This window comes from Hydrogenophaga sp. (assembly GCF_018780075.1).
GTDB lineage: Bacteria > Pseudomonadota > Gammaproteobacteria > Burkholderiales > Burkholderiaceae_C > Hydrogenophaga.
Genome location: NZ_JADMKB010000011.1, coordinates 56,362 through 111,306, shown reverse-complemented (window position 1 = coordinate 111,306; position 54,945 = coordinate 56,362). Strand labels below are relative to the sequence as shown.

At 66.5% G+C, this 54,945-nt stretch carries 54 protein-coding genes, 1 pseudogene and 1 riboswitch (2 of these 56 cut by a window edge); of the genes and pseudogenes, 21 read left to right on the top strand and 34 right to left on the bottom strand.

Annotation, left to right across the window (positions count from 1 at the left end; all coding sequences use genetic code 11):
* Positions 1-119, top strand: the final stretch of a protein-coding gene (locus tag IV088_RS04285) for a DUF599 domain-containing protein (RefSeq protein ID WP_291098162.1). Its footprint begins 577 nt before the window's first position; the window shows 119 of its 696 coding nt (coding positions 578-696); its start codon lies off the left edge, out of view; it ends in the stop codon at positions 117-119.
* An 8-nt stretch (positions 120-127) separates the two neighbouring features.
* Here the strand turns inward: IV088_RS04285 and IV088_RS04280 are convergent, their stop codons facing one another.
* The gene (locus tag IV088_RS04280; RefSeq protein WP_291098160.1) at positions 128-859 is read right to left on the bottom strand and encodes a phosphatase PAP2 family protein; all 732 of its coding nucleotides are present in this window, start codon (positions 857-859) and stop codon (positions 128-130) included.
* 179 nt (positions 860-1,038) lie between these two features.
* On the opposite strand from IV088_RS04280, the gene IV088_RS04275 reads away from it, so the two are divergent.
* From IV088_RS04275 to IV088_RS04205, 16 genes are all read left to right on the top strand, one after another.
* Positions 1,039-1,284, top strand: coding sequence for an acyl carrier protein (locus tag IV088_RS04275; RefSeq protein WP_291098157.1), 246 nt, complete (start codon positions 1,039-1,041; stop codon positions 1,282-1,284).
* Positions 1,281-2,540: a beta-ketoacyl synthase gene (locus IV088_RS04270; RefSeq protein WP_291098155.1), complete on the top strand. Its 1,260-nt coding sequence runs from the start codon at positions 1,281-1,283 to the stop codon at positions 2,538-2,540. The genes IV088_RS04275 and IV088_RS04270 overlap by 4 nt, the downstream gene beginning before the upstream one ends.
* A 16-nt stretch (positions 2,541-2,556) precedes the next feature.
* A complete protein-coding gene (locus IV088_RS04265; RefSeq protein ID WP_291098152.1) occupies positions 2,557-2,838 on the top strand; it encodes a phosphopantetheine-binding protein in 282 nt (93 codons plus the stop codon).
* 142 nt (positions 2,839-2,980) lie between these two features.
* Complete coding sequence (locus tag IV088_RS04260) at positions 2,981-4,330, top strand: AMP-binding protein (protein WP_367171565.1); 1,350 nt, start codon at positions 2,981-2,983, stop codon at positions 4,328-4,330.
* Entirely contained in the window at positions 4,317-4,622 is a 306-nt protein-coding gene (locus IV088_RS26320) for a 3-hydroxyacyl-ACP dehydratase FabZ family protein (RefSeq protein ID WP_367171564.1), read from the top strand. Before IV088_RS04260 ends, IV088_RS26320 begins: the two co-directional genes overlap by 14 nt.
* The gene (locus IV088_RS04255; protein WP_291098149.1) at positions 4,619-5,536 is read left to right on the top strand and encodes an acyl-CoA synthetase; all 918 of its coding nucleotides are present in this window, start codon (positions 4,619-4,621) and stop codon (positions 5,534-5,536) included. The genes IV088_RS26320 and IV088_RS04255 overlap by 4 nt, the downstream gene beginning before the upstream one ends.
* The gene (locus IV088_RS04250) at positions 5,536-6,102 is read left to right on the top strand and encodes a LolA-related protein (protein WP_291098146.1); all 567 of its coding nucleotides are present in this window, start codon (positions 5,536-5,538) and stop codon (positions 6,100-6,102) included. Before IV088_RS04255 ends, IV088_RS04250 begins: the two co-directional genes overlap by 1 nt.
* Before the next feature lie 58 nt (positions 6,103-6,160).
* Positions 6,161-8,503, top strand: coding sequence for an MMPL family transporter (locus IV088_RS04245; RefSeq protein WP_291098144.1), 2,343 nt, complete (start codon positions 6,161-6,163; stop codon positions 8,501-8,503).
* A complete protein-coding gene (locus IV088_RS04240; RefSeq protein WP_291098141.1) occupies positions 8,500-9,141 on the top strand; it encodes a hypothetical protein in 642 nt (213 codons plus the stop codon). The genes IV088_RS04245 and IV088_RS04240 overlap by 4 nt, the downstream gene beginning before the upstream one ends.
* Positions 9,138-9,938, top strand: coding sequence for a polysaccharide deacetylase family protein (locus IV088_RS04235; protein WP_291098139.1), 801 nt, complete (start codon positions 9,138-9,140; stop codon positions 9,936-9,938). The genes IV088_RS04240 and IV088_RS04235 overlap by 4 nt, the downstream gene beginning before the upstream one ends.
* A gap of 37 nt (positions 9,939-9,975) precedes the next feature.
* Entirely contained in the window at positions 9,976-10,764 is a 789-nt protein-coding gene (locus IV088_RS04230; RefSeq protein WP_291098136.1) for a class I SAM-dependent methyltransferase, read from the top strand.
* Positions 10,765-10,821: 57 nt separating this feature from the next.
* Positions 10,822-12,012, top strand: coding sequence for a beta-ketoacyl-[acyl-carrier-protein] synthase family protein (locus IV088_RS04225; RefSeq protein WP_291098133.1), 1,191 nt, complete (start codon positions 10,822-10,824; stop codon positions 12,010-12,012).
* Positions 12,009-12,812 carry a beta-ketoacyl synthase chain length factor gene (locus tag IV088_RS04220; RefSeq protein WP_291098130.1) on the top strand — a complete coding sequence of 268 codons (804 nt, stop codon included), beginning with the start codon at positions 12,009-12,011 and terminating at the stop codon, positions 12,810-12,812. Before IV088_RS04225 ends, IV088_RS04220 begins: the two co-directional genes overlap by 4 nt.
* Entirely contained in the window at positions 12,806-13,240 is a 435-nt protein-coding gene (locus IV088_RS04215) for a 3-hydroxylacyl-ACP dehydratase (protein WP_367171563.1), read from the top strand. Before IV088_RS04220 ends, IV088_RS04215 begins: the two co-directional genes overlap by 7 nt.
* Positions 13,237-13,974, top strand: coding sequence for a 3-oxoacyl-ACP reductase FabG (fabG, locus tag IV088_RS04210; RefSeq protein ID WP_291098128.1), 738 nt, complete (start codon positions 13,237-13,239; stop codon positions 13,972-13,974). The genes IV088_RS04215 and fabG overlap by 4 nt, the downstream gene beginning before the upstream one ends.
* A gap of 38 nt (positions 13,975-14,012) precedes the next feature.
* Positions 14,013-14,492 carry a hypothetical protein gene (locus IV088_RS04205; RefSeq protein WP_291098125.1) on the top strand — a complete coding sequence of 160 codons (480 nt, stop codon included), beginning with the start codon at positions 14,013-14,015 and terminating at the stop codon, positions 14,490-14,492.
* Between the two features lie 444 nt (positions 14,493-14,936).
* Here IV088_RS04205 and IV088_RS04200 read toward each other — a convergent pair whose 3' ends face one another.
* The 9 genes from IV088_RS04200 to IV088_RS04160 all read right to left on the bottom strand — a co-directional run bounded on the left by IV088_RS04200 (position 14,937) and on the right by IV088_RS04160 (position 23,088).
* Positions 14,937-16,130, bottom strand: coding sequence for a cation:proton antiporter (locus IV088_RS04200; RefSeq protein ID WP_291098123.1), 1,194 nt, complete (start codon positions 16,128-16,130; stop codon positions 14,937-14,939).
* Positions 16,127-16,888, bottom strand: coding sequence for a class I SAM-dependent methyltransferase (locus tag IV088_RS04195; RefSeq protein WP_291098121.1), 762 nt, complete (start codon positions 16,886-16,888; stop codon positions 16,127-16,129). Before IV088_RS04195 ends, IV088_RS04200 begins: the two co-directional genes overlap by 4 nt.
* Positions 16,889-16,890: 2 nt before the next feature.
* Positions 16,891-17,673 (bottom strand): glycosyltransferase family 2 protein, encoded by a 783-nt coding sequence (locus tag IV088_RS04190; protein ID WP_291098118.1) that lies wholly within the window; start codon positions 17,671-17,673, stop codon positions 16,891-16,893.
* The gene (locus IV088_RS04185) at positions 17,666-18,445 is read right to left on the bottom strand and encodes a 1-acyl-sn-glycerol-3-phosphate acyltransferase (protein ID WP_291098115.1); all 780 of its coding nucleotides are present in this window, start codon (positions 18,443-18,445) and stop codon (positions 17,666-17,668) included. Before IV088_RS04185 ends, IV088_RS04190 begins: the two co-directional genes overlap by 8 nt.
* Entirely contained in the window at positions 18,438-19,304 is an 867-nt protein-coding gene (locus IV088_RS04180; protein ID WP_291098112.1) for a MipA/OmpV family protein, read from the bottom strand. The genes IV088_RS04185 and IV088_RS04180 overlap by 8 nt, the downstream gene beginning before the upstream one ends.
* Positions 19,301-20,635 carry an NAD(P)/FAD-dependent oxidoreductase gene (locus IV088_RS04175; protein WP_291098109.1) on the bottom strand — a complete coding sequence of 445 codons (1,335 nt, stop codon included), beginning with the start codon at positions 20,633-20,635 and terminating at the stop codon, positions 19,301-19,303. Before IV088_RS04175 ends, IV088_RS04180 begins: the two co-directional genes overlap by 4 nt.
* 139 nt (positions 20,636-20,774) lie before the next feature.
* Positions 20,775-22,412 (bottom strand): NAD(P)/FAD-dependent oxidoreductase, encoded by a 1,638-nt coding sequence (locus IV088_RS04170; RefSeq protein WP_291098107.1) that lies wholly within the window; start codon positions 22,410-22,412, stop codon positions 20,775-20,777.
* Positions 22,413-22,451: 39 nt separating this feature from the next.
* On the bottom strand, positions 22,452-22,613 hold the full coding sequence (locus IV088_RS04165; protein ID WP_291098103.1) for a hypothetical protein: 162 nt from the start codon (positions 22,611-22,613) through the stop codon (positions 22,452-22,454).
* Between the two features lie 100 nt (positions 22,614-22,713).
* Positions 22,714-23,088, bottom strand: coding sequence for a hypothetical protein (locus IV088_RS04160; RefSeq protein ID WP_291098100.1), 375 nt, complete (start codon positions 23,086-23,088; stop codon positions 22,714-22,716).
* A 205-nt stretch (positions 23,089-23,293) separates the two neighbouring features.
* Here IV088_RS04160 and IV088_RS04155 point away from each other — a divergent pair, with 205 nt between their 5' ends.
* The 3 genes from IV088_RS04155 to IV088_RS04145 all read left to right on the top strand — a co-directional run bounded on the left by IV088_RS04155 (position 23,294) and on the right by IV088_RS04145 (position 29,992).
* Positions 23,294-24,034 carry a hypothetical protein gene (locus tag IV088_RS04155; protein WP_291098097.1) on the top strand — a complete coding sequence of 247 codons (741 nt, stop codon included), beginning with the start codon at positions 23,294-23,296 and terminating at the stop codon, positions 24,032-24,034.
* A gap of 52 nt (positions 24,035-24,086) precedes the next feature.
* Complete coding sequence (gene dnaE / locus IV088_RS04150; RefSeq protein ID WP_291098094.1) at positions 24,087-27,653, top strand: DNA polymerase III subunit alpha; 3,567 nt, start codon at positions 24,087-24,089, stop codon at positions 27,651-27,653.
* A gap of 113 nt (positions 27,654-27,766) precedes the next feature.
* Entirely contained in the window at positions 27,767-29,992 is a 2,226-nt protein-coding gene (locus IV088_RS04145; protein WP_291098091.1) for an ATP-binding protein, read from the top strand.
* Between the two features lie 9 nt (positions 29,993-30,001).
* Here the strand turns inward: IV088_RS04145 and tolA are convergent, their stop codons facing one another.
* From tolA to IV088_RS04050, 19 genes and pseudogenes are all read right to left on the bottom strand, one after another.
* On the bottom strand, positions 30,002-30,922 hold the full coding sequence (tolA, locus tag IV088_RS04140; protein ID WP_291098087.1) for a cell envelope integrity protein TolA: 921 nt from the start codon (positions 30,920-30,922) through the stop codon (positions 30,002-30,004).
* Positions 30,923-30,925: 3 nt separating this feature from the next.
* The gene (locus IV088_RS04135) at positions 30,926-31,369 is read right to left on the bottom strand and encodes a biopolymer transporter ExbD (RefSeq protein WP_291098084.1); all 444 of its coding nucleotides are present in this window, start codon (positions 31,367-31,369) and stop codon (positions 30,926-30,928) included.
* A 4-nt stretch (positions 31,370-31,373) separates the two neighbouring features.
* The gene (tolQ, locus tag IV088_RS04130) at positions 31,374-32,078 is read right to left on the bottom strand and encodes a protein TolQ (RefSeq protein ID WP_236964927.1); all 705 of its coding nucleotides are present in this window, start codon (positions 32,076-32,078) and stop codon (positions 31,374-31,376) included.
* 31 nt (positions 32,079-32,109) lie between these two features.
* Positions 32,110-32,526 (bottom strand): tol-pal system-associated acyl-CoA thioesterase, encoded by a 417-nt coding sequence (gene ybgC / locus IV088_RS04125; RefSeq protein ID WP_291098216.1) that lies wholly within the window; start codon positions 32,524-32,526, stop codon positions 32,110-32,112.
* 101 nt (positions 32,527-32,627) lie between these two features.
* Positions 32,628-33,848 (bottom strand): pyridoxal phosphate-dependent aminotransferase, encoded by a 1,221-nt coding sequence (locus IV088_RS04120; protein WP_291098080.1) that lies wholly within the window; start codon positions 33,846-33,848, stop codon positions 32,628-32,630.
* Between the two features lie 15 nt (positions 33,849-33,863).
* Positions 33,864-34,337, bottom strand: a pseudogene (nusB, locus tag IV088_RS04115) (transcription antitermination factor NusB); the annotation flags it as partial.
* Positions 34,338-34,372: 35 nt separating this feature from the next.
* Positions 34,373-34,837: a 6,7-dimethyl-8-ribityllumazine synthase gene (gene ribH / locus IV088_RS04110; protein ID WP_236964930.1), complete on the bottom strand. Its 465-nt coding sequence runs from the start codon at positions 34,835-34,837 to the stop codon at positions 34,373-34,375.
* Between the two features lie 65 nt (positions 34,838-34,902).
* A complete protein-coding gene (locus IV088_RS04105) occupies positions 34,903-35,544 on the bottom strand; it encodes a riboflavin synthase (protein WP_291098072.1) in 642 nt (213 codons plus the stop codon).
* Between the two features lie 99 nt (positions 35,545-35,643).
* The gene (ribD, locus tag IV088_RS04100; protein ID WP_291098070.1) at positions 35,644-36,789 is read right to left on the bottom strand and encodes a bifunctional diaminohydroxyphosphoribosylaminopyrimidine deaminase/5-amino-6-(5-phosphoribosylamino)uracil reductase RibD; all 1,146 of its coding nucleotides are present in this window, start codon (positions 36,787-36,789) and stop codon (positions 35,644-35,646) included.
* Between the two features lie 4 nt (positions 36,790-36,793).
* On the bottom strand, positions 36,794-37,285 hold the full coding sequence (locus tag IV088_RS04095; RefSeq protein ID WP_291098067.1) for a type IV pilin protein: 492 nt from the start codon (positions 37,283-37,285) through the stop codon (positions 36,794-36,796).
* A gap of 10 nt (positions 37,286-37,295) precedes the next feature.
* Complete coding sequence (locus IV088_RS04090; RefSeq protein ID WP_291098064.1) at positions 37,296-41,516, bottom strand: PilC/PilY family type IV pilus protein; 4,221 nt, start codon at positions 41,514-41,516, stop codon at positions 37,296-37,298.
* A 48-nt stretch (positions 41,517-41,564) separates the two neighbouring features.
* On the bottom strand, positions 41,565-42,107 hold the full coding sequence (locus IV088_RS04085) for a hypothetical protein (protein WP_291098060.1): 543 nt from the start codon (positions 42,105-42,107) through the stop codon (positions 41,565-41,567).
* A gap of 89 nt (positions 42,108-42,196) precedes the next feature.
* Positions 42,197-43,189 (bottom strand): PilW family protein, encoded by a 993-nt coding sequence (locus IV088_RS04080; protein ID WP_291098057.1) that lies wholly within the window; start codon positions 43,187-43,189, stop codon positions 42,197-42,199.
* A gap of 2 nt (positions 43,190-43,191) precedes the next feature.
* Entirely contained in the window at positions 43,192-43,830 is a 639-nt protein-coding gene (pilV, locus tag IV088_RS04075; RefSeq protein ID WP_291098054.1) for a type IV pilus modification protein PilV, read from the bottom strand.
* Positions 43,831-43,843: 13 nt separating this feature from the next.
* Positions 43,844-44,401, bottom strand: a complete 558-nt coding sequence (locus tag IV088_RS04070) for a GspH/FimT family pseudopilin (RefSeq protein ID WP_291098051.1) — start codon at positions 44,399-44,401, stop codon at positions 43,844-43,846.
* A gap of 201 nt (positions 44,402-44,602) precedes the next feature.
* Positions 44,603-45,139, bottom strand: a complete 537-nt coding sequence (locus tag IV088_RS04065; protein ID WP_291098048.1) for a GspH/FimT family pseudopilin — start codon at positions 45,137-45,139, stop codon at positions 44,603-44,605.
* A 148-nt stretch (positions 45,140-45,287) separates the two neighbouring features.
* A complete protein-coding gene (nrdR, locus tag IV088_RS04060; RefSeq protein WP_077335205.1) occupies positions 45,288-45,737 on the bottom strand; it encodes a transcriptional regulator NrdR in 450 nt (149 codons plus the stop codon).
* A 22-nt stretch (positions 45,738-45,759) separates the two neighbouring features.
* A complete protein-coding gene (glyA, locus tag IV088_RS04055) occupies positions 45,760-47,004 on the bottom strand; it encodes a serine hydroxymethyltransferase (protein WP_291098043.1) in 1,245 nt (414 codons plus the stop codon).
* Positions 47,005-47,056: 52 nt separating this feature from the next.
* Positions 47,057-47,211: riboswitch (ZMP/ZTP riboswitch) on the bottom strand.
* A 64-nt stretch (positions 47,212-47,275) separates the two neighbouring features.
* Positions 47,276-48,187: a transglycosylase SLT domain-containing protein gene (locus tag IV088_RS04050; protein ID WP_291098040.1), complete on the bottom strand. Its 912-nt coding sequence runs from the start codon at positions 48,185-48,187 to the stop codon at positions 47,276-47,278.
* A gap of 722 nt (positions 48,188-48,909) precedes the next feature.
* Between IV088_RS04050 and IV088_RS04045 the strand changes: the two genes are divergently transcribed.
* A complete protein-coding gene (locus tag IV088_RS04045) occupies positions 48,910-51,684 on the top strand; it encodes a DUF349 domain-containing protein (protein WP_291098037.1) in 2,775 nt (924 codons plus the stop codon).
* 32 nt (positions 51,685-51,716) lie between these two features.
* Here the strand turns inward: IV088_RS04045 and IV088_RS04040 are convergent, their stop codons facing one another.
* The 5 genes in view from IV088_RS04040 to IV088_RS04020 are tightly spaced (at most 29 nt apart) and all read right to left on the bottom strand, a layout consistent with a single transcriptional unit that may run on beyond the window.
* Positions 51,717-52,619 carry a zinc-dependent peptidase gene (locus IV088_RS04040; RefSeq protein ID WP_291098034.1) on the bottom strand — a complete coding sequence of 301 codons (903 nt, stop codon included), beginning with the start codon at positions 52,617-52,619 and terminating at the stop codon, positions 51,717-51,719.
* 19 nt (positions 52,620-52,638) lie between these two features.
* Positions 52,639-53,457: a UDP-2,3-diacylglucosamine diphosphatase gene (locus IV088_RS04035; RefSeq protein WP_291098032.1), complete on the bottom strand. Its 819-nt coding sequence runs from the start codon at positions 53,455-53,457 to the stop codon at positions 52,639-52,641.
* Positions 53,458-53,486: 29 nt separating this feature from the next.
* A complete protein-coding gene (locus IV088_RS04030; RefSeq protein WP_291098029.1) occupies positions 53,487-53,993 on the bottom strand; it encodes a peptidylprolyl isomerase in 507 nt (168 codons plus the stop codon).
* Between the two features lie 2 nt (positions 53,994-53,995).
* On the bottom strand, positions 53,996-54,721 hold the full coding sequence (locus tag IV088_RS04025) for a peptidylprolyl isomerase (protein WP_291098026.1): 726 nt from the start codon (positions 54,719-54,721) through the stop codon (positions 53,996-53,998).
* Positions 54,721-54,945, bottom strand: the 3' portion of a protein-coding gene (locus IV088_RS04020) for a murein L,D-transpeptidase family protein (RefSeq protein WP_291098023.1). The gene runs 1,188 nt beyond the window's last position; the window shows 225 of its 1,413 coding nt (coding positions 1,189-1,413); its start codon lies off the right edge, out of view; its stop codon occupies positions 54,721-54,723. The genes IV088_RS04025 and IV088_RS04020 overlap by 1 nt, the downstream gene beginning before the upstream one ends.

Below are 54,945 nucleotides of genomic sequence, written 5' to 3'. Positions count from 1 at the left end.
TTGCCGCGCTGGCCTGGTTTGTGTCGCCACTGATCATGGTGATCGGCACGCTCACGGTGGTGGCCATTCTGTACAGCCGCGAGTTCCACTCCGACGTGTTGCGGGTGCTGCGAGACTGAGTGCTGGCTCAGGCCGTGTTTTTCACGTGGGCCAGCGATGCCGCCGCGAAGGCCAGGCCCACCGCGATGCCCGCGAACACGTCCAGCGCGACGTGCTGCAAGGTCGCCATCGTGGACCAGATGATCGCGACGCATTGCACGGCAGAGATCCATTGCAGCACCACCGGGGTTCGCAACTGCCGGAGGATGCGTTGCAGCCAGCAGAAACTGAACACCGCCGAACCCACATGCAGCGACGGGCATGCGTTGCCCGGCGCGTCCATGTCTTTGACAAAGGACACGCCTGGATACCGGCTCCAGTCCATGTCGAACACCGGTGTCTGGGTCGGAAACCACCAGAACAGGGCCAGGCAGAAGACGCACATGGCACCGACCCACACGCCGAACCACACCAGGGCGCGCAAATTGCCCATCACCGCTGGCGGAAGAAAGACGTAGAGCCAGAGCGTCAGGTACACCGGGAACGCGGCTGGCGTGAAATCGATCCAGCGGTCGAGCCAGATTTCGGGCATGACCACGGCATCGCTGCGCGGGTTTTTCAGGATCCAGAAGTAGCTCCAGAAAAACAGAAACATGAAGGTGGTGGTGCCCACGCCCTTGAGCGGCCAATAGAGGCCAAACCGGCGGCCCAGCCGGCCTGGCCATCCCGACGTGTCGGAGACGCCCTTCGCCGTGTCGCTGGGCAGTGCTTCAAAAGGGGCGGGGTGGACGCGCGCGGGGGCGCGCTGTGGGTGGGTCATGGTGGCGATGGGGGAACAGCTTCGCGCATTGTGCCGGCTGTACAATCAAAAGCTGAGAATTCTGTGCTGATCGGCGGTGTGCGCCGGGCTTCTGGCGCTGTGCTGGCCCCCGCACCCGCACAGCCTGTGTGACCGGGAGGCGGGGTCGAAGCAAGACAGCCAATCATGAAATGTATGCCATGCAATCGACCGAACTGATTCGCCAATTTCTCCATGAGCGCGTGGGAACCCAGCCCGACCAGGTGGTCGATGCGGCGCTGCTCGCCGATCTGGGCGTGGACTCGCTGATGCTGGCCGAGCTGATGTTCGAGGCCGAAGATCGCCTGGGCATTTCCATCGACTCCAACGTGACCGTTCCGAAAACCGTCGGCGACATGGTCCGGTTGATCGACAACCTGCGCGCAGCCAAAGCCGCGCAATCATGAGTTGCCGCCGTGTGGCCATCACGGGACTGGGATTGGTCAGCCCGTACGGAGGCGGCGTGGACGCCTTCTTCGAACACCTGCTCGCCGGTCGTTCGGCGGTGCGCTACCTGCTGACCGACGACAAGCCTCGGCCCTTGTCCATGCCGTTCGTGAGTTGCCATCAGTTCGACCCTGTTGTCGCGTTGGGCAAACCGCTGGCGGCGATGATGGAGCGCTTTGCCCACCTCGGCGTGTCGGCTGCTTTTGACGCCTGGCAAGACGCCGGGCTGGAGCGGCAGCCCGCGAACCTCGATGATCGCAACGACTGGGCCTGCATCTGGGGCACGGCCTTGGGCGGCATCCTGGCTTTTGAAAAAGGCTACCGCGAGATGTGGCAGAACGGGCGCGAACGCGTCTCGCCGCTGTCGGTGGTCATGGGCATGAACAACGCGGTCAATGCCCACCTGTCCATCCAGCTCGGCCTGGGCGGGATCAGCATGAGCCACACGGTGGCCTGTGCCTCGTCCACGGTGGCGATCGGTGAGGCCTTTCGCCGCGTGCGCTCGGGCGAGGCCACGGTGGCCATCACGGGTGGATCCGATGCCACCCAGGCTTACGCCGTGGGCAAGGCCTGGGAGGCCATGCGGCTCGTGGCGCCAGGCAATGCCGACACGGCCCCGGTGGCCTGCCGGCCTTTTGCCGCCGATCGGGCTGGCCTGGTGCTGGGCGAGGGCGGGGCTGCCATGGTGCTCGAAGACTGGGACCACGCGGTGGCCCGGGGCGCCCGCATTCATGCTGAAATCGTGGGTTACGGCACGAGTTGTGACCGCAGCCACCTGGTTCGCCCAGAGGCCGAGGGGCAGGCCCGCGCGCTGCGGGCGGCGCTGGCAGACGGTGGGCTGGCGCCCGGCGAGGTCGGTTACGTCAATGCCCACGGCACCGCCACCGTGGAGGGAGACCCTATCGAGGTCAGTGCGCTCAGGGCGGTGTTTGGCGACCATGCGCCCTCGCTGGCGGTGAGCGCCACCAAGTCCATGCACGGTCACCTGATGGGCGCGGCGGGTGCCATCGAGGCGCTGGCCACGGTGCTGGCACTGCGAGAGCAGGCCATTCCCCCGACGGCCCACCTTCAGGGCCGGCTCGATCCCGCCTGTGAAGGGGTCGATCACGTCCTGGAAGGACGCCAAGGCGTTCCGCTGGGCGTCGCCTTGTCCAACTCTTTTGCCTTTGGGGGCAGCAACGCCGTGCTGGCGTTCCGCGCTGCGCCCTCATCCTGATACCGAGAACCACGACATGTCCCAAGTACCCGAGATTCCTTTCGATGACCTCATGGCCGAGGTGGCTGCGCTGATCGTGGAAGCCCTCAATCTGGAGGTGCAGCCCCAGGATGTGAAGCCCGACGATGCGCTCTACGGCGAAGGCCTGGGGCTGGATTCCATCGACATGCTGGAGATTTCATTGGTGATCTCCAAACACTATGGTTTCCAGTTGCGCTCGGACAACGAGAACAACGACAAGATCTACGCGTCGTTGCGCGCGCTCTCGACCCACGTCGCCAGCCAACGCACCAAATGACGCTGGGTGTTGGGCGCATGAGCGCAGCGCCGGGCCGCTCCCAAGCCAGCTCGCACCGCAGCTTGCAGAGCGAAGGTTGTCCAATGGCCGCAGCGCCGGGCCGCTCCCAAGCCAGCTCGCACCACGGGGCGGAGGGGCTCACATGAGCCGCTTGCCGCTGATCAGCGGCCGCGGGCTGGACGACGTGCTGGCCTGGCGCCCCGCCGGCCCGGTGACGGTGCGCGAGTTCCTTGCCGACGCCCAGGCGGTCGCGGCGTTGCTGCCTGCTGGCGAGGGCGTGATCAATCTGTGCGAGGACCGTTACCACTTCGCGGTGCTGTTTGCCGCCTGCTTGCTGTCCGGCAAGACCAGTCTGCAGCCGGCCTCCCACTCGGCCGAGACCTTGCAACGGCTCGCGCTCGACCGACCTGGCGCTTTCGGTGTTGTGGACGGTGCCTTTGAATCGGCTGGACTGACGTGCATCGATTTCCCGGACCTGGCCACGTTGCCCCGCCCGCAGGTGCTCGACATGCCCACCGTGGACGCCGATCGCGTGGTCGCGATCCTGTTCACCTCGGGTTCCACGGGCTTGCCGCAGCCGCACGCCAAAACCTGGGGCCGGCTGGTGCAAAACGGCCGGGCCGAGGCCGTGGGCCTGGGTTTGCTGGATCGGCCACCCGTGCTCGTGGGCACGGTGCCCGCGCAACACAGCTACGGGTTTGAGTCCACCTTCCTGATGGCGTTGCACGGCGGCTGCAGCTTCTGGAGCGGCAAGCCGTTTTATCCGCAGGACGTGGTGGACGCGCTGAACGCCGTGCCGCGCCCCCGCATGCTGGTGACCACGCCCTACCACCTCTCGGCCCTGCTGGCGTCCGATCTGGCGTGGCCGGCCCTGGACACCTGCCTGTCGGCCACGGCGCCGCTGGGCGCCGAGCTGGCCGCGCGTGCCGAAGCCCGGGGCGGGGCGCCGGTGCATGAAATCTACGGGTCCACCGAGTCGGGTCAGCTCGCGTGCCGTCGCACCACCGATGGCCCTTTGTGGCAGCTGCTGCCCGGTGTGGTGCTGGAGCAGGAGAACGACACCACCTATGCCCGCGAGGGCCATGTGGAAGGCCGGGTGCCGCTGTCGGACATCATCGAGCTGAAAGACGCGGGGCGCTTCCTGTTGCACGGCCGGCATGCCGACCTGGTCAACATCGCCGGCAAACGCAGTTCGCTGGCTTACCTGAACCATCAGCTGTGCGCCATCGAGGGAGTGGAAGACGGTGCGTTTTTCCTGCCCGATGACACTGCGGAAGACACAGGTGGCATCACCCGCCTGACCGCGTTCGTGGTCGCACCCGGCCTGTCGGTGGATGTGCTGCAACGCGCACTGCGCCAACGCATCGACCGCGTGTTCCAGCCGCGTCCCCTGGTGCTGGTCGATGCGCTGCCGCGCAACAGCACGGGCAAGCTGCTGCGCACCACACTGCAGGCGCTGTACCAGGAGCGGGTGGCGCATGGCCGTGTTTGAGCGGGCCTGGCGGGTGCCGCCCGACCATCCGGCCTTTGCCGGCCATTTCCCGGGGCACCCGATCGTGCCCGGCGTGGTTTTGCTCGACCACGCCGTCGTGCTGGCCGGCCAGCACCTGGGGCTCCAGGGCGGCGCCTGGCAGGTGACCCAGGCCAAGTTCCTCAGCCCCTGCGGGCCTGGCGACGAGCTGGTGTTCGCGCTGCAGGACGGTGCGCGCGGTGGTGTGTCGTTTGTGGTGCGTTGTGGCGATCGCGATGTCGCGTCGGGCAGCCTGCAGCCCTCGACGCCATGACGGACACCACCAGCCAGACCGGTGCGCAACCTGAGTGGATGCGGCGCCAGGAGCGCAGCAACCTCGCGATCCTGCGCCTGATGGTCTGGATCTCGCTGTCGTTCGGCCGCCGTGCGGGGCGGATTGTGTTGCATGGCATCGCCACCTATTTCGTGCTGTTTGCCCCGGCCGCGCGCCGCGCGAGCCGTGCCTACCTGCACAGGGTGCTGGGGCGCTGGGCGGGGTGGCGCGACGGCTACCGCCACGTGTTCAGTTTTGCCAGCACCATCCACGACCGCATTTACCTGCTCAATGACCGCTTCGACGTGTTTGACATCGAGGTGATGGGCGACAAGGCCCTGCTGGAGCAGCTTCAGAAGCAGCCAGGCGCGTTGCTCATGGGCGCCCACCTCGGCAGCTTCGAGGTGCTGCGCGCCATGGGGCGCGGCAAGAAGGGCCTGCGTGTGGCCATGCTGATGTACGAGCAGAACGCGCGCAAGCTCAATGCCACACTCGCCGCCATCAATCCCAAGGCGATGCAAGATATCATCGCCCTCGGCCACCTGGAGTCGATGCTGGAGGTCCGCGACAAGCTCGATGAAGGGTTTCTGGTGGGCATGCTGGCCGACCGCTCGCTGGGCGATGACGCCACGGTCAAGGTCGAATTTCTGGGTGAACAGGCTGCCTTCCCGCTCGGTCCCTGGCGCATGGCGGCGATGCTCAAGCGCCCGGTGTTCCTGATGGCGGGTCTGTACCTGGGGGGCAACCGATACCAGCTGCATTTCGAGCCGCTGGCCGATTTTTCCCAGATCGAGCGCGGCGGGCGCGACGCGGCGATCAAGGGCGCTGTGCAGGCCTATGCCGACAGCCTGGCCCGCCTGTGCAGGCTGGCGCCTTACAACTGGTTCAACTTCTTCGACTTCTGGAAAAAATGATGCGACGCTTTGGTATGGCCCTGCTGTGGCTGGGACTGGCAACCGCCGCTCATGCGGCGTACGACATCGATCAGCTGATGACCGATCTGGCGGGGCAAAAGGGCGGGCGCGCCCGCTTTGTCGAAAAACGCCATGTGGCCCTGCTCGACAAGCCGGTGCAGGCCAGCGGCGAGATGGTGTACAGCCCGCCTGACAGGCTGGAAAAACGCACCCTGCTGCCCAAGGCGGAAACCATGGTGCTGGACAAGGACACGCTCAGCATGGAGCGCGGTCAGCGCAAGCTCACCATCAACCTGCAGAGCCGCCCGGAGGCGCTGGCCTTCGTCGACAGCATCCGCAGCACGCTCGCTGGCAACCGCAAGTCGCTGGAGCAGAACTACGCGCTCAGGCTGCAGGGCGAGAGCGCCCAGTGGGTGCTGACCCTGGTGCCGAGTGAGCCCGCCATCGCGGCGCTGCTCCAGCGCATCACCGTGACCGGCAGCAAGAGCCAGGTGCGCCACATCGAGTATCTGCAGGTGGACGGCGACCGTTCGGAGATCAGCATCGAACCGATTGAAGCTCAATGAGCCCCGCACGGCCGCCCGAAGGGGCTCGCACCGCAGTCCGTTGGACGGAGTTTTTCCAATGAGGTCGCGCGCGGTCAAGGTGTTTCTGGTCTGGCTGGCGCTGATGCTGGCCGGCGTGGCCGTGGTGTGGAACAGCCGCTTTTCTGCGGACATGTCGTTTTTTCTGCCGTCCAAGCCCACGGTGGAGCAACAGGCGCTGGTGGGCCAACTGAAGGACGGCACGGTCTCGCGCCTGCTGATGCTGTCGATCGACGGCGGCGATGCGGCCCAGCGCGCGGCGGTTTCGCGGGAATTGCGCAAGCGCCTGGCCAGCGACCCGGCCTTTGTGTCGGTGCAGAACGGCGAGGCGGGCGGGCTGGAGAGCGAGCGCGATGTGTTGCTGCGCCACCGCTACCAGCTCAGCCCGGTGGTCTCGCCCGAGCGCTTCACCGAAGAAGGCCTGAGGTCGGCGGTGACCGACACGATCGACCTGCTGTCATCGCCGGCCGGCGTGTTGCTCAAGCCGTTTCTGGCCAACGACCCCACGGGCGAGGTGCTGGCCGTGCTGGGGCAGCTGAACCCGGCGACACAGCCGCAGACCCGCGCGGGCGTGTGGGCCTCCCGCAATGGCGATCGCGCCATGCTGCTGCTGCAGACGCGTGCGCTCGGCTCCGACACGGACGGGCAGGCTGCCGCGATCAACATCGTGCGCCAGACCTTCGCCCAGTCGCTGCAGACCACCGGCCATTCGGCGCTGACGCTCAACCTGTCCGGACCCGGTCAGTTCGCGGTGCAGTCCCGCGAAACCATCAAGGAAGAGGTGGCCCGGCTGTCGCTCATCAGCTCGGTGGCCATCTGGCTCGTGCTGTTCTGGGTCTACCGGTCGTTTCGCCTGCTCGCCCTGGGCCTGATCCCGGTGCTCAGTGGCACGCTCGCCGGCATCGTGATGGTCAGCCTGGTGCACGGCACGGTGTTCGGCATCACGGTCGGCTTCGGGTCGGCCCTGATCGGCGAGGCGGTGGACTACGCCATCTATTACTTCGTGCAGGCCGGTCATCAGGGCATCGACCAATGGCGTCGGGTGTTCTGGCCGACCATCCGGCTGGGGGTCATGACCACGGCCATCGGTTTCGGTGCCTTGTTGTTCTCGGGTTTTCCGGGCCTGTCGCAGCTGGGCCTGTACGCCTTGTCGGGCGTGATCACCGCGGCCCTGGTGACCCGTTTCGTGCTGCCCGCGCTGACCGGTGCGGGCGTCAACGTGCCGCAGTCGGGCCCCTGGGTGAGGAAGGGGCTCTCGCTGCTGAACCAGGCCCACCGCCTGCGCTGGATGGCGGCGGTGCTGACCGTGGTGGTGGGGGCCTACCTGTGGCAGGTGCGCGATGGTTTGTGGGACGGAAACCTCTCGGCGCTGTCCACGGTGAGTGAGGCCGAAGCGAACGCCGACTCGCGCATGCGGACCGACCTGGCCGCGCCCGACGCGCGTTACCTCGTGACCGTGACGGCGCCCGACCAGGAGGGCGCTTTGCAGGCCGCCGAGCGCGCGGGTGAGCGGCTGGACAGGCTGGTGGCGTCGGGCGTGATCGGCGGTTACGACAGCCCCGCTCGTTTCCTGCCCAGCGAGCAACTGCAGCGCCAGCGCCTGTCCAGCCTGCCCGAGCCGGCCGAGCTGCAGGCCCGGCTCGACCGGGCGCTGGTCGATTCGCCCTTGTCGGCCCGCAAACTCGGCCCGTTCCTGACCGACGTGACGGCGGCCCGCAGCCAGGGCGTCATGCACCGCGCCGATCTGGACGGCAGCGCCCTCGCGCTGGGGGTGGACTCGATGCTGACCCGCACCCAGGACGGTGGGTGGACCGCGATGATGCCGCTGCGCCCCACGGCGGACGCGCTCGAATCCAGCCTGCCGGCCGACCAGCTTCGCGCCGCGCTGGCCGGCAGCGGGGCCGTGTTCGTCGATCTCAAGACCGAATTCGAATCGCTCTACAGCGGCTACGTGAGCGAGGCGGTGCAGCTGTCGATGGCGGGCGTGGCGGCGATCGCGCTGCTGCTGGCGTTCACGATGCGCTCGGCCGCTCGCTTGTCCCGCGTGCTGTTCACCCTGGCCCTGACCGTGGCCTGCGTGATTGCGCTCCTGCACCTGTCGGGCGCACGCCTGCACCTGCTGCACCTGGTGGGCATGTTGCTGATCGTGGCCGTGGGTTCCAACTACGCGCTGTTCTTCGACCGCGCTGCGGCGGGCGAACCGCTGGACGAGGCCACGCTGATGTCCATGGCCGTGGCCGTGCTCACCACCGTGATCGGGTTCGGCACGCTCGCCAGCTCCAGCGTGCCGGTGTTGCAGGCCGTGGGCATCACGGTCGGGCCGGGCGCCTTGCTGGCGCTGCTGTTGTCGGCCGTGCTGGTGTACCCCAAAGGCGGGAAGTGAACCCCACGGAGCGCCATGAATGCGGCGCCGACAGCGTGATGATCATGCTGCCCGGCGCCCTCATGACGCCCCAGCACATGGTGGCGGCCGGGTTGTTCGCCGAAGTGAAACACCGCGCACTCGCGCTGGACCTTCTTGCGCCCGACCTGCACGCCGAAGGCGCCGACAACCAGCGGGCGCTGCGAACCCTCGAAGCCGACTGGCTCGCCCCCGCGCGCGCGCGCTACCGGCGGGTGTGGCTGGGCGGCATCTCGCGCGGCGGCCAGCTGGCCTTGTCGTGCCTGGCAGGGCGGCAGGGCGAGATGCACGGCCTGTGCCTGCTGGCGCCCTACGCGGGCGGGCGCATCACCACCAACGCCATCCGGCGCGCGGGCGGGCTGAACGCCTGGCAGGCGGGCGCCGACCAGCAGACCGACCCCGACGTGCGCCTCTGGCAGTGGCTCAAAGAACCGCTGCCTCCGGTGCCGCTCTTCATGGGTTACGGCGCGCAAGACCGTTTCGCCGATGGCATGCAGATGCTGGCCGAGCAACTGCCCGCCACCACCCACCTCACCGTGCCGGGCGAACACGACTGGGCGGCCTGGTTGCCGCTCTGGCGGCGTTTCCTCGACCTGGGCCATTTTCCCGCCCTGCCATGAGCCGACCCTGGACCGTCTCTCCCGCGCTCAAGGCCTCGGCGGCCTTGCACGTTGGCGCCGCGCTCGGCACCGTGGCCGCGCCAGCGATCTGGCCCTGGGCGCTGGGGGCGGTGGCGCTGAACCACGCGGTGATCACGGGCGCAGGTCTGTTGCCCCGCACGAACCTGCTCGGCCCCAACCTCACCCGCCTGCCGGCGCGCTCCCAGGCGCGGCGCGAACTGGCGCTGACCATCGACGACGGCCCCGACCCCGAGATCACGCCGCGCGTGCTTGACCTGCTGGACGCAGCAGGTGCCCGGGCCAGTTTTTTCTGCATCGGCTGGCGCGCGCGCCAGAGTCCCGCGTTGTGCCGCGAGATCGTGGCGCGCGGTCACCGGGTCGAGAACCACGGCGACTCCCACTCCAACGCGTTTTCCCTCTTTGGACCCCGGCGCATGCGTGCCGACGTCGCGGCCGCCCAGGCCACGCTCTCTGACATCACCGGCCAGTCGCCGCTGTTTTTCAGGCCCACCGCCGGTCTGCGCAACCCGTTCCTGGAGCCGGTGCTCGCCAGCCTCGACCTGCAGCTGGCCGCCTGGACCCGCCGGCCCTACGACACGCGCGACGGCCGTCCGCAGCAGGTGCTGCAGCGCCTGACCCGCGGACTGGGGCCGGGCGACATCCTGCTCATGCACGACGGCCACGCGGCCCTCACGCCCGAAGGGCAACCCGTCATCCTGGCCACCCTGCCGCTGCTGCTTCACCGGTTGAAGGCCGAGTCCCTGCAGGCCGTGACGCTTCAGCAGGCGTTGGCATGACAGCGCGCACCGCGGCCCGCAGGGCGAAGGCATTGCCATGAGCACGGCGCCGGGCGGCTCCCCATCTGGCGCGCGCCGCAGCGCTCAGGGCCGCGGTGCGCCCGCGCCCCGGGCGTTTCTGAACACCCTGCGAGCCGACGCGAGCCGCCGTTTCTGGGCCGGTGGCCGCTTCGCTTTTTTCCACGCGTGGGGCAAGCTGGGTGGCGACCCGATCTTCCGCGAGGTGCTGCGACGCGGCCTGTTGCCGTCGGGTGCCCGGCTGCTCGACCTCGGCTGCGGGCAGGGCTGCCTGTTCGCCTGGCTGCTCGCGGCGCAGCGGCTGTCCGAGCGGGGACAGTGGCCCGCCGACTGGGCGGCTGCGCCCCGTTTCCAGAGCCTGCGCGGTGTCGAACTGCTGGCGCGCGACGTGGAGCGTGCGACCGCGACCTTCGCGGGCCAACACCCGCTGGTGCAGGTGGAGCAGGGCGACATGACCCGGGTTGAACTGGGTCAGGTGGACGCCGTCACCATCCTCGATGCCCTGCACTACGTGGACCACGCCTCGCAAGAGCGCCTGCTGCGGCGCATCCGCGCTGCGCTGCCGCCCGGTGGCCTGTTCCTGACCCGGGTCGGCGATGCCAGCGCGGGGTGGTCGTTCCGGATGTCGAACTGGGTGGACCGCGCCGTGACCCTGGCGCGCAGCCACCAGCGGCCCCGACTGTTTTGCCGCAGCCTGGGCGAGTGGCAGGCGCTGCTGACCGGGCTGGGTTTCGAGGTCGAAACCGAACCGATGAGCGAGGGCAAGACCTTCGCCAATGTGATGCTGGTGTGCCGCGTGCCCGCCTGAGCGCGTCCGCTTGAACCCTTCCTCTACACTGCGGGTTTTGACGATCCGCCGCCCCACGTGACCCCTCTGCAACTCTCCGCCTACACACTGACCACCGCTCTTGGGCGCGGGCTGGCGGCCACGCGCGAGGCCTTGCGCGCCGAGCGCTCGGCGCTCGCACCGTGCGCCTTCGAATCGGTGGATCTCGACACCTGGGTGGGCGAGGTCCCGGACGTGGACGCCCAGGCGCTGCCCGAGGCGCTGGCCCGCTACGACTGCCGCAACAACCGCCTGACCCTGATGGGCCTGGAGACCGACGGGTTTGCCGATCGCGTGCGCGAGGCGGCCGCCCGGTATGGTGCCGATCGTGTGGGCGTGTTCCTCGGCACCAGCACCGCCGGCATCCTGCAGACCGAGCTGGCCTACCGCCGGCGCGACCCGGTGAGCGGCGCGCTGCCCGACGATTTCCACTACCGCACCACCCACAACGCCTTCTCGCTCGCCGAGTTCACGCGCGACCACTTCGGGCTGGAAGGCATGGCGATGGCGATTTCGACCGCGTGTTCGTCCAGCGCCAAGGTGTTCGCCGCCGCCGCCCGCCAGCTCGCGCTGGGCACCATCGACGCGGCCATCGTCGGCGGTGTCGATTCGCTCTGCCTGACCACGCTCTACGGCTTTGCCTCGCTGCAACTCACCTCGTCACGTCCCTGCCGGCCTTACGATGCCGCGCGCGACGGCATCTCCATCGGCGAGGGGGCCGCCTTTGCGCTGCTGGAGCGCAACGACGCGCCCGCTGCCGGCACGGTGATGTTGCTCGGCGTGGGCGAGTCCAGCGACGCGTACCACATGTCGGCACCGCACCCGCAGGGCCTGGGCGCGCGCCTGGCCATGGAGGCCGCGCTGCGCTCGGCGGGCCTGGGCATTGGCGACATCGATTACATCAACCTGCACGGCACCGCCACGCCCGCCAACGACTCGGCCGAAGGCCAGGCCGTGAGCGCGCTGTTCGGCGACACCGTGCCGGGCAATTCCACCAAGGGCTACATGGGCCACACCCTGGGCGCCGCCGGCGCCATCGAAGCCATCATCTGCGCCATGGCGCTGACCGACGGGCGCCTGCCCGGCAGCCCGGGCACGGGCGCGCTGGACCCGGCCATACCGATCCGCTACCAGCTCCAGGGTGGTGACGCCCCACTGCGTCACGCGCTCAGCAATTCGTTCGGGTTCGGCGGCAGCAACTGCAGCCTCGTTTTAGGGGTTGCAGCATGAACGCAGCACCCCTGCAAGCCTGGATCAACGGCATCGGTCTGATCGCGCCCGGTCTGCCCGACTGGGCCACCGCGTCGGCGGTGCTGCGCGGCGAGGTGGCCCATGTGCCGGCACCGAGCGTGCTGCCGGTGCCCTTGCTGCTGCCCCCGGCCGAGCGCCGACGCGCCAGCCGCGTCATCCGGCTCAGCCTGGGCGTGGGCCAGGAGGCGGTGACCCACGCGGGCGCCGACGCTTCCACGCTGGCCACGGTGTTCGCCGCGTCCGGCGCCGACGGCCACAACTGCCATTCGCTGTGCGAGCAGCTCGCGGGCGACGACCGCCAGATCTCGCCCACGCGCTTTCACAACTCGGTGCACAACGCCGCGGCCGGCTACTGGGGCATCGCCACGCACAGCATGGCGCCGTGCCAGGTGCTGGGCGCGTTCGACGCCAGCTTCGGCGCGGGTCTGCTGGACGCTCTGGCCCAGGTGGCCATGGACGGCCAGCCGGTGCTGCTGGTGGCCTACGACAGCGAGTACCCCGAGCCGCTGCACGCCAAGCGCGACACGCCCGACTGCGGCGGCGTGGCCTTGCTGCTCAGCGCCCAGCGCAGCGACGCTTCGCTGGCGTCGATCACGGTGACGCCCAGCCGGGCACAGGCCGAGGTGCTGGGCGACACGGCCATGGAAGGCCTGCGCCAGAACATCCCGGCCATGCGCGCCTTGCCCTTGCTGCAGCGCCTGGCGCGCGGCCTGGCCGGTCCGGTGGTGCTCGACTACCTCGCGCCCATGCAGCTGCAGGTGGACCTTCAACCGTGTTGAACCACGCCTGGATCGCCGCGCACATTCCCCACCAGGGCCGCATGTGCCTGCTGGAGAACGTGCTTGAGTGGAGCGAGCAGCGCATCGTCTGCGACGCGCTGAGCCACACCGATCCCCTGAACCCCTTGCGTGCCGCAGACCGCCTGGGGGCCGCGACCGGCGTGGAGTACGCCGCGCAGGCCATGGCCGTGCACGGTGCCTTGCTGGCGAAGTCCGACGCCGCGCCCACGCAGGGCTACCTCACCAGCGTGCGCGGCCTCAGCCTGCACGTGAACCGGCTGGACGATCTGGCCGGGCCGCTGCGCGTGACCGCCGAGCGACTGTCGGGTGACGCGCGCCTCATCCTCTATCAATTCCACCTCCACCACGGTGAGCGCTGCCTGATCGAAGGCCGTGCCTCGGTGGTGCTCGACGCTCAAACCTTATGACCTCTTCAGCGAAAAGCCGGCGCGCCCTGGTCACCGGCGGCAGCGGTGGCATCGGTGCCGCGATCTGCCAGCGCCTGGCCGCCGACGGCCACCATGTCATCGTGCACGCCAACCGTGGCCTGGAGAAAGCGCAGGCCATCGCGGCGCAGATCGTGGCCGAGGGCGGCAGCGCCGAGGCCGTGGCCTTCGACATCACCGACCGGGCGGCGACCGCCGCCGCGCTGGAAGCGCTGACCGAGGCCGGGGCCATCCAGATCCTGGTCAACAACGCCGGCATCCACGACGACGCCGTGTTCCCGGGCATGAGTGGCGAGCAGTGGGACCGCGTGCTCGACGTGTCGCTCAACGGCTTCTTCAATGTGACCCAGCCACTGACCATGCCCATGATGCGCACGCGCTGGGGTCGCATCGTCAGCATCTCGTCGGTGGCGGCCGTGGCGGGCAACCGGGGGCAGGTGAACTACTCGGCCGCCAAGGGCGCGCTGCACGCCGCGAGCAAGTCGCTGGCGCTGGAGCTGGCGAGCCGGGGCGTGACGGTCAACGCCGTGGCGCCCGGGCTGATCGCCACCGGCATGATCGAGGGCACGTTCGATGCCGACATGGTCAAACGTTTGGTCCCGATGCAGCGGGTCGGTCAGCCGAAAGAGGTGGCCGACCTCGTGGCCTTCCTCGCGTCCGATCAGGCGGGCTATATTTCCGGGCAGGTGATTTCGATCAACGGCGCGATGATCTGAACGCGCCATCGCTGCCCTGGCGGCAAGGAGTTCAGCGCATGACAACAGTTGGTTTTTCACGGCGCCTGGCGGTGCTCCTTCTGGGGCTGATGGGCTCGGGTCTGGCGCAAGCGCAGGCGGACAGCCCGGCGCTGGAAGCCTGTCTGCGGGCCTGGGGCGACAACCACCCCTTCGGCAGCCGCCCCACCTACCGGACCCTGGCCACCTCGGTGAAGGTGTTCGGGCGCGGGCCCAGCACCGCCGACCGCGAGGTCACCGACACGCCCGCACTGATCCTGGTCAACCCGGGCGTGAACGTGATGGGCGCCTCCGAGATCGAGCTGCTCAACCCCAACGGCTGGTACTGCCTGCGCTCGGCCGTCAACGTGATGGGGGGCATGGACATCAAGCTGCACTGCCGCGCGCGCCTGGCGTCGGCCTCGGGTGGCACGACCGTCTGGGGTGGCGACAACGCGGCCAAGGGGGTGACGGTGATGGGCGCGATCACGGTGGAGCGGGTGGGCTGCCCGGACACCTGAGGGTCCCATCGGGGGAGTGACTTGCCTGCACCTCGCGCAGGCCGATGGCGTCACCCCCGTTCTCCGGCCCACGCTCGCCGTCGCCTGTTTGCGCAGGCGCCTGTTACCGCGTCAACAACGCGTGAGCAAGCCGCCTCTGTGGCAACGGCGAATGGGGCCTGCGCCCGGGGATGCCACCATCGTCCCCAAAGACAAGTGGGTGTGCCGGCGGTTCGCTCTAACGTTACTTGGGGGGCAGGTGGGTTGGGTGAGCGGGCGGAGTCCCCATTCGCGGTTGCCCACGCGGCTGAAAACCACAACGGAGTTGATGAAGCAACGGCAGCGCACACAGGCATCCGCCCGAGAGGTGGGACGGAGAACGAACACCCGGACCACCTGCCCCTGCCCACACAACTGAGTGCCGAAGGAAGGTGGGGGCCAACAGAAGCGGATCAGTGAAACAGGTCAGCCGCCCAAAGCCTGACCCAGCCTCCGAAGTTTCGGCGCCACCACCGGCACCGTCAGCATGGTGCTGGCCACTGCCATCAGCAGCAAGGCGGTGAAGGTCTCGTTGGTGATGATCTGTTTGTCCAGCAGGATGTTGGCGAAGATGATCATGATCAGCGCCTTGGTCTGCAGCAGCCAGCCAATGAGCGACGCCTCGCCCGGGCCCCAGCCCAGCACCTTGCCGGCGATGCGCACGCCGATCAGCTTGCCCGCCACCGACACCACCAGCAGCAAGGCTGCTGCTGCGAACACCTCGAAACCACCGACCGCCCAGTTGGTGCGCAGCCCGGTGGAGAGGAAAAACACCGGCATCATCACCAGCAGCACGTGGTGGCGCAGCTGGTCGAGCTTGTCCTGGTTGAACCAGTGCGCGTCCATGATGGCGCCCGCGAGGAAGGCGCCCACCATGTAGTGCAGGCCCGACCAGTCGGCGCCGAAGCCGCAGATGGCCAGCCAGATCAGCGCCACGTACCAGCGGTCCTTCTCCTCCAGCCAGGCCATGAGGCGGCGAAACGCCCAGCCCAGCACCACGAAGCCCACCAGAAAGATCACCTGTTTGCCGATGCGGCTCCAGTCCATCAGGATCAGGGCCAGCACGCCCCAGATCGCGATGTCGTCCAGACTGGCGTAGCGCAGGATGCGCTGGCCCAGCGGTGCGCGCAGGATGTCGAGTTTCTCCATCAGCAGGATCAGGATGGGCAGGGCCGTGACCGCGCAGGCCATGCCGATGCCCAACACGAACTGCCAGCCCAGCGCCTTCGGGCCAACCCAGCCGTCAAACCCCAGCAGCACGACCGCCGCGCCACAGCCCAGCAGCAGCGGCGCGCCCAGCGCGAGGCCAGCGGTGATGCCGCTTTCGCGGCGGTGCTTCCAGGCCTGAGCGAGGTCCAGCTCGATGCCGGCGATCATCACGAACAGCATCACCGCCCACCAGGCGACGCCGTTGAGCGACTGCACCACGGGCGGGGTGAAGACGAACTGGTAGTACTCCGGGAACCAATGGCCGAGCACGCCCGGGCCCAGCACGATGCCCATGAGGATCTGCACCACGACCAGCGGCGCGAAGTAGTCGGTCTTGAACACCCGCCACACCAGCCAGGGCAGGCTGAAGATGATGAGCATCGCGATCAGGAAGAGTTCGGTGGCGTTCATGGTTTGTGTCCGGTGTACTCGCGGAAGATGCCCAGGCTGACCGAGCAGGCGACGTCGGCAAAGCCGGCGCGGCGCAGGGCCTCCTGGATGGTGTCGGGGTCGAGCGCGGCTTCGATGGTGTCGCCGTAGTACACCCAGAGCCGTTTCACGTCGGCATGGCGGCCGGTCAGGCGGGCGAGCAGGGGCACCAGCACGGCGATGTGAAACGACAGCAGGCCCCGCAGCAGGCGGCTGCGCGGGCGGCTGATTTCCATGATGCAGACCTGGCCGCCCGGGCGCAGCACGCGCAGGTACTCGGCGAACGCCTTGTGGATGTCGCCGACATGGCGCAGGGCATAGCCCATCGAGACGAAGTCCACCTGCGCGTCGGGCAGGGGAATGGCCTCGGCATAACCTTCCAGCGTTTCGACGGCGACCTTCTTGCGCAGCTCGGCGAGCATGCCGGGGGACGGGTCCAGCGCGATCACGCGGCCCTCTGGCCCGACCAGTTCCACGCCGGGCACGGTGACCAGGCCCGTGCCCGCCGCCACGTCCAGCAGCGTCATGCCTTTCTTCAGACCCATGCGCATCAGCACCTCGCGCCGGTACCAGGCGCCGCTGCCCAGCCCGGTCAGCGACTCGGCCGTGTCGTAGCCGGGCGCGGCGTCGTCAAACAGGGTCTTCGTCATGCGGCGGCGCTCGTCCTCGCTGCTGAAGTACTGCTTCATGCGCGGGTCGGATTTCAGCGCGCCGGTGGATTCTTGTGTGGAGGGGTTCATGTTCATCGTCCAGGGGCGCTCAGCCGGCGCCAGATCAGCAGGGGCAAGCGCACGACAAAGCCCAGGAAGAGCCGCGTGTGCATCCAGGTCAGCAGGGTGTTGTCGCGCAGGTATTTGAAGTGCGACACGCCCCCTTCTTCGGCGCTCAGGTAGCGCACCGGCGCGTCGATGTTGACCGGCCGCACGCCCGCCCAGCACAGTCGCACCACGGCCTCGGGGTCGAAGTCGAAGCGGCGCATGAAGCGGTTGCCGCGCATGACCAGGATGAGCGGCGCGATCGGGTAGACGCGAAAACCGTAGAGCGAGTCGCCCACGCCCATCCACAGCGTTTCCAGGTTGGCCCAGCCGTTGGACACCTTGCGGCCGTTGACGCGCAGCGCCGGCGCTTCCGGGCCGAACACCGGCTTGCCCAGCACCATGGTGCCGGCGTCGCGCTGTGAGGCGGCCATGAAGGTCGGGATCAGGTCGGCCGGATGTTGCCCGTCGGAGTCCATGGTGAGCGCGTGGGTGAACCCGGCCTGGGCCGCCAGGGAGATGCCTTCGAGCACGGCGGCGCCCTTGCCCTGGTTCACCGGCAGCACGATCACCTTGAGGCCCGGGTCGTCTTGCGCGATGGCCAGCAGGCTTTTGTCGGTGCCGTCGGTGCTGCCATCGACCACGACCCAGACGGGTGTCCATTGGGCGCGTGCCTGGCGCACCGTTTCCAGCACACCAGCGCCGGGGTTGTAACTCGGGATCAACACCAGGTGGGTGGTGGAGGGGGTGGGCGTGGTTCGCTCAGTCATCGTGGGCAGGTTCGGTGGGCGGGACGATCTCTTGGCGGAAATACGCGTCCAGCTCCTGGGTGAAAGCGGTGAAGTCGGTGGGGACGTCGAAACGCCGGCCCAGGCGGGCCCGGACATGCAATGGCAGTTCCGGTCGGCGGAACAGCGGCCAGGCTTTGCCCAGGTAGGGCGTGGAGAACTCCAGGATCACGGTTTGCACGGGGGCCTTGGCGCGGCTGGCGATCATGCCCAGCGTCAGGGTCAGCGGGTTGATCGGGAAGGCGGTGGTCCGGGTGCCCTCAGGGAAAATCAGCACTTGTCCGCCCGCCTGCAGCCCGTCGCGGCTCTGCCCGACGATCTGCATCACGCCGTCGTTGCGGATGTAGCGTGCCAGCCGCGCGGCCGAGCCGAACAGCAGGTTGTCCATCAGGCTGGCCTTCATCACGCAGATCACGTTGGGCAGGCGGGAAATGATCAGCACCGCGTCGAGCAAGGAAGGGTGGTTGGCCGCGATGACCAGCGGGCCTTTGTCGCGCAGGCCGTCAAGCTCGCTCAGGTCGAAGCGGCAGGCACACAGCGTGCTCAGGATGCGCAGGTAGAAACGGAAGCCGTGCATGATGACGCGCCGGCCCACGCGCTGGCCCAGCGGGGCCGGCAACACGGGGTGGAGCAGCATCGCGAAGGGCAACCAGGCCAGGCAGAGGGCCGCCAGGCTGCCCAGGCCGATGTGCATGGCCACGCGCTCGTACAAGGCCCACAGCAGGCCGCTGCGGCGCAGGCTGCTGTCACTCATCAACCACGACGCGCTCTGCCGATTCACCCAGGATCCAGGAGACCGCCACACCGGCGGCGACGTAGTTCTTGGTGCGCACCAGCGGGCTGTCGGCGAAGCGCGCTCCGCTCAGGTTGTCGTAGCGCAGGAAGGCGCCGACCCAGTGTTTCGGGTAGCGCTTGGACACGCCCATGACGTACTGCATGCCCGCGAAGCCGCCGCCAGCGGCGTAGGCCGGGCGGCTGGGGGTGGCGTAGGCGGCATCGACACCGTAGAAGTAGTGGTGCTGCTTGCGGTCGCCGAACAGCGGGCCGAGCTGCATCCCCAGGTTCCAGCCGGGCAGGCCGGACAGGTCGCCGATGTCGAGGTTGAGTTTCGGGTGCACGACCCAGCCCAGGCTTCTGGAATTCTTCTCCAGCGTGAAGGCGGCGCGCATGGGCAGCAGCAGCTTGAGCTGGCGGGCGCGGTTCTCGGTGCGCCACAAGGTCAGGTTCAGCTGCGGCCCGAGCTCGAAGTTGGCCTTGAGGTCGGGCATGCCGGCGCGAGCGCGGATGTCGTCGCTGGAGGCGGGTGGGGACAGCGCCACCGAAACCGTCAGTTCCGCCAGGTCTGAGTCGAACAGTTCGGCGCGCACGCCGTCGCGATCGGCCTTGAGGAACTCACCCCGGTAGACGAAGTAGGGCGAGGGCAGCAGGAAGTTGTGGCGCTGGTCGGACCCGCGGTAGGCGGGGAAGCTGACCGTGGCGACGCCGACGCCGGCTTCCCACAGGGGCTTTTCTTCGGCGGCCAGGGCGGCCTGAGCGAACGCACCACACAGCAGGGCGCCCGCAGCCGCCCGCGTGAAAGAAGGCGTGGACGGAGGGCGGTGGGTGGGGGTCATGCGTTGTACAGGGCGTGGTCGTCCACCCGGCGGATGTTGAAGCGGCGGCGCTGCCAGGCCATGAACGCCCGCCGGGGTTGAAGGACGTTGGCGGTGTAGTACAGGGCCTTGAAGAACAGGATCGAGCGCCAGATCGGTGTCTTGCCGAACACGTCGCCGGCCAGCACCGACAGGATGGCTTCTTCGACGCGGAAGATGTTTCGGGGGCCCATCAGGAAGTCCCGCATGATGGGGTTGGTCACGCGGTAGATGAACCACGAAAACGCCTTGGGTCCGTGGCGCATCACGCGGTCAAAGCGCCTGAGCGCGGCGCCCGCCTTCTTCGGTTCGCGCAGGCAGGTGTCGACGGTGTCCGCGCCGACCACCGCGCTGTGCATGGCCAGCCACACCCCCGACGAAAACACCGGGTCGATGAAGGCGTAGGCGTCGCCGAGCATCAGGTAGTTGTTGCCGTGGTTGCTTTGGGCGACGTAGGAGAAGTTGCCGGTGGCCTCGACCGGGCTCACCTGGGTGGCGTTCTTCAGGCGTTCGACGAGCGGGGGGCTGGTCGCGATGTTGTCCATCATGAACTGCTGCAGGCTGCGCTGCCCGCGCGTCTTCATGTGGTACGGCCAGGTGACCATGCCGATGCTGGTGGTGCCGTTGGTCAGTGGGATGAACCAGAACCAGCCGTGGGCGAACCAGAAGATGCTGATGTTGCCTTCGTCGCTGCCTTCGTGCCGCTGGGCGCCGTCGAAGTGGGCGTAGACCGCCGAGCTGTTGTGGCGGGGGTTGCGCTGCTTGATCTTGAAGCGGTTGGCGAGGAAGGTGTCTCGACCCGAGGCGTCGATCACGTAACGCGCACGCCACCGTTGCTCGTGGCCATCGTCGCAGCGCGCGGTGATGTCGGCGCCGCCGTCGGCCAGGAAATCCACCCCCGTGACCTTGACGCCTTCGTGCATCTCGGCGCCTTTGGCGGCCGCGTGGCGGAACAGGATGTTGTCGAAGTCGGCGCGACGCACCTGGTAGGCCGCGGGCATGGATTTGTCCCAGGCGCCTGCAAAATGAAAAGTCTGTGTCCAGTCGTGATCGGGCGACACGAACTCGGCGCCGGGCTTGTGCATGCCGATGGCCTTGACCTGCTCGGCGATGCCCATCTTCTCGAACAGGGGCAGGTTGGCCGGCAGCAGCGATTCACCGATGTGGAAACGGGGGTGGTGGGCTTTTTCGAGCACCACCACGTGGTGCCCTTTTTCGGCCAGCAGGCTGGCCACGGTCGAGCCAGCGGGGCCGCCGCCGATCACGAGCACGTCGCAGCTCTGGCCTGGTTCCCCAGGGGCCTTTGGATTCATGGGATGAGACTCTGAAAGGCCGACCGGTCGGTCGGCGTTGCTACGGGGCGATCAGGCTCGGATGATAGTCGCTCCAGTGCCCCTGTCAGCCCTGCCTCCACCCCCCGTTACAGGGCGCTGCAAGCCGCCCTGTAGCCGTTCAGCAGACCGCTTCGGGCAGCATGCTGGCGCTGCCTGCGGGCTCGGCGTCGGCCGCATGGGCCGGCAGCGACGCCACCAGTTCGCGGGTGTCCAGCGTCGGGTGATCGCTCAGGGCCCGCTGCAGGATCTCGGTGGCGAGCTGTTGCAGCTGCGTGTGCGATCCCCGGATGCGGGCCACGAAGCCGTCGGTGTCCAGGTCGTCGTTCAGGCTGCGGTTGAGTTCGGCGAACCAGGGGATCGAGGCCTGGTCCAGCATCACCGCCGGGTTGCGCTTCAGGCTTCGTGTGGACCACTGGCGCAGGAAGTTCTGCACCGCCACATTGAGCTGCTGGCACTCGGCCAGCTCGGTGCGCAGGGCCGCGAGCACCGAGAGGTCGGTCAGGCGGTTCTGGAAGAAGAACTGGGCCAGCACGCCCCAGTAGTAGGTGTAGTCCCAGATCACCTTGACCGGCAGCACCTCGGGGTCGCCAAACAGCGGGTACTGGTCCTGGTACAGCGCCATGGTGCTGTCGTAGAACGAGTGGAACAGCTGGTCGAAGATCTGCGCGCGCGCGCCCAGGCGCTCGCCCCGGCGGTCCATCGCGACCAGCTCGGTGATGTAGGTGTTGCTGATGGCGATGAAGTCGCTGCCCGGTGAATAGAACGGGTCCAGGAACAGGCCGGCCTCACCCGTGAGCGCCCAGCGATCGGCGGAAAAGACCTGCTTGCAGCCGTAGGAAAAGCGCTTGAAGAAAGCAAAGTCCTGCAGCAGCTCGCGTTTGGGGTCCAGTTCGTCGAACACCAGCGGCTGGTAACGCTCCAGCCAGGTCATGGCCTTGTCGAAGGTGTCCATGGTGGCGAGCGGGTGGATCGCCGGGTCGGCGACGATGCCCACCGAATGCGAGCCCGAGGCCAGGGGAATCAGCCAGACCCAGTAGCCGGCGCCCACGAGGTGGTTGGTGGAGAGCCAGCGCGACTGCGGGTCGCAGCGCTCGCGCCACTCGGTGTTGTCGCTCCATTGGTCAAGGTGGATGCGGTCCTTGATGCGGAACCACACCGCGTGGGCCGCGTGACCGTTCAGTTCGGCCAGGTTGAGCTTGCGCTTGAGCAGGCCGGCGCGGCCACAGGCGTCCACCACCCAGCGCGCACCCACGGTGTGCGACACGCCGTCGTGTTCGTACACCACCTGGTGCTTTGCATCGGGCGCGGACTCCCCGTCAGCCAGTTCGATCTGCCGCACCATGCCACCTTCGACGAGACGGATGCCGCGCCTTTGAACCTCGGCCGCCAGAAAGTTCTCGAAGATGCCGCGGTCGATCTGGAAGCTGGGCACCGACAGGTAGCGGCTGGCGCCGATCTCGGTCACCTGATCGATGTCGCGGCGGCCTTCGGAAAAGAAAAAGCGGAAGCCGAACTTGCGCAGTTGCTGGTTCTTGAGGTGGTCTCCCAGGCCCAGCACCTTGTCAAAGTAGTGTGCGCCGATTTCCACCGACGACTCGCCCACCTTGTGCGCGGCTTCGGGGGCCGGGTGTGCGCGCCGCTCCAGCACCAGGACGTCGATGTCGGGATCGCGCTGTTTCAGCTGCAGGGCCAGCGTGAGACCGGCCAGCCCGCCACCGAGGATGACGACGTCGTGAAGAGGGGGTGTATGGACCATGGTCGGAAGTATCGCCTCAAACGGTGGCCGGGTGGCCCGTCAGGGGGTGTCGCCGGCGGCAACGGGCGCTGGTTGCCTGGCGGCTTCGGCATCCCGGGATGCCCATTCGCCGAGCAGGGGTTGGTGGGCGGAGATCGGCAGCGCCAGCGGCGCGCCGCCGTCCCGGGCCAGCGATTCGAACAGTGGCAGCGCGGTGGACATGCCGTTGCCCGGCAGTGCGCGCGCCGCGACACGGCCGGGGGTCAGCCCGGCAAAGAGGGCGTCCAGAGGGCGATGCCTTCCACATGGGCGGTGAAACTGGTCATGTGCAGACCGCCCCGTGGTGCGCGGGGTGGCCCAGCACCCGCACGCAGTGGCTGCCGCCAAAGGCAAAGGCGTGGCTCATCGCGTGTCGCACCCGGGCGCGAACCGGGTCGATCCGCAGGTGGGCCCGCATGCCCGGTTCCACCGAGCTGGTGCTCACCGTGCCGGGCAGGATGCCGTGCTCAAGCGCCAGCAAGCTGAAGACCGCGCCGAGCGCACCCGCCGCGCCCAGGGTGTGGCCCGTCATGCCCTTGGTGGCGCCGGCCAGGGTGCCGGGTGCGAAGCGGCGGGCGATCAGACCGGCTTCGACGTCGTCGTTCTTCGGTGTGGCGGTGTCGGCGCTGACCCGAACGGGGCACGGTCGGTATGTCACGGCGGGCTTGGTCGGCGAAGGTCGGCAAGCCGGCGCAGCCGGATTCTGGGGAGAACACAAAGGCTTTGTCGGGCAAGGGACTCGTTAAAATCAGCCGCATCCCTCCGGGTCTGCCGCAGCACTCGCTGAACCGCCGGCACGGCCTCCGCACCGCGCGCCCACCCCACCCGGGGAGTGCCCCTCCCTCACTTCGATCCCGCGCCCCATGCCCCCCCAATTGCCCGCCGCCGAAGTTCTGCCGTCTGAAGTGGCTCCAGCGCCCAGCGCGTCCGTGTCTCCAGTGTCCGCCGGATCGACCTCCAGGGTGTGGCCCTGGGTTCGTGGGGTCGGGCTGGCCCTGCTGGCCGTGGCCTGGGCATTCGCCGCCCATTTCACCAGCGCCCACCAAGCGTCGTCGGGTTGGGGCGCGCTCCTGGCGCTGACGCCGATGAGCAGCGCCCTCGCGGTGGTCTTGTGGCGCATGCCCGCGCGCTGGCTCGGGGCCCTGCTGGGCGCGGCGGTGCTGGGCGGGCTGGTCTGGTTCTGGCCGTTTCTGACGGGGCAGGTGGCGCTGCTCTTCTACCTGGAGCACCTGGGGGTGTACCTGCTGCTGTCGGTGTTTTTCGGGCGCACCCTGGCGGGCCCCGAGGAGTCGCTGGTGACGCGCATGGCCCGCAGCGTGCACGGTGGCGTGCTCTCGCCCGCGCAGGCGGTCTACACCCGGCAGGTCACCCTGGCCTGGTGCCTTTTCTTCGCCGGCATGGCGCTGGTGTCCACCGGGCTGTTCCTGCTGGCGCCCATCGTGGTCTGGTCCACCTTTGCCAACCTGCTCGGCGGACCGCTGATCGCGCTGATGTTCGTCGGCGAGTTCCTCTGGCGCCGCCGCGTGCTGCCCGAAGAGAAGCCGGCGTCCATGGCCGATGCCGTGCGCGCCTGGAAAGCCGAACGCTCGGACAAGGCGCCCTGACGGCGCACGCCCCCTCCCGCTCGCAGACCCACCCCCGAGACCCGATCCACCGATGTTCATCCACCTTCGCCTGCACACCGAGTTTTCCGTCGTCGACGGCACCAACCGCATCGACGACGTCGTGGCCGCCGCGGCCGCCGATGGCCAGCCCGCGCTGGCCATCACCGACCTGAACAACCTGTTCGGCGCGGTCAAGTTCTACAAGGCCGCGCGCGGCGCGGGTGTGAAGCCGCTGCTGGGCGCCGAGGTGATGCTGCAGGGCTTTGCCGACCAGACCCCGGGCGCCATGCCCGGCAGCCACCAGCCGGCTGCGCCGCGCGTCATCCTGCTGGTGCAGGACAAGCAGGGTTACCTCAACCTGAGCGAGCTGCTGGCCCGGGCCTGGACCCGCAGCGACGGGCGCAGCGGCGCGCTGGTGCAGCGCGAGTGGCTGGAGGAGCTGAACGCCGGCCTGCTGATGATCTCGGGCGCACAGGCCGGGCCGGTCGGCCAGGCGCTGATCCAGGGCGACACCGAGCGCGCGGCCGACATCGCCCTGCAACTGGCCAGCCTGTTCACCCACCGTTTCTACATCGAGCTGCAGCGCGCGGGCCGCTCCGACGACGAGCGCCATGTGGTCGCGGCCGTGCAGCTGGCCGCGCGGCTGCACCTGCCGGTGGTGGCCACGCACCCGGTGCAGTTCCTGGAGACCGACGACTACGAAGCGCACGAGGCCCGGGTCTGCATCTCCGACGGCGAGATCCTGGGCAACAACCGGCGCGTGCGCCGCTTCACGCGCGAGCAGTACTTCAAGAGCGCCGCGCAGATGGAGGCGCTGTTCGCCGACATCCCGAGCGCCGTGGCCAACACGCTGGAGATCGCCAAACGCTGCAGCCTCACGCTGGTGCTGGGCAAGCCGCAGCTGCCCAACTTCCCGATCCCGCCGGTCAACGGCGTGGTGATGTCGGTGGACGAGTACTTCCGCCACGTCTCGCACGAAGGCCTGGAGGGCCGCCTGAAGCACCTCTTCCCCGACGAGGCCAAGCGCGAAGCCGTGAGAGCGCGCTACGTGGAGCGCCTGGAGTTCGAGCTCAACACCATCCTGAAGATGGGCTTCCCGGGCTACTTCCTGATCGTGTCGGACTTCATCAAATGGGCCAAGGAAAACGGCTGCCCGGTCGGCCCGGGCCGGGGCTCCGGCGCCGGCTCGCTGGTGGCCTACGCGCTGCTGATCACCGACCTCGACCCGCTGCAATACAACCTGCTGTTCGAGCGCTTCCTGAACCCGGAACGCGTCTCGATGCCCGACTTCGACATCGACTTCTGCCAGTCCAACCGCGACCGCGTGATCGACTACGTGAAGGACCTCTACGGCAAGGACGCCGTGAGCCAGATCGCCACCTTCGGCACCATGGCCGCGCGCGCGGCCATTCGCGACGTGGGCCGCGTGCTCGACTTCTCCTACGGCTTCTGCGACGGTATCTCCAAGCTGATCCCCAACAAGCCGGGCATGTCGGTCACGCTGCAGTACCCGCCCAGCCCCAAGGTGGACGGCGACAAGAACAACTACGCCATCGAGATGGAGCCGGTGCTGGCCGAGCGCATCCAGAAAGAGGAAGACGTCAAGACCCTGATCGAGCTGGCGCAGAAGCTCGAAGGCATGACCCGCAACATCGGCATGCACGCCGGGGGCGTGCTGATCGCGCCGGGCAAACTCACCGACTTCTGCCCGCTCTACATGCAGCCGGGCAGTGATTCGGCGGTGAGCCAGTTCGACAAGGACGACGTGGAGGCCATCGGCCTGGTGAAGTTCGACTTTCTGGGCCTGGCCACGCTGACCATCCTGGAGATCGCGCGCGAGTTCATCATGCAGCGCCACAAGGGGCAGGAGAACTTCCGCTTCGAAGACATCCCGCTCGACGACCAGCGCGTCTACGCGCTGTTCTCCAAGGGGCAGACCGAGGCCGTGTTCCAGTTTGAAAGCCGCGGCATGCAGGGCATGCTGCGCGACGCCAAGCCTTCGCGGCTGGAGGACCTGATCGCGCTCAACGCGCTGTACCGACCGGGCCCGATGGACCTGATCCCCAGCTTCGTGAACCGCAAGCACGGCAAGGAGCCCATCGAGTACCCGCACCCGCTGGTGGCCGAGATGCTCTCCGAGACCTACGGCATCATGGTCTACCAGGAGCAGGTGATGCAGACCGCGCAGATCCTGGGCGGCTACTCGCTGGGCGGCGCCGACATGCTGCGCCGCGCGATGGGCAAGAAGAAGGCCGAGGAGATGGCCGAGCACCGCGCGATCTTCCGCGCCGGCGCGGCCAAGAACAACATCAGCGAAGAAAAGGCCGACGAGGTCTTCGACCTGATGGAGAAGTTCGCGGGCTACGGCTTCAACAAGTCGCACGCCGCCGCCTACTCGCTGCTGGCCTACCACACCGGCTGGCTCAAGGTGCACTACGCCGCCGAGTTCTTCTGCGCCAACATGACGGTGGAAATGGACGACACCGACAAGCTCAAGGTGTTGTGGGAAGACGCACAGAAGATGGGCCTGGCCTTCGAGCCGCCGGACGTCAACCGCGGCCGCTACCGCTTCGAGCCCGTGACCGACAAGCTGATCCGCTACGGGCTGGGCGCCGTCAAGGGCACGGGCCAGCAGGCCATCGAGGCCATCGTCGCGGCGCGCGAAGGGCGCGGCGAAGGCCCGAACGGGCAGGAAACAGGCCCGTTCACCAGCCTGTTCAATTTCTGCCTGCGCGTGGACCGCCAGCGCATGAACAAACGCACGGTGGAGGCGCTGATCAAGGCCGGCGCCTTCGATGCCCTGCACCTGAACCGCGCCGAGCTGCTGGCCTCGGTGGACGTGGCCTTTGAATACGCCACCGCCACCCAGGCCAATGCCAACCAGGGCGGTCTCTTCGACATGCTCGGTGGCGACGACCACGGTTCCAGCACGCAGGAACCCGATCTGGTGCCCACCACGCCCTGGGGTGTGAAGGAGCGCCTGACGCTGGAGAAGACGGCCATCGGGTTCTATTTCTCGGGCCACCTGTTTGACGAGGTGCAGCGCGAGGTGCGGCGCTTCGCGCGCACCGCGCTGGGCGATGTGAAGGAGAGCCGAGACCCGGTGATCCTCGCCGGCATCGTGACCGACTTCCGCATCATCAACGGCCAGCGCGGCAAGCTCGCGCTGTTCAAGATCGACGACCGCACGGCGGTGCTGGAGGTCAGCGCCGACGAAAACCTGATCAACCTGCACCGCAACCTGCTGAAAGACGACGAGCTCATCGTGGTGCAGGCGGTGGCCCAGCCCGACCGGTTCTCGGGCGGCCTGCGCCTGAAGATCCAGCACATCTGGGACCTGGCTTCCGCGCGCTGCCGCTTTGGCAAGTACCTGCGGGTGGCGGTCAACGGGCACCCGCCGGCCGTGGCCGATCTGGTCAAGGCCTTCCCGCCCCGGCGCGAGGTCACCGAGCTGGGCGAGGTGGCGCGTGGTTTGCCGGTGCGACTGGCGTTGCTGCGGCCCAGTGCGCAATGCGAGCTGCAGCTGGACGACCGGGCGCTGTTCTTTCCCACCGACGCTGCCCTCGCGAGCTGGATGGCGCAGGCGCACGACCGCCGGGCCGAGATCGTGTTCGATTGAACATGTGTGGGGCGTTTTGGCGCTCCAAATCGGCGGGATGCGCCAATCCTGTCACGCAAAGGGCCATGTCCTCGTTCAAGGTCGGTGCCTGAATGCCGATGATCCAGACATCCATGAAACTCCAACACAAGGCGTGGGCGCTCGTGCTCGCCATCGTCGGCCTCGCATCCCTGGGCGCGATGTTCGGTGCCCGCCACATCGTCACCGATTCATTCGGTCAGCTGGAAACCGAGCGGGCCTCGCGCGAGGGTGAGCGTGCGCGCCGCTTGCTCCATCAGCAGTTGATGGGTCTGTCTTCGACCGTGAAGGACTACGCCCAGTGGGTGGAAGCGGTGCGCTTCGTTCAGGGACGGGCCCCGGCCTTCATGGACGAGAACTTCGACGAATCCAACATGGGTTACCTGCGCATATCCGAGGTGATGGTGTTCGACAAGAAGGGGGCGCTGAAGGCCAGCCTCACGCTGAACGCCGACGGCGTGTTGGGGACCGTGCCGGCCGATCGGGCCTCGCGGTACTTTGAATCGGTCGCGCCGGTGGTGGCCGATGCGAGTGCACAGACCACGCTGCAAACCTACCAGGCTGCGGCAGGCCAGCTGGAGATGCTGGCCGCTGCCCCGATCCGCGACCCCGACAAACCCGGGGATTCGCCACACGGGGCGATCCTGATGGTGCGCCACTTCGACGATGTCGAGCGCCAGCGTTTCAGTGAGGTGCTGATGGTGCCGGTGAGCCTGTCTTTTGATGCGCCCGACCACCATGGAACCCCCCGGGCCCACCTGGTGCCTGCCGAGGACGACCGCGACGTGCTGCACGCGGTGGTGCAGGACGCTGACGGCCGTGCGGTCGTCGAGCTGGTGCTGCGCCTGGACCGCGATCTGCAGCGGGTGGGCAACACCCTCGCGTGGAATGGCATGGGCCTGGCAGTGGCGGGGGGCTTGCTGGCCAGCGTGTTGCTGGTGGTGCTGCTGGACCGCTTGATCCTGCGGCGTTTGCAGCGTCTTCTGGGCGAGGTGCAGGACATCACCGAGCGAGGGCCCGCCGCCGCCGGTCAGGTCGCGGTGGAGGGTGACGACGAGCTCAGTCGCCTGGGCGAAGGAGTGAACCAGCTGCTGGCGCGTGTGCGCAGCGACGCACAACACCAGCACGCCGCCCACGAGCGCCAGGAGGCGCTGCAGATCCAGCTGATGCAGAGCCAGAAGACCGAGGCCCTGGGCCGGCTGACCGGCGGCATCGCGCACGATTTCAACAACTCGCTGGCCGCGATCACGGGCTGGGTGCGGCTCGCGGCCGAAGATGTGGATCTGGATCATCCCAGCCAGGAGGCGCTGCAGCAGGCGCTCAAGGCCGCGCGTTACGCCGACGGTCTGATGCGCCAGCTGCTGGCGTTTGGCCGGCAGTCGGCGCCCAAGCTGCGGCGATTGCATTGGACCAGCCTGATCGAGGAAACCCGCCAGATGGTGGCCTCGGGGCTGACGCGCGATTGTGAGCTGACGGTGGACTATGCGCTGGACGACGACGAGGTCGATGCCGATCCGACGCAGATGCAGCAGGTGCTGGTGAATTTGCTGATCAATGCGGCCGACGCCATGAAGGGGAAAGGGCGCATCGAGCTCGCGCTGAGCGCGCTGGTGCTGCCGACCGACCCGGATCCGCCGCCGCCGGGCGCCTCCGCCCTGGGGCCGGGGCGCTATCTCGTGCTCCGCGTGCGCGATCACGGGCCGGGCATCGCTGCCGAGCACCTGGACCGCGTGTTCGAGCCGTTTTTCACCACCAAGCCCAAGGGGCGGGGCACCGGCCTGGGCCTCTCGGTGGCGCAGGGCATCATGGCGCGCCACCAGGGTGCCATCGGCCTGGTCAGCGGCGCCGACGGGGCCTGCTTCTACCTGTATTTGCCGGCCAGCCGGCGCGACGAGGCGATCGCCCCCGCCACCTCGCCCGGGGGGCCCGGGGAGGGGCGGCAGCTGCTGTTTGTGGACGACGACCAGTCGGTGCGCCACGCCTGGAGCGCGCTGCTGGAGCGCAAGGGCTGGCACGTGACCCGCTCGCGCGACGGTGAAGAGGCGTGGGCGCAGTTCTCGCGGACCGGCAAACGGTGGGACGTGGTGCTCACCGACCAGTCCATGCCCCGGCTTGACGGCGTGGGGCTGGCCCAGCGCATCCATGCCACCCGCTCACCGCCCCCGGTGGTGTTGATGAGCGGTCATGTCGATGAAGTGAGCCCCGAGCAGCTCAAGACGCTGTTCACGGCGGTGCTGCACAAGCCGGTGGACGCGGTCGAGCTGGACCGGGTGTTGCAGAGCGTGGTGCAGGGTGCAGACCAGGTGACGACGCCGACCTGAACCGGGGGCTCAGTCGGTGGGACGGACCACCACGATGATGGGGGAGGGCACCCGACCGTCCACATCACGGGGCAGCGACCCTGTGCGGTCGATGGCCCTGAGGGCTGCATCGTCCCAGGCGGCGTTGCCGCTCCCGTCCACCACGCGACGGCCGATGATCGTACCGTCGGGCGTGGTGCGAACTTCGATTTCGGTCCTCAGGGAGCGTGGGAAATCTTCCGCAGCGCGGATGTTGGGGCGGATGCGGGCGGCGACGCGCGCACCGTAGCCCGACGATGGGCCGCTGGACTGCTGGGCAGCGCCGCGCGCCTCGGGGCCACCGCTGGCACCGGCCTGGCCCATGATGCGGCGCATCTGGTCTTCGCGGGCTGCCGCAGCCGCACGATCGGCCTTGAGGTCTTCGGCGGCTTTGAGCTTCTGGTCTTGCAGCTTCTTCTCAGCCAGCTTCTTGGCGTCTTCCTTCTTTTTCGCGTCGGCGAGCTGTTTCTCTTCCAGCTTGCGCTCCAGCGCTTCCTGCTTCTTTTCAGCGAGCTTCTTCTTCAGCTCTTCGGCCTTCTTTTCTTCGAGCTCGCGCTTCTTCTCGTCCAGTTTTTTCTTCTGCGCGGTCGCGATGTCGGCCTGCTTCACCACCGGCTCGGGAGGGGGCGGCGTGGGTTTGGGTTCGGGTCTGGGCGCCGGTTTCGGCTCGGGCTTGACTTCCGGCTCGGGTGGTGGAGGCGGTGGCTGCACGGCGCGTGGCGCGGCCTCGCGCGGCACGGCCGACCAGAGCTCGGCCTCGAAACTGACCGGCTCCTCGTCCTTTTTCCAGTGCACTCCCCAGGTGAGTGCGGCCATCAGCAGGGCGTGCGCGACCAGCGCCAGCCCCACGGGCACGGTCCAGCGGCCGGAGCGTGGCGGCTTGAGGTCGAGGGCGTCGGCGGTGACCTGCATGGTTCAGCGGCTGGACTGGACGGCCAGACCCACGCGCTCGACGCCCGCGCGCTTGAGCGTGTCCATGGTCTTGACCACGGTTTCGTACTTGATGCCCTTGTCGGCGCTGATCACCACCGGCACCTTGGTGGGCTCGGCGTCGCCGGCGGCCGAGCCTTGCAGGCGGCTCACCTCGCTGGCGAGTTGCGCCATCTTGATGCTGGGGCTGCTTTTGCTCGACGAACCCAGCCGCACCTGGATCGACTCGTCCTTGTCGATCACGACCTGCACGAAGCTCTTGGGCTGCACATCGGCCTGGCCCACGCTGGGCAGGCTGATCTGGCTCGGTGAAATCAGCGGCGCGGTCACCATGAAGATGATCAGCAGCACCAGCATGACGTCGATGAACGGGACCATGTTGATCTCGTTCTTGGTGCGGCGCACGCGCCCGCGTGAGGTGGCGGCCATGGTGTCAGTGTCCCGATGCGGTGGCGTGGGGCGCCTGCTGCCCGAGGTTGCGCTGCAGGATGTTGGAGAACTCTTCCATGAAGGTCTCCATGCGGTTGGCCACGCGGTCGATGTCGGTGGCGAAACGGTTGTAGGCGACCACCGCCGGGATGGCGGCGAAGAGGCCGATGGCGGTGGCGACCAGCGCCTCGGCGATGCCGGGTGCCACCGTGGCCAGCGTCACCTGGGCCAGCGCGGCCAGGCCGGTGAAGGCGTGCATGATGCCCCAGACCGTGCCGAACAGACCCACATACGGCGCCACCGAGCCGACCGTGCCGAGGAAGGAGAGGTTGGTTTCCAGGGCGTCCAGTTCGCGCTGGAAGCTCGCGCGCATGGCGCGGCGGGCGCCGTCGAGCAGCGAACCGTTGTCGGTGATGCGGCGTTCGCGCAGCTTCTGGTATTCGCGCATGCCGCTGGCGAAGATGCGCTCCATCGGACCGCCGTGGCGCGCGCTTTGGGCGGCGGCCGCGTAGAGGTCGTTGAGGTTGGCGCCCGACCAGAACTCGCGCTCGAAGTCCTCGTTGTGCGAGTTCACGCGCTTGAGGGCGAACACTTTGCGGATGATGGCGGCCCAGCTGATGATGGACACCAGGCCGAGCAGGACGACCACGGCTTGAACCACCCAACTGGCGTTGAGCAGCAACTGGACAATGGAAAGTTCTTGGGGCATGTTGGCGTTGCGGTTGGGACTGGTTCAGGGGTCAATGGTTCCCGGCGGACAGCGCGTGGATCACGCTGGCGGGAATGCGCTGGGGTCGCAGGGTGGTGGCGTCCACCCAGCCGATGCGGATGCTGCCTTCGCAGAGCACCGTGGGGGCCGTGCCGTCCTGTTGCAGGACGGCGCTTTGTTCGATTGTGAGCGAGGCCTTGCCCGATTCGGTCACGCGCGCGGTAACCAGAAGCAAATCGTCGAGCCGGGCAGGGCGGTGGTAGCGCAGCTGGGTGCTGGTCACGACGAACATGCCACCGACCTGCTCGCGCAGCGCGTGCTGCTCCACACCCAGGTGGCGCAGCCACTCGGTGCGGGCGCGCTCGAAGAACTTGAGGTAGTTGGCGTAGAACACGATGCCGCCGGCATCGGTGTCTTCCCAGTAGATGCGCACGGGCCAGCTGAAGATATCCCCCACGCTCCCTGTGCTGGGGTCGCTGCCCCCCCAGGGGGCTGGCCCCGCCTTGGGGCGGCCCGGCGGCTGGGCCGGAGCTGCGAGCAATGGCTCGCTCACAGCGCAGCCTCCAGACGGGCCACCGCCTCCTGCAGCTGGGGCAGGGCGTTGGCGGTGGAGAAGCGCAAATAGCGGCCGGGGTCGGCGAGGCCGAAGTCGCGGCCAGGCGTGGTGGCGAGCTGGCAGCGCCGCATCAGCTCGAAGGCCAAGGCCCAGCTGCCGCCTTCGTCGGGCCGGCTGCCCTGGGGCGGAATGCCCCAGCGCTCGCACAGGCCACGGACATCGGCCCAGGCGTAAAACGCGCCGTCGGGCATCACGGGCACCGTGAGGCCGAGCCGGTTGAGCGCCGGGATGAAATGGTCGCGCCGGGCCTTGAACTCGGCACGGCGGCGCTCGTATTCGGCCAGGCTCTCGGGCGCGAAGCAGGCCAGCGCCGCGTGTTGCGCGATGGTGCTGGCGCAGATGAACAGGTTTTGCGCGAGGCGTTCCACAGCGGGCACCAGCGCGGGCGGCACCACCAGCCAGCCCAGGCGCCAGCCCGTCATGTTGAAGTACTTGGAGAAGCTGTTGATGCTGATCACCTCGTCGCCCAACCCGTCGGGCAGGCCGAGCGCGCTGTGGCCGTAGGCCTCGTCGTAGGACAGGCCGAGGTAGATTTCATCGACCAGCGTGACCCCGCCCTTGCCGCGCACGAAGCGCGCGATCCGCTCCAGCTCATCGCGGGCGATGGACGTGCCGGTGGGGTTGGACGGCGAGGCGAGCAGCACACCGCGCGTGGCTGGCCCCCAGGCCGCGGCCACATGCTCGGCGCTCAGCTGGAAGCGGTCTTCCGGCCCCGAAGGAATCAGCACCGGCGTGCCCTCGGCGGCCTGCACGAACTGGCGGTTGCAGGGGTAGCTGGGGTCGGGCATCAGCACCTCGTCGCCCGCTTCGATCAGCGCCAGGCAGGCCAGCTGCAGCGCGGCCGAAGCGCCGGCCGTGACCACGATGCGGCCGGGGTGAATGTCCAGCCCGAAGCGGCTGGCGTACCAGCCGCTGATGGCTTCGCGCAAGGCGGGCAGGCCGGTGGCGGGGGTGTACTGGCTGCGCCCGTCGTGGATGGCGCGCTCGGCGGCGGCCTGGACCAGCGGTGGCGCGGTGAAATCGGGTTCGCCGATGTTCAGGTAGATCATGGGTCGTTGCCCGGGCCGCGCTTCGCGGGCCATCTCGGCAGCGGCCTTGGCCAGCTCCATCACATAGAAGGGTTCGACGCGTTGGGCGCGCTGTGAAATCCGCATTGGTCTGGGCTTGCCTCAGGCGGGCCGCGAAGCCGGCTTGCGCGCCGCCTGGGGCGACGCGGCCACTTCGTCGGGGCGCAGCTGCGACGCGATCTTGTGCAGCACGCCGTTGACGTACTTGTGACCGTCGGTGCCGCCGAAGGACTTGGCCAGTTCGACGCACTCGTTGATCACCACGCGCCACGGCACATCCAGGCAGTGCTGGAACTCATAGGCGCCGATCCACAGCACCGCGCGTTCGATCGGGGAGAGCTCGACCAGCGGCCGGTCCAGCAGCGGCGTGATCAGCGCATCCAGTGCGCCCGCCTGTTCCACGCAGCCGTGCAGCAGCGCGTCGTAATGCACGCTGTCGGCCTTGTGGAAGCCGGCGAGGTCGCGGGTGAACGCATCGATGTCCCCCGCGTCGTTGCGGCCCACCATGTGCTGGTAGAGGGCCTGCAGGGCGAATTCGCGTGCACGCGTGCGGGCCGATTTGTCGGCGGCTTTGCGCGGCTTGGGGGTCAGGGCGGTGGGTTCGGTCATGTTCATGCGATGGCGTCGAGCAGGTGGGCCATCTCGATGGCCACACGGGCTGCGTCGCGGCCCTTGTCCACCTGGCGGGCCACGGCCTGCTCCAGGTTCTCGGTGGTCAGGATGGCGTTGGCGATGGGGGTGTTGGTGTCCAGCGAGACGCGTGTGACGCCGGCCCCGGACTCGTTGGCCACCAGTTCGAAATGGTAGGTCTCGCCGCGGATGATGCAGCCCAGCGCGATCAGCGCGTCGAAGTCGTCGCGCTCGGCCAGCGCCTTGAGCGCGATCGGCACTTCCAGCGCGCCGGGCACGGTGACATGGGTGATGTGCTTCTCCAGCACGCCCAGGGCCAGCAGCTCGGCATGGCAGGCTTCAAAGAGCGCGTTGGTGATGCCTTCGTTGAAGCGGGCCTGCACGATGCCAATGGACAGCTTCTTGCCGTCGAGCAGGTTGGAGGTGCCTTTGTCTGCGCCAAACATGGGTGGTTCTCTCGGTGGTCGGTAGGGTGAATGGGGGTGATGGGTGGCGTGGCCGGTGCCCGTCTTCAAGCCACGCTGGCCGGGGTGGCCGTGGCCCCCAGCATGCGTTCCACGTAGCGCGCCACGGTGTCGATCTCGAGGTTGACGGCGCTGCCTTCGGTCAGCTGACCGAGCGAGGTGTTTTGCACCGTGTGGGGAATCAGGTTGATGCTGAACTCGCAGCCGGCGGCACTGTCAACGAAGCTGTTGACGGTCAGGCTCACGCCGTTGACGGTGATCGAGCCCTTGTAGGCAAGGTACTTGCCCAGCGAGGCGGGCGCCATCACGCGCAATTCCCAGCTTTCGCCCACCTGGGCAAACCGGGTGACCTCACCGACGCCGTCGACATGGCCCGACACGATGTGGCCACCCAGACGGTCGTTGGCGCGCAAGGCTTTTTCCAGGTTCACCTGGCGGCCCTGTTCGGACAGGCCGGCCGTGCGCGCAAGCGATTCCGCCGAGATGTCGATGGAGAACCGCCGTTCGTCGGGGGTCAGGGACGTGACAGTCATGCAGGCGCCGTTGAGCGCGATGCTGTCGCCAAGGGACACGTCGTCCAGGTAGCCCGGCGGCGCCTCGATCGAGAGACGCTTGCCGTGGTCCAAAGAACTGCCTTGGGCGTGGAGGTCGGCGATGCGACCCACGCCGGTGATGATGCCGGTAAACATCGGCGTATTTTCGCAGGGTTTGGGCCGGCTTCCTCCGGGCCGCCCAACGAAAGGTGAAAAGCGCGAGGGGAAGCGCTGCCAGCGGGCCGGCGAATGGGTTCAGGTTCGCAGAAAACCGTCACGGCCGCGCACCCGTGCCACGATGCGGAGGTCGTCGCCCACCGGGTCCACCGAGTGAAAGGCCAGCGCAAGGCCCTCGTTCAGCGACTGCAGGGGGCCAAAGCCCGCGATGCCCATGCCGCCAGTGCCCAGCAACGTGGGCGCCAGGTACAGCAACAGCTCGTCCACCAGGCCTTCGCGCACCCACGACCCATTGAGCTTGTGACCGGCCTCCAGGTGGAGTTCGTTCACCTCGCGGCGGGCCAGGTCGTGGAGCATGGCTGTCAGATCCACCTTGCCCTCGGGGTTGGGCAGGGCGATCACGGTGGCACCCAGGGCCTCCAGCGCTGCCTGTTTGCCTGGCTCGGGCTTGGCGCAATAAATGAAGATCTTCCGGTTCAACCCGTGGGCGGGCGCCGCAAACAGGCGCGCGGTCAGCGGCGTTTCGAGCCGGCTGTCCACGACGACCAGGTGCGGCTGGCGAGTCGTGTCCACGAGCCGCACATCGAGCATGGGGTCGTCTTCGAGCACGGTCCCGATGCCGGTGAGCACCGCGCAGGCGCGGGCCCGCCAGGCGTGTCCATCGGTTCGTGCGGCTTCGCCCGTGATCCATTGGCTGACGCCATTGCCCAGCGCCGTGGCGCCGTCCAGGGATGCCGCCACCTTCATGCGCACCCAGGGGGTCTTGCGGACCATGCGGCTGAAGAAGCCGATGTTGAGCTCGCGCGACGCCCGAGCGGCGTCGCTGTCGGTCGCAAGCACCTCCACCGCGATGCCCGCCGCCCGCAAACGCGCAATGCCCTGGCCGGCCACCAGCGGGTTGGGGTCGAGCGTGGACACCACCACCTTGCCGACCTTTGCGGCGATGAGGGCATCGCAGCACGGCGGTGTGCGGCCATGGTGGGAGCAGGGCTCCAGCGTCACGTAGGCCGTGGCGCCTGCGGTCGACTCACCCCGCGCTTGCGCATCGCGCAAGGCCATCACCTCGGCGTGCGGGCCGCCGGCTTGCTGGGTGTGGCCGGAGCCGATGATTTCGCCATGGGCGCTCAGCAGCACGCAACCCACACGGGGATTGGGATTCGACAGGCTGAGAGCCCTGCTCGCAAGGTTCAGGGCCACTTGAATGTGGCCTTCAGCCAAGGGCATGTGATCAGGACGCCTTGAAGCAGTCGGCGAGGGTGGTTCCCGATGCGTTGCTGCTCAGGGTTTTCACGCCCGTGTTGGTCACGCTCAAGTTCCCGCAACGGTCGGCTGCCATGCTGCCGGTGCGGGTGGCGCGCAGGGTGAACGTGGAGGCGGAGAGTGCCGTGGTGGTCGCCACCGCCTCGTCGTCCTCGATGAGCTCGATGTTGTAGGCGGCTGTGCCTGATCCGGCACGTGGCGACGTGACCAGTCCGCTGGGCAGAGAGACGCCTTCAAAGGTGTCACGCGCACTGAAGTACCGCCGCATGTACTGCTCGGCCTCCATCAGGGCGCGTTGTGCATCGGCCCGGCGGGACTTGGCCACCGACTCCTGGTACGAGGGGATGGCGATCGCGGCCAGGATGCCGATCACGGCCACCACGATCATGAGCTCGATCAGGGTGAAACCGCCTTGGGCCTGGCGGGTCGCCGACACGGGGCGAGGAAAGGTCAGGGTCATGATCAGTGTCTCAGTTGGAAGGCGGGGCACTCAGCTGGAACTGGGTGCGGCTCCAGCCCGTGGTTGGGCAGAACACCCCGGCGCCGAGCGGCGTTTCCCCGGTACCCAAAATAGTGCCTCGCATGGTCCGGCATTTGGAGCTCAGAGCGGATTCACCAGCAGCTTCATCGGCGGCTTTCTGCATCCGGTCATTGGCGGTTTCGGTCACCTGAGGGTCGCTGGGATCCCCATTGGCCGTCTGTGGTTCGTCGGGCAGTGCGGTGCCATCGGCCCGCGAGCGGAAACGGCTGACAGAGATGCCGCGGGTGAAGCCGCCCTGGGGCGCGTAGGCCACGGCATAGGCATCCAGGCGGCCATCACCGTCGACGTCGAACGAACGGCTGAGTTCGGGCGAAGCCCCCTGGGCATTCACGATGTAGACGTAGTTTCCAGGCAGATCGGCGACGCTGCACATTTCTCCCGAAGCCGGCGGCCGAAGAACGGTGGTGGTGATGATCACGCTTCTCCCGAAGTTCTGGACATCGGCGATGGACCGTTCCCCCGGCTGCAGCCCGGCATCACGCTGGTTGACGTTTCGCATGCGGATGAACCAGCCGCGCTGGGTGTCCCAGTCGATTTGGGGTGTTGCGTCACCCCGGATGGCGTAATACAGGAACGCATCCCGTGTCTGCTCCGAGCTCTGGTCGATGGTGCGTTCTTCCAGTTGCGTCTGGGTGACCGGGTTGAATGTTTCGCCATTGAGCATGCTGCCATCAAGGGTCTGCCGGTCCCAGATGCCGTAAATCGCCTGTTCGCCCAGATCCTGCAGATGGTCTTCTTCCAGCATGATGCCCGTGGCAAACACCACGATGAACCCGCCCGAGTCATGGGCCTGCCAGGCTGGGGATCCGTAGATGGGGCGGTTGCCCGGCACCCTGAACAGTGGTCTGCCATGCTCCACATGCCAGGTGCTCGGATCGCCCGACAGGTTGAACTTCCACAACTGGCCGTTGGCGTCACCGGCGTATGCCGCCACCACGCGCGTGTTGCTGCCGTAGCTGCGCAGCAGCGTCACGCCGCTGAGCCCGTCTCCGGCCGAATAGCCCAAGGGCAGGGGAATGGTGCGGATGACCTCGCCGCTCACGGCATCCAGCACGACCAACCCCGCCTTTTCACCATTGGGCTCACCGTTGTAGTGGCCGTTGTTGACCGCCACGATCCAGCGTCCACGCTGGGCGTTCGTTGCATCCGACAGGTCCTCGGTTTGACCGCTGCGGGCCGAGTTGGACATGTAGCCCGTGGTGACATCGCTGCCATCGGCGCCATCGATCACGTCCGGACCGGTTTCCCACAGAAAGTCCTCCCGATCGGGAATGCGGTTCGGCGTCGCCCCGGGCTTGATGGGCGAGTTGACGGCGTACACCAGCCTTTCACCCCGACCACCCGTGCCAATACCCAGGTGGCGCCAGGCCCTCCATTCGGTGGCTGCCGTGAGGCCGTCGCTGTCGGCCTTGCGGCGATCAAAGATGTCGTTTTCCGTGATCGGACCGTCCAGCACGTACTCGAAGTTGTAGGGCTCCGCAGCGAAGTTCAGCATGCGCCTGAGGCTGCGGCGCGGCATGACGGCGGCCAGTTCGGTCCCCGCAGCCGCAGAGAACGCGTGCATGGTACCCGCGTTGGTGGCCACAAACAACGACTTGGGGTAGCCGCGCTTGCGGTTGGTGTAATCCACGTAGCTGCTGCGTCCGTCGACGCCGCCACTGCCGTCCTGGTCGTAGCCGTAGTCCCGGGCATCGCCCATGAAGACGGCAGGTGGGTTGACCATGGCCGCGACGCGCGAACTCCGCTGACGGAACAGAGTGCCTTGGGCATCGAGCGCCGTGTTGTCACCGCGCAGGTAGTTGATGAAGCGGTCGTTGGTGGGAATCCGGCCCGCGTCGGGGCCGGTGGCCAGCGCACTGCGGACGTCGGTGGGCAGGCCGCTGAACGTTCCGATGAAATCGACGGGCTGGTTCAGGTCGTGCATGGTGAACACACGGCGAGCGGCGTGGCCTGGCATCAGCTGGTTCGCGGACCATGCCGTCACACCGGTTTCGCTGCCATCGGCGGCCAGCTGACGCGCCTGGATGTCGCCCGAGTTGTCCATAGTGCGGTAGGACACCGTGTATTTGAGGCGACCCGCCAGCGTGCTGTTGTCTCCACCACCGGTGTTGACCGAGACGCCGGCGTCCCGGCCAGACGCGCTCAGGATCTCGGCCAGGATCGTGTTGAAGATGGACTTGACGTCGTCGGCCGAACGGGCGCTGAACGAGCGGGCACCGCCGGTGTAGCCGGCATGAATGAAGTCGTCCACCCGCGTCTGGAGGTCGTTGTTGGATATGAGGTCTCCCGTGGGGAATGGGGGGAACACCGTGGGCGCCCCTGACCCGTAAAGCGTGTAGTTTGTCTTGTACTGTTCGATCTGATTGAAAGTCAGGCCGGTGCCGGTCGCTTCGCCGGATGGCTCGATCAGGTAACCCACCGTGTAGGTGGTCATGTTCTGCCAGAACGTCGGTTGCCCGGGGCGGGTCTGGATGTTGTTGTCCAGTCCTGCCGGTTCTGCACCTGCTCTCATGTCCTCGTGCCAGTAATACCGGGCCGTGATGTCGGCCAAGCCGCCAGTGCCCGTGCTCGGGAAGGGCACATACTGAAGGCGACCGGCCAAGGTGTTGATGCCACTCTTCATGTACTGAAACGACTCGGTGGTTCCATCCGCTCGGGTGCGGGTGAACGTTTGGAGACCGTTGATGTTGTCGTAGTCAAGTCCCGCCGCTGTGGGGCCCCACGGCGTACCAGACGACCATCCGCCGTCGGAGAACAGCAGGTTGAAGGAGCGGCGGCAGTTCATTTCGGGGCTGCTGTTGGAGGTGGGGTCGGTCCGCCACGCGTATTCCGTCACACCGTTTCGCCGGCCGTAGTAGTCAGCCGCCCGCTCCACGGCATTGTGCAGTGGCGTTCCCCCCTGGGACACCATGCCGTTGAGCCAGTTGAACAGGTTGTTGTTGTCGGTCGAACCTCGACTGAGCACCCTCACGCCACGCGACAGCGTGACTGGAGAGGTCGCCCCGGGCGGTGTGACCAGCGGGCTGCTGTGGGACTGGTTGATCGGCATGTAGCCGATGCGCAGCTCGTTGTCGAGTTTGGACGGGTTGTTCGGCGCACCATTCGCATCGGTGTCCGCGAGGGCCAGTCCGATGGCCGTGCTGGTGGCCAGCTGCCGGTTGCTGTAGTAGCGGTACCAGTTCAGGATGTTGGTGACTTCCTGGGCATTCGTACACGTGTTGGCTGTGCAATCCGTTCGGGTATTGGGGGTGGGAATGACGTGGGTGGCGGTGCCACCGTAACTGACGTTCACCTGTGTTCGCGCCCCGCAACCGATGTCCTGCCCAGCCCCATCTTTGACGACCAGGGAACAGTAGGCGTAGGTGAATGCCGGCGAAGCCGTCGTGGCCGCTGTGTAGGCGATGTGCTCGGGAATGCGCCGTGTGTTGGACAAGGTGTACCGCGAGGTGAAGCCGGTTGGGGTGCTCGGGCTGTTAACCACACCCTGGAAGGTCCTCGTCGTGCCATCGTTGGCATACATCGAGTGATACACGCGGTAGTCGTTGGGTGCCACATCCCGCTGAAACACCTGGTAAGAAAAGTCAGCGCTGCCCAGGTTGGACACCCACACCACATTGTCTGAGGGCACCAGCGCAACGCCATTGCCATTGACCCGCGGCAGGTATCTCACTCGTGGGTTGTAGTAGACCGGGTTGACGTCGGCCGAGCGCTGTGCGGACCAGTTCATGTAGGAGCGGGCTGGTACGGAGGCCACCGACCAGGTGGTGCGGGCTTCGATGCGCCACCGGAACCCATCCCAGTACCTTCGGTAGCAGGTGTAGTTGCCCGCGTTGTAGATCGCGTCGCCACCGATGCCGGCGTTGAAATTTGTTGCGTTTGTCGAATTGACGTTCGAATAGGGGCTGGGGCATACCCGGACCGGCACGTTTTCGACATCATTCGTGACGTTGTAGCTCTCGTGATAGGTGTACGCCATGGACCCCGAGTTGTCCAGCGCGACCATCAGGTTGGGTTTGGCTCCCGACTGGTTGGTCAGCAGCGGTCGGTTGGCAGGCTGGGCCCACGCTTGCGAACCCAGCAAGCCCGCGCAGCAAAGGGCCACCGACAGAACCACCCGGTGGACGACGGGCAATGTGAACAGGGTCTTCATGGAAACCTCTCTGGAAAGTCTTTGTTTCATTCGGTCTTGACCCGGCTGTCACTCGACGCCGTTGTTGGCCGACAGCACGGGAACGGTGGGGGTCAGAATCGATTGCAGCCAGACCTCTGAACCGGCGCTGAGGGTGCCGTCACTGGCGACGGTGGCGTCGTTTGACAGCCCTCGGGTCGTGATCAGAAACCTCTCGTTGACCAGCGCCTGGATGATGCAGGTTGGATAGTTGGCCACTTTAAGTTGGGCGTTTCCTTGAACATCGGACCCGTATGTAGGGGTCAATGTGATGAGATTGGCTGCGCCAGTGGCCCAGTTGCTCTTTGTGTTCCATGCGCCCGACCTGATCGCGGATTCGTCGTCGGCGGCGATTTCAGTCGACAGGATCTTGCCCGCATCGGTGGCGTAGTTCGCCCCCCCGTTGTCCACAGTGTCAATGGCCACCCGTTCGCAATAGCGCAGGGCATCTTCGGCGGACACGCGGGCCACCTGGTTGGTGCGCATGTTGTTCGAGAACTGCTCGAACGTGGCGGAGTTGCGGGCCGCCAGCAGGCCGGCAAACGAGATGATCAAGAGCATGATCAGTGCCATGGGAAGCACGATCCCTCTGGCACTGTCGGGACGGGTTGGATGTGGGTTGCGACGCATGACGGTGGTTTTCCGTAGATGAACGGTGGGTTTCAGTTTTCGTACAGAAACGCCCAAGGGTCTGCGCCACTCACGTAGTCAGACGGCAGGCCAGGCCGCATGTTGCGCAGCTGGATGGTGGTCACGTAGGCGCGCCGCAGGAAGCGGTCGGTGGCCGTCTGCTCGGCGCCATCGCAATCGATGTAGCTTCCAAGGTCGTTGATGCTGTTGTCGCCTGTTGGAACAGGGCGAGCCGTGCGTGCCAGGAGGCAAATGCGCAGGGCGGCGACCCGGGACCAGTTGGTTGCGGTCGCGCCAAGCGAGGCATGGTCAGCGCCCACATAACCAGCCACCTGATGCGGAATCGGGTTGCCGGCCGTTGGCAATGCGGTGACAGCGTATTGAACCTGAAAATCTTCAATGTTGGGGATCAGCGCAGTGGCCGTGCCGAACCCCGAACCGGTGCGACCCTGGCAAAACAGCGAGGGCGTGCCGTCGGTGTCATCGGCGATGTAATAACGGTTGTCTGCCAAGGCAAGCGGGGTGGCCGAGGCTGCGCCTTCTGCCGAAGCGTCCCATGCTGCGATGCCTTCGTGAACGCAGTTCCCTGGCGATTGCACGCCGGCGGCGGTAACGGACTGGCTGTTGAGCAGTGATGCTTCGTAGCGCACGGCAATGGCATCGGGACCTGTTCCGGTGGCGTCGCAGGCCAGCGCTTCAAACGCCGTACCAGCGGCGTTGTCGGTAAAGCCCCCGTCACACCCGCGAACGGCCCGCCCGGGGAACAGCCTGGCCCCGGTTCCGTCAACATTCGAGAAGCCCGCCAGGCGAATCTGCTGCTGCAGCAGCTCCAGCGCCAGGGCGGCGTCTTCGTTCATCTGTGATTCAAGGGTGCTGCTGCGCGAGGTGGTGGATGTGTTGACGTAGATGACACCGACCGCGCCCATCAGGAAGAGGCCGATGGTCATCGCGACCATCAGCTCGACCAGACTCAGACCGCGTTGGGCGTGTGCACCAGACCGACGTGATGGCGGAAGTTTTGTCATGATCACAGGCCCACCTTGAAGTACATGCAGCTGTATTCCAGCTTCTCGGACGTACTGAGGTTGTTTGGACAATTTTCTTTTGAAGCATCGAACAACGAAAAGTCGCCTTTGTCATCGTCCACATCCGCCGTAGCGGTTTGCGATTCTTTCCAGATCAGCCAGACGTCCAGGTTCCGGGCAGCAGCGGTCGGCGTGCTGATCACCACGGCATCACCTTGAGGAAGCCGGTTGCGAACGCTTCGGAGGAACTGGTCGATATCGGCAGAGGCCAGCGCATCAGCGGCCGTGGCGGCATTGGCGGAATCAGACGGGTCAAGATCGAGGTTGGAGTCGGGTACGGTGACGGCCGTGCTCGCGAAATCGTCGGCTTTCGCAATGTCGTAGTTCCCTCGGTCGTAGCCATAGACATTGACCCGGGCCCGATCGGCGTAGTCGTTGACGAGCGCCAGGCCGGTGAGGCGCAGTTGAGACACCTTGTTGTAGCTGAAGGTGGCTCCCGAGAGCCCTGCAACGCCCAGCAGTCCGACCGACACCAGAAGGATGGCGACCAGCACCTCCAGCAAGCTGGACCCTGACTGGGGGTTGGTGAACTTGACCCTGGCGCGGACCAGGGACTTTTTGACGGTGGGGATAAACATCATGGTGCTCTCGGACTCACGGCAATTCGGTGACGACATTGGCTCGGCCCACCTGCGACACCCCCACCTTGTTGACCTTGGTGGCCGACGTTGCGCCACTGGGTGTGACAGTGAATGTGGCGGTCCCTGTGGTCGCGGCCCTGAGGCCGTTGGGTAGGAACTGCAGGAACGTCACCCCTGCCGGACTCGTCAGTGAGGCGATGCCGCCCTGAGCGGAGCTCACCTGGATGATCCGTTCACCTGCATCGAAGGCCTGGTCTGTGGCGCCGTCGTCGACGAACACAATCCATCCGTTGCTCCACTCGGTGCTTTCGGTGCAACTGGTTCCGTCGGAGCTGGGGCAGAGCATGAGTTTGCGTGAAGACTTGATGGCTTCCGATCGGGCGAGTTGCAGGCTGGTCGTCAATGCCCGGGTCGCGCTGTCACGTCGCCACTGACGGACCGTTTCGCTGAAGTCAGGGAAGGCCAGCGTCGCCAGCACGGCGACCAATGCCACGGTGACAACCAGCTCAATCAAGGTAAACCCTTGCTGGCCTGATTTGGGCGACATGATGGGGGAAGGCAGGTGTTTCAATTTACGGCTCCGTACAGCAATGTACCGGCCACCTGACCTCACTCCTGAGCCGTGCTGACGCGCGGTCGCTTTCTGCCTCCTGAGCGGTAGAAAGCATTCAATTTACCCGAGGTGCGACGGTTGGTGGTTGTTGCTTTTCCTCGCCCGGTCTTTTGCAACATCTCGGTCCGATTTGAGCGGTGTGGGCCGTGCGGCGGTCGCTCAAGAGCGGCCAGTTGATTCGGATTGACTGATTCGGATACGCCCGATCCGATTGACAATGATTCTCTGGCTAACCCCGATTCTTGGAACCACTTCCAATGTCGCCATTCCAGAAGCCATCATTCCTGTGGGAAGGAATACAAATCGCTGCCGAGATGCATTGCCCTCCAGGCTCTGGATGCCTGTTGGGCCTTGAGATTGGGCAATCAGCTTGTCGTTGGAGTCAAATTGACCATTGCCGTCGATGTCTTGGAAAACCAGCCATCCGGACTTCCACTCCTTGTCGGACGTGGCACTGCAACTGATGCCATTGTTGCTGTTGCACATGACCACTCGGCGAGACCACCGTATCGCCTCCGATCGGGCCAATACCAGATGATCTGTGATAGAACGGGTGGCCACGTCTCTCTGCCAGGCCGCGAGCAACTTTCCAAACTCAGGTATGGCGATCTGCAGCACAACCGCCAACAGGGCGGTGGTCACCATCAACTCAATCAGACTGACGCCTGATGAAGGACTTGTTATCGCGTTTTTCATCCCTGGGCCCCGAATTTGATGTGTTCGGCCCCATTATTTCCGATTGCGCCCGCCAAAGAAGGCTGCGTTGCATGTCAGCCCCAGGATTCATCCCCAGGATGAAGGACGATATCAACGGGCGAGAGAAAGAACCTCTGCTGATGCAGATCTAACGCCGGACCTCATCCACCAATGCTCGGAACTCATCGATGTCTTCAAAGCTGCGGTAAACGCTGGCGAACCGGATATAGGCCACTTTGTCGAGCTTCTTGAGTTCGCGCATGACCATTTCACCCAAGCGGGCTGCGGGAATCTCCCTGACGCCCAGGTTCAGCAGCTTCTCTTCGATGCGTTCGATGGCGGCATCCACCTGCTCGGTGCTCACAGGGCGTTTGCGCAGCGCCAGCGCAAAGGACGCACGCAATTTGGCTGGCACATAGTCCACGCGCCGACCATCTTTTTTCACCACGGCCGGGAAGCTGACTTCCGGCCGTTCGTAGGTGGTGAAGCGCTTTTCGCAGTGACCGCACTGGCGCCGGCGGCGAATGAAGTCAGCGTCTTCGGACACCCGGGTCTCAACGACCTGGGTTTCCAGATGACCGCAGAAGGGGCATTTCATCGCGTGGCGTCGCCAGCCGGAATCACTTGTAGACCGGGAAGCGGGCGGTCAGCGCGTTCACCTTGGCGCGCACGACCTCGATGTTCGCCAGGTCGCGCGGGTTGTCCAGCACGTCGGCGATCAAGTTGGCCGTCAGGCGGGCTTCTTCGTCCTTGAAGCCGCGGGTGGTCATTGCCGGGGTGCCGATGCGCACGCCGCTGGTGACCATGGGCTTTTCCGGGTCGTTCGGGATGGCGTTCTTGTTGATCGTCATGTGGGCGCTGCCCAACACGGCTTCAGCTTCCTTGCCAGTGATGCCCTTGGCACGGAGATCGACCAGCATGACGTGGCTTTCGGTGCGGCCGCTGACGATGCGCAGGCCTCTCGAAACGAGTGTTTCGGCGACGATGCGGGCATTTGTCAACACTTGTTGTTGATAAGTCTTGAATTCGGGCGCAAGCGCTTCCTTGAAGGCCACCGCCTTGGCCGCGATCACGTGCATCAGCGGGCCGCCCTGCAGACCTGGGAAGATGGCGCTGTTGATAGCTTTCTCGTGTTCGGCCTTCATCAGGATGATGCCGCCGCGCGGGCCGCGCAGGCTCTTGTGGGTGGTGGAGGTGACCACGTCGGCGAACGGCACGGGGTTGGGGTAGATGCCGGCGGCGATCAGACCCGCGTAATGGGCCATGTCGACCATGAAGATGGCACCCACGTCTTTCGCGACCTTGGCGAAGCGCTCGAAGTCGATGCGCAAGCTGTAGGCCGACGCGCCAGCGATGATCAGCTTGGGCTTGGTTTCATGCGCCTTGCGCTCCATGGCGTCATAGTCAATCTCTTCCTTGTCGTTGAGACCGTAGGAGACGACGTTGAACCACTTACCGCTCATGTTGAGTGCCATGCCGTGGGTGAGGTGGCCGCCTTCGGCCAGGCTCATGCCCATGATGGTGTCGCCGGGTTTGAGGAAGGCGAGGAAGACAGCTTCGTTGGCCGAGGCGCCGCAGTGGGGTTGCACGTTGGCCGCATCGGCACCAAAGATCTTCTTCACGCGGTCAATGGCCAGCTGCTCGGCAATGTCGACGAACTCGCAGCCACCGTAGTAGCGCTTGCCGGGGTAGCCCTCGGCGTATTTGTTCGTGAGTTGAGTGCCTTGAGCGGCCATCACCGCGGGCGAGGCGTAGTTCTCGCTGGCGATCAGCTCGATGTGGTGTTCCTGGCGGGCGTTTTCCAGCTGGATGGCTTTGAACAGCTCAGGGTCGGTTTGCTCGATGAGGATGTTGCGGTCGTACATGGTGGCAGTCTTGGGTAACGTGGATCCCCATGGTCCGGTGTTCCCGGTGGATGGGGGCTGCCCAGGCGAACGGCTGAACGCCCTTGCCGGGCGGTACGCTTCCCAGTGGTTGTCCCGGCCGCTGCGATGTCGCAGAGCAGGGGGGCCACGTCAGCACGTTGGTTCCAATGGCTTGGAAAGTGCCTATCGCCAGTTGCGTACGGCGCTAGTTTATCCCAGAGGTGCCCAGCCTTGCACGCCGACTCAGCGGGTATCGCCGGCGGCGATGCGATCAGGAGCTGGACAGCTCGTTCGCGGCAGCGGGAGCCGAGGGAAGATCCATGGCCCCATCCGCGGGCGCCGACTCCAGGAAGCCTGTCTGAGTGGGAAGAGGAAGCTCTGGTTCGATCGGTGAGGGGGCTGGGCTGGCCGAAAAGACGGGAAATGAGGTGGGCATGGGCTTCCCCAGCGCCACACTCTGGATGCGCAGGTGTTCTGCCATCACCTTGTTGATGTAGTGACTGCCGTCGGTGGTCACCGCGCCCACGTACAGGCGCAAACCCCCTTCGATGGACCCGGCCTGTTTGATGCAGTCCTGCAAGACCTTCACGCCTACACGCAGATTCGACAGGGGATCAAACGCCGCCATCTGACCGCCGAAGTCTTCGTATTTGTCCGAGTGCACACGGGTCAGCACCTGCATCAGCCCCTGGGCGCCCACAGGGCTCTGGGCGTATGGATTGAAGCGCGATTCGATGGCCATGACGGCGAGGATGAGCGTCGGGTCCAGGCGAACCTTTTCACCCACGGTGAAGGCTTCAGCCACCAGGGCGCTCAGCGGCTCCGGAGCCACGCGGTATTTGCGGCTGAGCCATTGGGCCACATTGGCCTGCTGTTTTGGCAATTGGTTGGGAGTGACCGCCGCTACGCGCTCGACCGTCTCCGGCTCCGGGGTTGGCTGGTCAATGACCATGCCTGTGTCTTGGCGCTGAAGCAGCCAGCCCAGGACTTTTTGCTCAGCGCTGTCGCGCAGATCGCCGCGGGCGGCCAAAGCAATGATGCCGACGGCCAATGCGCAGCCGAGCAGTGCCATGCCGTTGTGGGTGAAATCAACAAAACCGCGGTAGATGTCGGAGAGCGCGGTTCGAAGGGTGGCCGAGGCAACTGGGTTGCTCTTGGAGGGGCCGAAGGTGTGCGTTGTCATGTTTTCGCTCCTTGCAAGGCTGCGCCGACCGTGTGAGGTGGGCAGCTGGATGGGGCGCCATCGGTGGCAAGCCCTTGGGGCTTGCGTTCGGTTGGATCGATGTCAATGGCGATGCGGGTTTACCCTGAACGGGTAAGCGGAGCGAATGGTAGGCGCAGGCAAATGCCAAGTCAATGTTTTAAACATTGTTCAAAACAATTATTTGTTATATGAATGATTTTGTGTTGCCCTTGGTCTCAGTTTGCTAGCGCCGGCCTCAGCCTGGCTGAGGTTTTGCCGGTGGTCGGGAATAATGCACCGTTGATCGGTTGCGTGTATGTGTGTTCAGAAGTGCAGGCCTTCAAAGGCTACTTTCCCAGCAGAAGACGAAACCCCATGTAACGACGTGGGTGAATGCTTGATGTGCGGGGGATTCGAGCGTAATCTTTGCTTGTCGGTCATCATGATCGGCATACAGCCAGCAAAGCGGTGCGGCCGCCCGCTGGCCCCCAACGGGAGCAATCTGTTGCTTCCAGGCTGGAGAGACATCCAACTCCCTCCGCCAAAACCGACGGCAAGTGCAATTTGCCCGCCGTCAACCCCGGCGGGCTTTGCCCGCCGGGGTTTCTTTTTTGGGGGGATGCGTGCAGAAAAGGCGTTTTCGGTAACACCAGCGACAATAGGGCGGTTTGTCCACGACACCGGCTTGATGCTGGCATGTCCTCTTTCTTCGAACCACCTGTATGTCGCTGTTCTCTCTGCGCAAGAACCCTCTCCAGTCCAACTCCCCCCCCGCCCCCTCTGTGAACACGTCTGCCCCTTCCAAAAATGCCTCTGGTGCTCAACCACATCCCCTTGATGCGGTGACCGGTGGGGCCTTCTCTGCGCCCACATCGGGTGAGCGGGCTGCCCGCATCCGTGAATGGCTGGCCACCGAGCCGGGGCTGGAGCAAATGAACGAGGTGTTCAAAGAGCTGTCCCAGCGCGACCGCGGTGCGGCAAAGCCTCTGAAAGAGAAGCTGGATGAACACAAGCGGCAGAAGGCACAAGAGCACATCGCGGTGGAATGGGCCCAGAAGGCCGAGAGCCTGATCGCTCAGCCTCGACTGAACCTCGCCGATGCCATGGCCTGGCAGCGAGATGCCGCCAGGGCGGGCGCGCCTTTGTCGCGTGAGCCCCTGGCCGGGCTGAAGGCATCGCTTGCCGAGCGGGTCAAAGCGATTGAAGACCTGCAACACCGGGTGCAGGTGGAGCGTGAGTCTGCGGTGTTGATGGCTCAGCGCATTGAGGTCCTGTCCACCAAGCCTTGGCGTGAAGCCCAGGCCAGCGCGCCCGCCTTGCAGGCGGACGTTGTGGAGTGGCAGCGCCAGGCCAGCGGTCTGGCCGACGATGCCCAGTGGCCCAGCGTGGAGCCCAAGTTCCCGCCGATGCTCGATGCCTCGCGCAGCCAGCTGCAGCTGGTGTGGGACGCTTTTGAAGCTGCCCTGGCCCAGGCCGTGGCGGCCGACGCCGACACCAAGGCCCCACTGCCCGCCGTGCCCGTGTGGGCCGACGAGCTGCGCCTGGGGCGCGGCGAGGTGGCTGCGGTGCCGGCCGAAAAGGCCGCACACGACGCGCAGGCAGCGCAAGAGCGGCGCAGCAAGGTGCTGGCCGAGCTCGACCGCGCCTTGGGCGTGCTGGAGCGCGAGCTGGCCGAAGGCCATGGCAAGGCCACGCCCAAGGCCGCGGCCGATGTGCGGGCGGTGCTCAAGTCGCACAGCCGCCTGATTGGTCCCGAACTCGAAGCCCGCGCCCACGCCGCGCTCACGCAGGCCGGCGACCTGGAAGATTGGCAGCGCTGGCGTGCCGACCAACTGCGCGAAGAGCTGGTAAAAAAAGCCGAGGCCCTGTTGCAGGCACCTGAAGGCCAGCGCATCGGCGGACGCAAGATGCAGGAAACCCTGCGCAGCCTGCGCGACCAGTGGAAATCCACCGACCAGGGTGGTCAGGCCAACCACGCGTTGTGGAAACGGTTTGATGAGGCCTGCACTGAAGCCCACAAAGTCGTCGAGGTCTGGCTGATCCAAGTGCGCCAGCAGGCCGATGCGCACAAGGCGCAGCGCTTGGCCATCATCGAAGAACTCAAGGCCTGGACGGTCGCCCACGCCAGCAACACCGACTGGAAAACCCAGGTGCGCGAGCTGCATGCGTTCTCGGAGCGCTGGCGCGAGGCCGGCCACTTGAGCGAAAAGGCTTTTGCCGAAATGCAGCCGCTCTGGAAAGACGCCATGCACACGGCGCATGCTGGACTGGAAGCTGCGCAGGCGCAGAGCATTGCGCGCCGCCGTGCGCTGATCGAAGAGGCCATCGCCCTGGGCGCTGCGCCGCAGCTGCGCATCGACGCTGTCAAGGCGCTTCAGCAGCGCTGGCAGGCCGAAGCCCACGCTGTGCCGCTGGAGCGCAAACAGGAGCAGAAGCTGTGGGAAGCCTTCCGTCAGCCGATCGACGATGCCTTCGCCCGCAAGAGCAGCGAACGCGAAAAAGCCGCGACCTCGCTGAACGCGCATGACCAGCGCGTGCTGGATGCTTCGCAAGCGGTGGATGCTGCCATTGCCAGCGGCGACGCTCAGCAGATCCGTGCAGCGATGGCGGCGCTGGAGGCCGCATTGCGGGGGCAGGCGCTGGCTGCGGCTGCTGCACCGGCACCCGAAGCGGCAACCCGGACCGTTGCAGGCGATGCGTCCGTTGCGACAGCGCCCGCTGCGGTTTCCGCAGACGAGTCGCCTGTGGTGGATGCTGCTGGTGAGTCGGCACCTGTGGACGAACATGTCGAGGCAGCCGCCGTCGAAGCTGTGGTGCCAGCCAAACCTGCAGTCCCACCGAAGAAGATCGTGGCCGTGCGAGGCGACGACCGCCCGGGCATGAAGAAAACCGAGCCCGCTGGTCGAGACGACCGTCGGGGGCCTCCGGGCCGCGACGGTCGTGATGGCGGCCGGGGTGGTTTTGGCGCGCGCGGTGAGGGACGTGATGGCCGTGGCGGTGACCGTTTTGAACGCGAGCCGCGTGGCCCGGCCTTGCCTCGTTTGGGCGATGCTGCCTTCCGTGCTCAACGCAATGCCATTGAGCACGCCGAAGCCGCGTTGCGCAAACTCGCCGCTCAGGCTCACGGCGAGGTGCTGACCCAGTTGATGACGGCCTGGGAACAACGTGATGCGGCCCAATTGCCTGTCGCACAGGCGCTGGGTTCGCGAGTGAACGCCGGTACCCGCAGTGCCTGGACGCAGAGTGTGTCGGCCGCAGCAGCCCCCGCGGTGCCGGCCGATGCTCTGTTGCGCCTGGAGATGGCGGCCGAGGTGCCAACGCCCGTCGAGCAGCTGGACGCACGCCGCATGCTGCAGCTGCAGCTGTTGACGCGTCGCCATGACGCGCCGCCAGCCGAGACCTGGGCGCAAGACGTGGGTCGCGTGCTGGCAGGGCCGTTCGAGGCCGCCGCCGCACGCCGCCTGCAGAACACGCTCAAGGTGCTGTTGAAAAAATAGCGCCTCCACGGCGCTGCGCGTGGCGCCCTCTCTCAAGGGGGCAAGGGGAGCGGCCCGGCGGAGCCGGTTCGCTCGCTCCGGGCAGCTCTGAAGAACCCGTCGTAGAGTGGCAGCAGGTCGGGAAATTCCTGCGCAAAGCGCTCACGGCTGACGAAATAGGCTTCGCTGGTCACGGCAAAGAACTCGGCCGGATGGGTGGCTGCGTAGTCGTCCAGCCAAGGGGCCTCGCCGCCGAAGCGTTCGGCCATGGCCACGGCCTCGCGAAACTGTGAGTACGACGCCTGCATGACGCTGCGCCAGTGTTCGCGGGCAGCGGCGGTGCTGGGCCTGCGCAGGAAGCGCACGGGCAGGGGCGGAGCGCCGTCCGGGCTGTCTCCGCGCTGGATGCCATGCATATCGAGTTTGTGAACGAACTCATGGATCACGACATTCTTGCCTGCTGGAGCGAGCTCGGCGGCTCGGGCCACCTCCTGCCAGCTCAGCATGACCGGGCCGCGGTCCATCGCCTCACCCGCCAGCACTTCGCTGTAACGGTGCACCACGCCCATCCCGTCGGTGACTTCGCGCTGGGCCACGGCGGCGCCGGGTTGCACGACGATGCCGACGAAATCGCTGTACCAGTCAAGGACCTGCAGCGGGTCTCGCACTGACTCCCCGGAAGGCAGGCCAATCTGCAGCAAGGGCAGGCAGGCTTGGGCGGCGATGTCCAAGGCCATGGCATCGGTGATCTTCAGTCCGTGCGCGCCATGAAACTCTTTTTCTTGCAGAAAGTGCCCGCACAGGGTGCGCAGCTGTCCCTGTTCCGTTGACGAAAGTGCCGTCAGAAAGGGCAGCGCTGCGACAGTTCGGAGCCAGAGCCGGTCGTCGATCGGTGGGGTGGGGCGGATGCCCCGGGGCAACCAGGACTGCAGTGAGCGAAGCAGGGTGTGAACCATCTTTCGCACATGGAGGCGCTCAGGCCGTCTTCAATGGCAGGCGCTGCACGCCCGCTGCGGTGAGCCGGAGCACTTCGCCTCGTGGGGGCAGGGCCGCGGCGTCCCAGTCGCTGAGCACCACGCGTTGCAGGCTGTCGCCCAGATCGTGGCTGGCAGGGCGGTGGGTGTGGCCGTGGATCAGTGTTGGCGCTCCAGCGCGCTGCAGCCACTGGCGCGCGGCCTCGGCGTCCACATCGGCCCACAACGAGGGGTCGTGGGCGTTGCTGCGTTTGCGCGCCTCGCTTTGCTGGCGCAATCCACGCGCCACCGCTTCTCGTTGTGCCAGCGGCTGCGCGAGAAAAGCGGATTGCCACTCGGGGGTGCGCACCTGCGCTCGAAATCGCATGTAGTCGGTGTCGTCCAGACACAGGGCATCGCCGTGGCTGAGCAGCCAGCGCTGACCTTGAAAGTCCAGTACCGTGGGGTCGGCCAGCGCCTGCATGCCGCATGCGCGCAGGCACGCCTTCCCCAGCAGGAAATCGCGGTTGCCGGCCATGAAATACACCGGGGTGTGCTGGCTGTGGGCTTGAAGCAGGGCGGCGCAGTGGCGCCAGAATGCGGGGTCAGCCCTGTCGGCAGACGCATCCAGCGCATCGTCTCCCACCCAGACTTCAAACAGGTCGCCCAGGATGAACAGGGCGTCGGCACGCTCCACGAGAGGTCGTTGCAGAAACTGCCGCCAGCAAGCGAAGGTGGCGGGGTCGGACGCCTGCAGGTGCAGGTCGGAAATGAAATCGACCGCTTGCCACTGCGCTGGAGCGCGCAATTCGGCGAAGCGGTCGGTGAGCGGATCGGTCATGGAAAAGGGGGCCGAAGCCCCCGTGCTGCTCAGAGCGCGACGGCCTTTTCGATGATCACATCGTCCTTGGGCACGTCGTCGTGGAAGCCTTTGCGGCCCGTGGCCACGCCTTCGATCTTCTTCACGATGTCCGAACCGGACACAACCTTGCCGAACACGGCGTAGCCCCAGCCCTGTGCGCTGGGCGCGGTGTGGTTCAGGAAGCCGTTGTTGGCCACGTTGATGAAGAACTGCGCACTGGCGGAGTGGGGGTCGTTCGTGCGGGCCATTGCGACGGTGTAGAGGTCGTTGCGCAGACCGTTGTTGGCTTCGTTGTTGATGGGGGCGTCCGACGGCTTCTGGTTCATGCCGGGTTCAAACCCGCCGCCTTGAACCATGAAGCCCGGGATGACCCGGTGGAAAACCGTGTTGTTGTAGTGACCCTTGTTCACGTACGACAGAAAGTTGGCGGTGGACAGCGGCGCTTTGTCAGCGTCGAGTTCGAGTGTGATGACGCCAAAGTTGGCGATGTGCAGTTCGACTTGGGGGTTGGCCATGTTCATTTCTCCAGAGTGGCTTTGAGGATGGTGACTTGTGTTTTGGGGACGTCGGAGGGGAAGGGGCCGCCCGAACCGGTGGGCACTTCCTTGATTTTGTTGACCACGTCCATGCCGCTCACCACTTTGGCGAACACCGTGTAGCCGAACAACTGGCTCGCGCCCAGCAGGTTGGCCCGTGGTGTGTTTTCATACACGCGGCCGCCGTATTCGAAGCGGGGCACCGGATCGCCAGGGGGGATGGGGGTCGGGTCCAGGAAGGCGTTGTCTTTCACGTTGATGAAGAACTGCGAGGAGGCCGAGTTTGGGTCGTTGGTGCGGGCCATGGCCACGGTGCCGATCACATTGCGAGGGCCTCCGCGTTCGATGGCGGCCTGTCCTTCGTGGGCCACAGGAGCGCGGGTGGGCTTTTGTTTGTAGCTGCCGTCGAATCCGCCGCCCTGGACCATGAAGTTGCTGATCACGCGGTGAAAGACCGTGCCGTCGTAGTGTTTGTCTCGCACGTACTGCAGGAAGTTGTCGACGGTTTTGGGCGCCTTATCGGGATACAACTCCATCACGATGTCGCCCATGGAGGTGGTCAGACGCACTTTGGGATAGGTCGCTGGAGCAGGCGCCGAAGCCGGGTTTTGTGCATGAACCGACAAAGACAGCAGCGCGCTCACCACGGCCGAGCCGACCAGGAGGCGGCGGCGCGCGCCAGATGTTGCATTGCGGGAACGGGACATCAAGGGGTTCCTTCATAGAAAATTCTCCACTGGCCGTCTTCGCGTGCCCAGTATTGCCGACGGGTCACGCCTCGGCTCTGGCCTTGTGCCACCTCACCGAACGTCACCACCATGGTGTCCTGACTGTCTTGCCAACGCAGCAGGGACACGTCCTTGAGTTGCAGCTCGCGTGGCCCTTTGGCGCCACGCATCTCTGACTCCAGGCGAGTCCACCACTCGGTGGG

Excerpts from the sequence above, each read along its gene's own strand:
- IV088_RS04280 (WP_291098160.1), bottom strand. The coding sequence starts at position 859 with ATGACCCACCCACAGCGCGCCCCCGCGCGCGTCCACCCCGCCCCTTTT.
- IV088_RS04275 (WP_291098157.1), top strand. The coding sequence starts at position 1,039 with ATGCAATCGACCGAACTGATTCGCCAATTTCTCCATGAGCGCGTGGGA.
- IV088_RS04270 (WP_291098155.1), top strand. The coding sequence starts at position 1,281 with ATGAGTTGCCGCCGTGTGGCCATCACGGGACTGGGATTGGTCAGCCCG.
- IV088_RS04265 (WP_291098152.1), top strand. The coding sequence starts at position 2,557 with ATGTCCCAAGTACCCGAGATTCCTTTCGATGACCTCATGGCCGAGGTG.
- IV088_RS04260 (WP_367171565.1), top strand. The coding sequence starts at position 2,981 with ATGAGCCGCTTGCCGCTGATCAGCGGCCGCGGGCTGGACGACGTGCTG.
- IV088_RS26320 (WP_367171564.1), top strand. The coding sequence starts at position 4,317 with ATGGCCGTGTTTGAGCGGGCCTGGCGGGTGCCGCCCGACCATCCGGCC.
- IV088_RS04255 (WP_291098149.1), top strand. The coding sequence starts at position 4,619 with ATGACGGACACCACCAGCCAGACCGGTGCGCAACCTGAGTGGATGCGG.
- IV088_RS04250 (WP_291098146.1), top strand. The coding sequence starts at position 5,536 with ATGCGACGCTTTGGTATGGCCCTGCTGTGGCTGGGACTGGCAACCGCC.
- IV088_RS04245 (WP_291098144.1), top strand. The coding sequence starts at position 6,161 with ATGAGGTCGCGCGCGGTCAAGGTGTTTCTGGTCTGGCTGGCGCTGATG.
- IV088_RS04235 (WP_291098139.1), top strand. The coding sequence starts at position 9,138 with ATGAGCCGACCCTGGACCGTCTCTCCCGCGCTCAAGGCCTCGGCGGCC.
- IV088_RS04230 (WP_291098136.1), top strand. The coding sequence starts at position 9,976 with ATGAGCACGGCGCCGGGCGGCTCCCCATCTGGCGCGCGCCGCAGCGCT.
- IV088_RS04220 (WP_291098130.1), top strand. The coding sequence starts at position 12,009 with ATGAACGCAGCACCCCTGCAAGCCTGGATCAACGGCATCGGTCTGATC.
- fabG (WP_291098128.1), top strand. The coding sequence starts at position 13,237 with ATGACCTCTTCAGCGAAAAGCCGGCGCGCCCTGGTCACCGGCGGCAGC.
- IV088_RS04205 (WP_291098125.1), top strand. The coding sequence starts at position 14,013 with ATGACAACAGTTGGTTTTTCACGGCGCCTGGCGGTGCTCCTTCTGGGG.
- IV088_RS04200 (WP_291098123.1), bottom strand. The coding sequence starts at position 16,130 with ATGAACGCCACCGAACTCTTCCTGATCGCGATGCTCATCATCTTCAGC.
- IV088_RS04195 (WP_291098121.1), bottom strand. The coding sequence starts at position 16,888 with ATGAACCCCTCCACACAAGAATCCACCGGCGCGCTGAAATCCGACCCG.
- IV088_RS04190 (WP_291098118.1), bottom strand. The coding sequence starts at position 17,673 with ATGACTGAGCGAACCACGCCCACCCCCTCCACCACCCACCTGGTGTTG.
- IV088_RS04185 (WP_291098115.1), bottom strand. The coding sequence starts at position 18,445 with ATGAGTGACAGCAGCCTGCGCCGCAGCGGCCTGCTGTGGGCCTTGTAC.
- IV088_RS04180 (WP_291098112.1), bottom strand. The coding sequence starts at position 19,304 with ATGACCCCCACCCACCGCCCTCCGTCCACGCCTTCTTTCACGCGGGCG.
- IV088_RS04175 (WP_291098109.1), bottom strand. The coding sequence starts at position 20,635 with ATGAATCCAAAGGCCCCTGGGGAACCAGGCCAGAGCTGCGACGTGCTC.
- IV088_RS04170 (WP_291098107.1), bottom strand. The coding sequence starts at position 22,412 with ATGGTCCATACACCCCCTCTTCACGACGTCGTCATCCTCGGTGGCGGG.
- IV088_RS04165 (WP_291098103.1), bottom strand. The coding sequence starts at position 22,613 with ATGTCCACCGCGCTGCCACTGTTCGAATCGCTGGCCCGGGACGGCGGC.
- IV088_RS04155 (WP_291098097.1), top strand. The coding sequence starts at position 23,294 with ATGCCCCCCCAATTGCCCGCCGCCGAAGTTCTGCCGTCTGAAGTGGCT.
- dnaE (WP_291098094.1), top strand. The coding sequence starts at position 24,087 with ATGTTCATCCACCTTCGCCTGCACACCGAGTTTTCCGTCGTCGACGGC.
- IV088_RS04145 (WP_291098091.1), top strand. The coding sequence starts at position 27,767 with ATGAAACTCCAACACAAGGCGTGGGCGCTCGTGCTCGCCATCGTCGGC.
- tolA (WP_291098087.1), bottom strand. The coding sequence starts at position 30,922 with ATGCAGGTCACCGCCGACGCCCTCGACCTCAAGCCGCCACGCTCCGGC.
- IV088_RS04135 (WP_291098084.1), bottom strand. The coding sequence starts at position 31,369 with ATGGCCGCCACCTCACGCGGGCGCGTGCGCCGCACCAAGAACGAGATC.
- tolQ (WP_236964927.1), bottom strand. The coding sequence starts at position 32,078 with ATGCCCCAAGAACTTTCCATTGTCCAGTTGCTGCTCAACGCCAGTTGG.
- IV088_RS04120 (WP_291098080.1), bottom strand. The coding sequence starts at position 33,848 with ATGCGGATTTCACAGCGCGCCCAACGCGTCGAACCCTTCTATGTGATG.
- ribH (WP_236964930.1), bottom strand. The coding sequence starts at position 34,837 with ATGTTTGGCGCAGACAAAGGCACCTCCAACCTGCTCGACGGCAAGAAG.
- IV088_RS04105 (WP_291098072.1), bottom strand. The coding sequence starts at position 35,544 with ATGTTTACCGGCATCATCACCGGCGTGGGTCGCATCGCCGACCTCCAC.
- ribD (WP_291098070.1), bottom strand. The coding sequence starts at position 36,789 with ATGCCCTTGGCTGAAGGCCACATTCAAGTGGCCCTGAACCTTGCGAGC.
- IV088_RS04095 (WP_291098067.1), bottom strand. The coding sequence starts at position 37,285 with ATGACCCTGACCTTTCCTCGCCCCGTGTCGGCGACCCGCCAGGCCCAA.
- IV088_RS04090 (WP_291098064.1), bottom strand. The coding sequence starts at position 41,516 with ATGAAGACCCTGTTCACATTGCCCGTCGTCCACCGGGTGGTTCTGTCG.
- IV088_RS04085 (WP_291098060.1), bottom strand. The coding sequence starts at position 42,107 with ATGGCACTGATCATGCTCTTGATCATCTCGTTTGCCGGCCTGCTGGCG.
- IV088_RS04080 (WP_291098057.1), bottom strand. The coding sequence starts at position 43,189 with ATGACAAAACTTCCGCCATCACGTCGGTCTGGTGCACACGCCCAACGC.
- pilV (WP_291098054.1), bottom strand. The coding sequence starts at position 43,830 with ATGATGTTTATCCCCACCGTCAAAAAGTCCCTGGTCCGCGCCAGGGTC.
- IV088_RS04065 (WP_291098048.1), bottom strand. The coding sequence starts at position 45,139 with ATGAAAAACGCGATAACAAGTCCTTCATCAGGCGTCAGTCTGATTGAG.
- nrdR (WP_077335205.1), bottom strand. The coding sequence starts at position 45,737 with ATGAAATGCCCCTTCTGCGGTCATCTGGAAACCCAGGTCGTTGAGACC.
- glyA (WP_291098043.1), bottom strand. The coding sequence starts at position 47,004 with ATGTACGACCGCAACATCCTCATCGAGCAAACCGACCCTGAGCTGTTC.
- IV088_RS04050 (WP_291098040.1), bottom strand. The coding sequence starts at position 48,187 with ATGACAACGCACACCTTCGGCCCCTCCAAGAGCAACCCAGTTGCCTCG.
- IV088_RS04045 (WP_291098037.1), top strand. The coding sequence starts at position 48,910 with ATGTCGCTGTTCTCTCTGCGCAAGAACCCTCTCCAGTCCAACTCCCCC.
- IV088_RS04040 (WP_291098034.1), bottom strand. The coding sequence starts at position 52,619 with ATGGTTCACACCCTGCTTCGCTCACTGCAGTCCTGGTTGCCCCGGGGC.
- IV088_RS04035 (WP_291098032.1), bottom strand. The coding sequence starts at position 53,457 with ATGACCGATCCGCTCACCGACCGCTTCGCCGAATTGCGCGCTCCAGCG.
- IV088_RS04030 (WP_291098029.1), bottom strand. The coding sequence starts at position 53,993 with ATGGCCAACCCCCAAGTCGAACTGCACATCGCCAACTTTGGCGTCATC.
- IV088_RS04025 (WP_291098026.1), bottom strand. The coding sequence starts at position 54,721 with ATGTCCCGTTCCCGCAATGCAACATCTGGCGCGCGCCGCCGCCTCCTG.